The organism is Streptomyces antioxidans (genome assembly GCF_000968685.2).
GTDB lineage: Bacteria > Actinomycetota > Actinomycetes > Streptomycetales > Streptomycetaceae > Streptomyces > Streptomyces antioxidans.
In genome coordinates this window covers 115,344-172,828 of sequence record NZ_LAKD02000029.1, presented here as the reverse complement: position 1 = coordinate 172,828, position 57,485 = coordinate 115,344, and the positions used below count along the sequence as shown (strand labels likewise).

General features: G+C 72.2%; 49 protein-coding genes (1 of these 49 only partly in view). 26 read left to right on the top strand and 23 right to left on the bottom strand.

From position 1 onward, the window contains the following. Positions 1-16: 16 nt before the first annotated feature. Entirely contained in the window at positions 17-520 is a 504-nt protein-coding gene (locus VT50_RS12430) for a winged helix-turn-helix transcriptional regulator (RefSeq protein WP_046085849.1), read from the bottom strand. Positions 521-670: 150 nt separating this feature from the next. Between VT50_RS12430 and VT50_RS12425 the strand changes: the two genes are divergently transcribed. Continuing rightward, entirely contained in the window at positions 671-1,441 is a 771-nt protein-coding gene (locus VT50_RS12425; RefSeq protein WP_046085850.1) for a methyltransferase domain-containing protein, read from the top strand. A 50-nt stretch (positions 1,442-1,491) separates the two neighbouring features. Continuing rightward, the gene (locus VT50_RS12420; RefSeq protein ID WP_046085851.1) at positions 1,492-2,013 is read left to right on the top strand and encodes an NUDIX hydrolase; all 522 of its coding nucleotides are present in this window, start codon (positions 1,492-1,494) and stop codon (positions 2,011-2,013) included. Positions 2,014-2,041: 28 nt separating this feature from the next. Here VT50_RS12420 and VT50_RS12415 read toward each other — a convergent pair whose 3' ends face one another. Further along, a complete protein-coding gene (locus VT50_RS12415; RefSeq protein WP_063893213.1) occupies positions 2,042-6,670 on the bottom strand; it encodes a glycoside hydrolase family 2 TIM barrel-domain containing protein in 4,629 nt (1,542 codons plus the stop codon). Between the two features lie 193 nt (positions 6,671-6,863). Between VT50_RS12415 and VT50_RS12410 the strand changes: the two genes are divergently transcribed. Beyond that, the gene (locus VT50_RS12410) at positions 6,864-8,576 is read left to right on the top strand and encodes a sensor histidine kinase (protein WP_053048534.1); all 1,713 of its coding nucleotides are present in this window, start codon (positions 6,864-6,866) and stop codon (positions 8,574-8,576) included. A 53-nt stretch (positions 8,577-8,629) separates the two neighbouring features. On the opposite strand, the gene VT50_RS12405 is transcribed toward VT50_RS12410, so the two are convergent. Together VT50_RS12405 and VT50_RS12400 are read right to left on the bottom strand one after the other, a co-directional pair. Continuing rightward, entirely contained in the window at positions 8,630-9,739 is a 1,110-nt protein-coding gene (locus VT50_RS12405) for an Acg family FMN-binding oxidoreductase (protein WP_046085852.1), read from the bottom strand. Positions 9,740-9,876: 137 nt separating this feature from the next. Next, complete coding sequence (locus VT50_RS12400; protein ID WP_107424784.1) at positions 9,877-10,587, bottom strand: response regulator; 711 nt, start codon at positions 10,585-10,587, stop codon at positions 9,877-9,879. A gap of 153 nt (positions 10,588-10,740) precedes the next feature. Here VT50_RS12400 and VT50_RS12395 point away from each other — a divergent pair, with 153 nt between their 5' ends. Next, positions 10,741-11,322 (top strand): Rv1733c family protein, encoded by a 582-nt coding sequence (locus VT50_RS12395; protein ID WP_046085853.1) that lies wholly within the window; start codon positions 10,741-10,743, stop codon positions 11,320-11,322. Between the two features lie 961 nt (positions 11,323-12,283). On the opposite strand, the gene VT50_RS12390 is transcribed toward VT50_RS12395, so the two are convergent. The 7 genes from VT50_RS12390 to VT50_RS12360 form a co-directional block, all read right to left on the bottom strand. Continuing rightward, complete coding sequence (locus VT50_RS12390) at positions 12,284-12,949, bottom strand: CBS domain-containing protein (RefSeq protein WP_046085940.1); 666 nt, start codon at positions 12,947-12,949, stop codon at positions 12,284-12,286. Between the two features lie 14 nt (positions 12,950-12,963). After that, complete coding sequence (locus tag VT50_RS12385) at positions 12,964-14,328, bottom strand: nicotinate phosphoribosyltransferase (RefSeq protein WP_046085854.1); 1,365 nt, start codon at positions 14,326-14,328, stop codon at positions 12,964-12,966. 86 nt (positions 14,329-14,414) lie between these two features. Next, a complete protein-coding gene (locus VT50_RS12380; RefSeq protein WP_046085855.1) occupies positions 14,415-15,248 on the bottom strand; it encodes a universal stress protein in 834 nt (277 codons plus the stop codon). Between the two features lie 17 nt (positions 15,249-15,265). Next, positions 15,266-16,333 carry an alcohol dehydrogenase catalytic domain-containing protein gene (locus tag VT50_RS12375; protein ID WP_046085856.1) on the bottom strand — a complete coding sequence of 356 codons (1,068 nt, stop codon included), beginning with the start codon at positions 16,331-16,333 and terminating at the stop codon, positions 15,266-15,268. A 40-nt stretch (positions 16,334-16,373) separates the two neighbouring features. Beyond that, on the bottom strand, positions 16,374-17,228 hold the full coding sequence (locus VT50_RS12370) for a universal stress protein (RefSeq protein WP_046085857.1): 855 nt from the start codon (positions 17,226-17,228) through the stop codon (positions 16,374-16,376). A gap of 811 nt (positions 17,229-18,039) precedes the next feature. After that, positions 18,040-18,945 (bottom strand): universal stress protein, encoded by a 906-nt coding sequence (locus tag VT50_RS12365; protein WP_046085858.1) that lies wholly within the window; start codon positions 18,943-18,945, stop codon positions 18,040-18,042. Continuing rightward, a complete protein-coding gene (locus VT50_RS12360; RefSeq protein ID WP_240529140.1) occupies positions 18,942-19,613 on the bottom strand; it encodes a CBS domain-containing protein in 672 nt (223 codons plus the stop codon). Before VT50_RS12360 ends, VT50_RS12365 begins: the two co-directional genes overlap by 4 nt. Positions 19,614-19,892: 279 nt before the next feature. Here VT50_RS12360 and VT50_RS12355 point away from each other — a divergent pair, with 279 nt between their 5' ends. Together VT50_RS12355 and VT50_RS12350 are read left to right on the top strand one after the other, a co-directional pair. After that, the gene (locus VT50_RS12355) at positions 19,893-20,780 is read left to right on the top strand and encodes a universal stress protein (RefSeq protein WP_046085859.1); all 888 of its coding nucleotides are present in this window, start codon (positions 19,893-19,895) and stop codon (positions 20,778-20,780) included. A gap of 245 nt (positions 20,781-21,025) precedes the next feature. Beyond that, a complete protein-coding gene (locus tag VT50_RS12350) occupies positions 21,026-23,419 on the top strand; it encodes a phosphoketolase family protein (RefSeq protein ID WP_046085860.1) in 2,394 nt (797 codons plus the stop codon). A 60-nt stretch (positions 23,420-23,479) separates the two neighbouring features. Here the strand turns inward: VT50_RS12350 and VT50_RS12345 are convergent, their stop codons facing one another. Beyond that, positions 23,480-24,751, bottom strand: a complete 1,272-nt coding sequence (locus VT50_RS12345) for an FAD-binding protein (protein ID WP_046085861.1) — start codon at positions 24,749-24,751, stop codon at positions 23,480-23,482. Positions 24,752-24,968: 217 nt separating this feature from the next. Between VT50_RS12345 and VT50_RS12335 the strand changes: the two genes are divergently transcribed. From VT50_RS12335 to VT50_RS12270, 14 genes are all read left to right on the top strand, one after another. Next, positions 24,969-25,811: an MIP/aquaporin family protein gene (locus VT50_RS12335; RefSeq protein ID WP_046085862.1), complete on the top strand. Its 843-nt coding sequence runs from the start codon at positions 24,969-24,971 to the stop codon at positions 25,809-25,811. An 81-nt stretch (positions 25,812-25,892) separates the two neighbouring features. Then, positions 25,893-27,410 (top strand): glycerol kinase GlpK, encoded by a 1,518-nt coding sequence (glpK, locus tag VT50_RS12330; RefSeq protein WP_046085863.1) that lies wholly within the window; start codon positions 25,893-25,895, stop codon positions 27,408-27,410. Between the two features lie 161 nt (positions 27,411-27,571). Further along, positions 27,572-28,717, top strand: coding sequence for a glutathione-independent formaldehyde dehydrogenase (locus tag VT50_RS12325; RefSeq protein ID WP_046085942.1), 1,146 nt, complete (start codon positions 27,572-27,574; stop codon positions 28,715-28,717). Between the two features lie 144 nt (positions 28,718-28,861). After that, positions 28,862-29,374 (top strand): hypothetical protein, encoded by a 513-nt coding sequence (locus VT50_RS12320; protein ID WP_053048535.1) that lies wholly within the window; start codon positions 28,862-28,864, stop codon positions 29,372-29,374. 5 nt (positions 29,375-29,379) lie between these two features. Continuing rightward, a complete protein-coding gene (locus VT50_RS12315) occupies positions 29,380-30,402 on the top strand; it encodes an SRPBCC family protein (RefSeq protein WP_046085864.1) in 1,023 nt (340 codons plus the stop codon). 30 nt (positions 30,403-30,432) lie between these two features. Beyond that, entirely contained in the window at positions 30,433-30,906 is a 474-nt protein-coding gene (gvpJ, locus tag VT50_RS12310; protein WP_046085944.1) for a gas vesicle protein GvpJ, read from the top strand. Then, a complete protein-coding gene (locus VT50_RS12305) occupies positions 30,906-31,691 on the top strand; it encodes a GvpL/GvpF family gas vesicle protein (RefSeq protein ID WP_046085865.1) in 786 nt (261 codons plus the stop codon). Before gvpJ ends, VT50_RS12305 begins: the two co-directional genes overlap by 1 nt. 2 nt (positions 31,692-31,693) lie before the next feature. Then, positions 31,694-31,945 carry a gas vesicle protein GvpG gene (locus VT50_RS12300; protein WP_037952520.1) on the top strand — a complete coding sequence of 84 codons (252 nt, stop codon included), beginning with the start codon at positions 31,694-31,696 and terminating at the stop codon, positions 31,943-31,945. A 3-nt stretch (positions 31,946-31,948) separates the two neighbouring features. Next, positions 31,949-32,416 (top strand): gas vesicle protein GvpO, encoded by a 468-nt coding sequence (gene gvpO / locus VT50_RS12295; RefSeq protein WP_046085866.1) that lies wholly within the window; start codon positions 31,949-31,951, stop codon positions 32,414-32,416. After that, complete coding sequence (locus VT50_RS12290; protein WP_046085867.1) at positions 32,413-32,781, top strand: gas vesicle protein; 369 nt, start codon at positions 32,413-32,415, stop codon at positions 32,779-32,781. Before gvpO ends, VT50_RS12290 begins: the two co-directional genes overlap by 4 nt. Further along, a complete protein-coding gene (locus VT50_RS12285; protein ID WP_053048536.1) occupies positions 32,778-33,587 on the top strand; it encodes a GvpL/GvpF family gas vesicle protein in 810 nt (269 codons plus the stop codon). Before VT50_RS12290 ends, VT50_RS12285 begins: the two co-directional genes overlap by 4 nt. Beyond that, positions 33,584-33,811 carry a gas vesicle protein gene (locus VT50_RS12280; protein WP_046085868.1) on the top strand — a complete coding sequence of 76 codons (228 nt, stop codon included), beginning with the start codon at positions 33,584-33,586 and terminating at the stop codon, positions 33,809-33,811. The genes VT50_RS12285 and VT50_RS12280 overlap by 4 nt, the downstream gene beginning before the upstream one ends. Further along, the gene (locus VT50_RS12275) at positions 33,808-34,113 is read left to right on the top strand and encodes a gas vesicle protein K (RefSeq protein ID WP_046085869.1); all 306 of its coding nucleotides are present in this window, start codon (positions 33,808-33,810) and stop codon (positions 34,111-34,113) included. Before VT50_RS12280 ends, VT50_RS12275 begins: the two co-directional genes overlap by 4 nt. Positions 34,114-34,224: 111 nt before the next feature. Next, positions 34,225-35,316 (top strand): helix-turn-helix domain-containing protein, encoded by a 1,092-nt coding sequence (locus tag VT50_RS12270; protein ID WP_046085870.1) that lies wholly within the window; start codon positions 34,225-34,227, stop codon positions 35,314-35,316. A gap of 46 nt (positions 35,317-35,362) precedes the next feature. On the opposite strand, the gene VT50_RS12265 is transcribed toward VT50_RS12270, so the two are convergent. The 9 genes from VT50_RS12265 to VT50_RS12225 all read right to left on the bottom strand — a co-directional run bounded on the left by VT50_RS12265 (position 35,363) and on the right by VT50_RS12225 (position 46,625). Beyond that, a complete protein-coding gene (locus VT50_RS12265) occupies positions 35,363-37,264 on the bottom strand; it encodes a CocE/NonD family hydrolase (RefSeq protein ID WP_107424783.1) in 1,902 nt (633 codons plus the stop codon). An 8-nt stretch (positions 37,265-37,272) separates the two neighbouring features. Next, positions 37,273-38,217 (bottom strand): transporter substrate-binding domain-containing protein, encoded by a 945-nt coding sequence (locus VT50_RS12260; RefSeq protein ID WP_046085871.1) that lies wholly within the window; start codon positions 38,215-38,217, stop codon positions 37,273-37,275. A gap of 49 nt (positions 38,218-38,266) precedes the next feature. After that, the gene (locus VT50_RS12255; protein WP_046085872.1) at positions 38,267-39,520 is read right to left on the bottom strand and encodes a dipeptidase; all 1,254 of its coding nucleotides are present in this window, start codon (positions 39,518-39,520) and stop codon (positions 38,267-38,269) included. Beyond that, positions 39,517-40,305: an amino acid ABC transporter ATP-binding protein gene (locus VT50_RS12250; protein WP_063893212.1), complete on the bottom strand. Its 789-nt coding sequence runs from the start codon at positions 40,303-40,305 to the stop codon at positions 39,517-39,519. The genes VT50_RS12255 and VT50_RS12250 overlap by 4 nt, the downstream gene beginning before the upstream one ends. Then, positions 40,302-41,210, bottom strand: coding sequence for an amino acid ABC transporter permease (locus VT50_RS12245; protein ID WP_053048537.1), 909 nt, complete (start codon positions 41,208-41,210; stop codon positions 40,302-40,304). Before VT50_RS12245 ends, VT50_RS12250 begins: the two co-directional genes overlap by 4 nt. Positions 41,211-41,387: 177 nt before the next feature. After that, the gene (locus VT50_RS12240; protein WP_046085874.1) at positions 41,388-41,876 is read right to left on the bottom strand and encodes a GNAT family N-acetyltransferase; all 489 of its coding nucleotides are present in this window, start codon (positions 41,874-41,876) and stop codon (positions 41,388-41,390) included. Continuing rightward, entirely contained in the window at positions 41,876-43,009 is a 1,134-nt protein-coding gene (locus VT50_RS12235) for an LLM class flavin-dependent oxidoreductase (protein WP_046085875.1), read from the bottom strand. The genes VT50_RS12240 and VT50_RS12235 overlap by 1 nt, the downstream gene beginning before the upstream one ends. Positions 43,010-43,427: 418 nt before the next feature. Continuing rightward, positions 43,428-44,879 (bottom strand): MFS transporter, encoded by a 1,452-nt coding sequence (locus VT50_RS12230; protein ID WP_046085876.1) that lies wholly within the window; start codon positions 44,877-44,879, stop codon positions 43,428-43,430. A 138-nt stretch (positions 44,880-45,017) separates the two neighbouring features. Further along, entirely contained in the window at positions 45,018-46,625 is a 1,608-nt protein-coding gene (locus VT50_RS12225) for a fatty acyl-CoA synthetase (protein ID WP_046085877.1), read from the bottom strand. A gap of 232 nt (positions 46,626-46,857) precedes the next feature. Here VT50_RS12225 and VT50_RS12220 point away from each other — a divergent pair, with 232 nt between their 5' ends. After that, on the top strand, positions 46,858-47,523 hold the full coding sequence (locus VT50_RS12220; RefSeq protein WP_046085878.1) for a TetR/AcrR family transcriptional regulator: 666 nt from the start codon (positions 46,858-46,860) through the stop codon (positions 47,521-47,523). Positions 47,524-47,580: 57 nt separating this feature from the next. Here VT50_RS12220 and VT50_RS12215 read toward each other — a convergent pair whose 3' ends face one another. Further along, the gene (locus VT50_RS12215) at positions 47,581-50,184 is read right to left on the bottom strand and encodes a glycoside hydrolase family 2 (RefSeq protein WP_046085879.1); all 2,604 of its coding nucleotides are present in this window, start codon (positions 50,182-50,184) and stop codon (positions 47,581-47,583) included. A gap of 210 nt (positions 50,185-50,394) precedes the next feature. On the opposite strand from VT50_RS12215, the gene VT50_RS12210 reads away from it, so the two are divergent. From VT50_RS12210 to VT50_RS12200, 3 genes are all read left to right on the top strand, one after another. Then, entirely contained in the window at positions 50,395-51,147 is a 753-nt protein-coding gene (locus tag VT50_RS12210) for an SDR family NAD(P)-dependent oxidoreductase (protein ID WP_046085880.1), read from the top strand. A 255-nt stretch (positions 51,148-51,402) separates the two neighbouring features. Then, on the top strand, positions 51,403-51,858 hold the full coding sequence (locus tag VT50_RS12205) for a lamin tail domain-containing protein (RefSeq protein ID WP_046085881.1): 456 nt from the start codon (positions 51,403-51,405) through the stop codon (positions 51,856-51,858). Between the two features lie 92 nt (positions 51,859-51,950). Continuing rightward, positions 51,951-54,368, top strand: a complete 2,418-nt coding sequence (locus tag VT50_RS12200) for a glycoside hydrolase family 65 protein (protein ID WP_046085882.1) — start codon at positions 51,951-51,953, stop codon at positions 54,366-54,368. 57 nt (positions 54,369-54,425) lie between these two features. Here VT50_RS12200 and VT50_RS12195 read toward each other — a convergent pair whose 3' ends face one another. Next, positions 54,426-55,700 carry an SLC13 family permease gene (locus VT50_RS12195; RefSeq protein WP_046085883.1) on the bottom strand — a complete coding sequence of 425 codons (1,275 nt, stop codon included), beginning with the start codon at positions 55,698-55,700 and terminating at the stop codon, positions 54,426-54,428. Between the two features lie 230 nt (positions 55,701-55,930). On the opposite strand from VT50_RS12195, the gene VT50_RS12190 reads away from it, so the two are divergent. Together VT50_RS12190 and VT50_RS12185 are read left to right on the top strand one after the other, a co-directional pair. Next, positions 55,931-56,650: a FadR/GntR family transcriptional regulator gene (locus tag VT50_RS12190; RefSeq protein WP_046085884.1), complete on the top strand. Its 720-nt coding sequence runs from the start codon at positions 55,931-55,933 to the stop codon at positions 56,648-56,650. A gap of 189 nt (positions 56,651-56,839) precedes the next feature. After that, on the top strand, positions 56,840-57,485 hold the 5' portion of the coding sequence (locus VT50_RS12185; RefSeq protein ID WP_046085885.1) for a S1 family peptidase. Its footprint extends 563 nt past the window's final position; the window shows 646 of its 1,209 coding nt (coding positions 1-646); its start codon is at positions 56,840-56,842; the stop codon falls past the right edge of the window.

The following is a 57,485-nucleotide window of genomic DNA, read 5'->3' as shown; positions in this document are numbered from 1 at the left end:
CCCGCCGGTCCCCTCGTCAGCCCTCCCGCGCGGCCAGCAGCGGCCCCAGCACCCGGGTGCCGGGGCCGGTGTGCCCGCCGGGGCCCGGGAGCTGGGTGGTGTTGCCGACCGTCAGGGGCTCCCCGCAGTGGGCGCACGCGGCCACCGGTGTGGTGTCCCGCCCACAGCCGAGATGGCGGATCCGGGCCGGGGGCCCGGCGGGGCCCGCGTACCAGCGGTCGCCCCACTCCATCAGCGCCAGCAGCACCGGATACAGCTCCTCGCCCTTGGGCGTGGCGCGATAGTGCTCACGCGGCGGCCGCTCCTGGTACCGCTCCCGGACCAGCACCCCCTCCTCGACCAGCCGGGACAGCCGGGCCGCCAGGACCTTACGCGATATGCCCAGGTCATGGGCGAGATCGTCGAAGCGGGTGACCCCGGTGAGCACATCCCGCATGATCAGCGCCGTCCAGGCGTCGCCGAACAGATCGGTGGCGCGGGCGATCGAACAGGCCACATCGGCGAGCGGAGTACGGGTCATGACACGACCCTACCCGAGTTCCCTGAGGGAACTTAAGGGTGTTAGGTTTCCTCGGGGAACCCCGGGAGCCAAGCGAGGCCGCCCGGGCCGCCCCAGGCACCGGTGAATCCGCGAATCCGCGTAATCCGCGCACCCGTGAGGGAGAAGACGATGGCCGCCGCCCCGCACATCGAACTGGACTCACGGTCACCCGACGCCGTCGACGGCCGTCAGATCAGGGCCGTCACCTTCCAGGACAGTCGTCTGGAGTACGTCCGCACCGCGCTCAAGAGCGTGGACCTCGCCGCGTCCGGAAGCCGCGCCGTGGCGGTGGGCAGCGGCCGCGGGCTGCTGGCCCGCGGGCTGGCCGGGCTCGGCTTCGACGTCGTCGCCGTCGACCCCTCCGCCACCGCGACCGAGATGGCCCGCGAGGCGGACGCGCGCGAGCACCCCGGGATCGACTACCGCACCGCGCCCGCCGAACGGCTCGGCCTCGCCGACGGCGCGTTCGACCTCGCCTACTACGCGGACACCTTCGAGATCACCCCGGATCTCGACCGGGTGCTCGCCGAGGCCGCCCGCGTACTGCGGCCCGGCGGGGTGCTGATCTACGACACCGTCAACCGCACCCTGCTCTCCCGGCTGATCTACCTCGGCGCCTTCCAGCGCCTCCCGATGACCCGGATCATGCCCGCCGGCCGCTACACGGCGGCCCGGCTGCGCACCCCCGCCGAGCTGACCGCCGCCCTGGAGCGGCAGGGGCTGCGCAACGAGGACATCTGCGACTTCAAGCCCAAGGATCCGCGCAGCCTGGTCAAGGCCACCATGGCGCGCCGCCGGGGACGGATCACCGATGAGCAGATCCCGCCCATCGTCGACTTCGTCCTCGCCCCGGACGCCCGGCCGCTGGTCACCTACCTCGGCTACGCCCGTAAGGGCTGAGCGGCGGGCCCGGCTCCCCACCCCGGCCGCGGGGGCGCACACTGGGCACCGTGACTCGTAAGCGCAGCGCCGGACTCCTGCTGTACCGGGGTGCGGGCCCGGCCGTTGAGGTTCTGCTCGCCCATATGGGAGGCCCGTTCTGGGCCGCGAAGGACGCGGGCGCCTGGACGGTGCCCAAGGGGGAGTACGACGAGGACGAGACGCCGGAGGCCGCCGCGCGCCGGGAGTTCCAGGAGGAGCTGGGCGTGGCCCCGCCCGGCGGTGAGCCGATTCCGCTGGGCTCCGTGACCCAGACCGGGGGCAAGCTGGTCATCGCGTGGGCGCTGGAGGGCGATCTCGACCCGGCGGGCATCACCCCCGGCACGTTCACCATGGAGTGGCCGAAGGGCTCCGGCCGGACGCGGGAGTTCCCCGAGATCGACCGGGTCTCCTGGTTCGGTCTGGAGGAGGCCCGCCGGAAGATGGTGACGAGACAGCGGGTCTTCCTGGACCGGCTGGAGGAGCTGGTCGGGGGCGCGAAGGGCGCGGAAGACACGGAGAACGACGAGGGCGCGGGCCCCGGCAGCGAGTGACCGGGGCCCGCGCCCGCCAGAGGTCATCTCATCGCGTTCCGCAGTGCACCGTGGCCGCCCCCCAGTCGGCGTGGTCATGCGCGTTGCCGTCACCGCCGTCGGTGACCCGCAGCCGGAGCCGCTGCGCGCCCTCGACCCGGGCCTCCACCGGTACGGCCGTGTCCGGGCCGCGCACCGTCTCACCCCGGTACACCCGCTCGCCGTCGGCGTAGACCTCGAACACGACGCTGCCGTCGGCCCCCACCTCGTCGTCCACGCCCGTCGTCGCGGTGAACGTCGAGCAGCCGCCGCCCAGGAAGACCTCGACCGTGGAGTCGGCGTGGGTGCCCAGCCCCCGTTCGTAGGCCGTGCCGTCGATGGTGAGGGTCTTGCCGTCGCCGGCGGCGGCCTCGCCGTTGCTGCGGTCGCGTTCGACCGGGCCCCAGCCGTTGTCCGCGGTGATGAAGCCGAGCGTGGACACCGGCACTTCACCGTGCGGCGGCGGAGGAGTGCCCTCGAGCTCGGCCGAGGCCTCGCCGCTCACCCGCGCGCCACCGGTCGAGGTCGCGCGGACATCGGCCACGGCGGGCCGCGGACCGTCCGGGCTGCCCTCACCACGGGCGATCGTGGTCCGTACGGTCGCGCTCCGGCCCGCCGCGAGATCGCCGAGGTCGAGGGTGCCGGGCTCGGCGGTCCACCCCTCGGGCAGCCCGAAGGCGGCGGTGACATCGCGCAGCGGGGTGTCACAGGGGTTGGTGACGGTCAGCTCGGCCGAGGTGGAGCCGCCCGCGGGCACCGTGGTGTCGGCGGCCGTGAGCTTCGCCCCGGGGGCGCACACCACCGGGCCGCGCGGGGTGCCGGTGCGGGCCTCGGCGCCGGTCAGCGGGCGCAGCCGCAGGGTGTAGGCGTACTCCTTGGCGGGCCGCACCTGGTACTCGGGCAGCACGGTGTGGAACGTTTCGCTCACCCCGCTCACCGCGTGGTCTAGATGCAGGGTGTTGCCACCCGGGTCCTTCCGCAGGGCGAACGGGTAGGCGGCGCGGTCGATCCCGGTGTACGGGGTCACCCCGGCCGAGAAGTCCCCGGACACCAGGAGCCCGCCGACGCCGTCGGACAGCGAGGCCCAGCGGACGTCCTCGTGGTTCCCGTAGTCCTGCGGTTTGGTGTATCCGGCGAACTGCCCGTCCACGTCCGTGGAGTACACCCCCACGGGGGCGCCGTCCTTACGGTCGTTGTAGTTCTCCTGCGGCCCGCGCCCGTACCAGCTGAACCGGTCGTAGCGGTCGGGTACGCGCAGCGAGAGCCCGATGCGGGGCAGATAGGGCACCGTACGTGCCGCGCCCCGTGCCTCCACGCGGTGGTCCAGGCGCAGCTCCCCGGAGCCACTGACGGTGTACCGCAGGGTCTGGGCGAACGAGGAGTCCTTGACGCCGGGCGCGGCGGCGGAGGAGGGCACGGTGACGACGACCTCGCCGTTCCGCTCGTCCACCGTGACCTCGCCCGGCTTGGTGCGCAGCCGGTCCAGGCCCGCCTCCCGCCAGGGCCCCTCCTCCGAACCGATCTCATTGCTGACCGGGGCGCGCCAGGCGTCCAGCTCGGGGCCCGAGCCGAGCAGTTCCCGGCCACGGGACTTCATGGAGACGAGCTCGCCGCTGGACCGGTCGAAGCCGTAAGAGAAGCCGTCGCCGGTGACCGTGAGGCGGTCGCCTGAGGTGGTGGCCTTCACCTTCCCCGGTGCCCGTGCGGGCGTCGTGCCCGCGAGCTGACGGCCGCCGATGTCGAACTGCTCGACGGCCACCCGGTGTCCCGCCTTCGCCCAGGCCGTGTCCGCGGCCTGCACCGCCTCCACGGTCAGCCGCCGGTCGGCGTCCCGGGGGTTGGCGGGCGGCTTGGGCAACCGGAGGGTGCTCCGCGCCCCGGGGGCGACGTCGAGGGCGCGGCTGCCCCGGGCCAGGGTGTGGGCGCCCTCGGTGAGGCGCCAGCGCAGCCGGAGGTCGCCGGTGCCGGTGAAGGACCGCTCGTTGCGCACCTCGATCCGCCCCGTGCGGGCCTCGTCGCCCGAGATCCGGACCGGGGCGTGGACGGCCGCCATGGTGCGGGCCTCCGGCTGGACGGTGCGGTCGGCGGAGACCACCCCGTCGACCCCGCCGGTCCCGGCGCCGTAGGACAGGAAGTCCCCCTTGCGGTCGAGCCGGTCGAAGTCGAGCGCCAGCACCGCGTCCGTGCTGGGGTCGGCGGCGAGCTGATCGGGGCTCAGCGCCCGGTGGTAGACGCGGACCTGGTCGACGGTGCCGTGGGTCATCCGGGTGCGGATGTTCTCCTGGTCGGTCTCCGGGTTGCGGCCGATGTTCACCGGCTGCGCCGAGTGGCCCACGGTGCCGGTCCAGTCGGCCGACGCGGTCTGCCTGCCGTCGATCAGCAGCCGGAGCGTCCGGCCGTCGAAGGTGGCGGAGACGCGATGCCATGAGCCGTACCAGCCGTCGGGAACATCGGCCGCCACGGTGTGCCAGTCCCCGTCGCCGTAGACGGAGAACTCCAGGGTGTCCTTGTCGCGCATCTTCAGCGCATAGCTGTGGTCGCCCTTGGCGATCACGGTGAAGGAGCCGGTCCAGCCGGCGGGCTTCACCCAGGCGTCCAGGGTGAGCGCGTCCGACACCGCGTCCAGTTTCGGATCGCGGTAGACCTCCACGAAGTCGTCGAGGCCCGACAGCTCCAGCGCCCTGCCCCGGTGTCCCGCCACCAGAGCGGGCTTCCCGGAGACATACGACAGGATGTCGTTGCCGGAGGTGTCGGGGGTGGTCAGCAGGGGCTGGGTGATGTTCTGCTCCGCCCAGTCCCAGATGTAGCCGCCCTGGACCTGGGGGTACTTCCGCACCACATCCCAGAACTCCCGGAAGTTGCCGAGCGAGTTGCCCATGGCGTGGGCGTACTCACCCATGATGATCGGCTTGGTGGTGGCCTTCGCCTTCTCCTCGAGGCCCGAGGGCGAGGGGTAGCGCGGGCCCCAGACATCGGCGAACGGGGCGTCGCCGTCAGGGTTGTTGGGCTGGTGGTAGACCGGCCGGGCCGGGTCCTCGCGGTCCAGGAAGTCGGCCATCGCGTAGTGGGCCTTGCCCAGTCCCGCCTCGTTGCCGGTGTCCCACATCAGCACGCTGGGGTGGTTCTTGTCCCGTTCGTACATGGCGGTGAGGCGGTCCATGAACGCGGCCTGCCACTCGGGCCGTTCGGCCAGGCAGTCGTCCGGGCAGGCGTCGTGGTGATGGGTCTCGATGTCCACCTCGTCGTCGATCCACAGACCGCGCGCGTCGGCCAGCTCGTAGAGGTACGGATCCGAGGGGTAGTGCGAGGTGCGCACGGAGTTGATGTTGAGCTGCTTCATCAGCGAGACGTCGGAGGCGGTGCGCTCGTGGGTGGCGTGGCGGCCGGTGGCGGGGTCGGTCTCGGAGCGGTTGACGCCCTTGACGAGGATGCGCTTGCCGTTGACGAGGAGCTGTCTGTCCTTGACCTCGATCTCGCGGAAGCCCACGGGCTGGGCGGTGGTGTGGGTGACCGTCCCATCGGGGCCGGTGAGCCGGACGACGAGGGTGTAGAGGTGGGGCGTCTCATCGGTCCACTTGGCCGGGTTGGCCACGTGGGCGGTGAGGGTGGTGGAGCCACTGCCGCCACCGCCGCCCACCGTTCCTGACATCGTTGTCACCTTATGTCCGCGCTCGTCGTAGAGCGTGCCGAGAACCTTGCGGTCGCCGGGGACCTTGCGGTCGGCCGGGGCGCGCTCCGGGCCCTTGGCGGCCACGTCGACCTCGGCGGTCAGCCGGGCGTCGCGGTACCGGCCGTCCAGATCGGTCTTGACGGTGATGTCCCGCAGATGCTCGGCCGGGGTGGAGTAGAGCCCGACCGAGCGGAAGATGCCCGAGAACCGCCACTGGTCGTAGTCCTCCAGGTGCGACCCCGAGCCCCAGCGGTGGACCTGCACCGCGACGGTGTTGCGGCCCGGGTGCAGCCGGTCGCTGATGTCGAACTCGGCGGGGGTGTAGCCGCCCTGGTCGTAGCCCGCGTAGGAGCCGTTCACCCACACCAGATAGCCGCTGGTGACGCCCTCGAAGCGGAGGAAGGTCCGGCGCTTCTCCCAGCTCTTCGGCAGCTCGAAGGTCTTGACGTAGGCACCGGTCGGATTGACGTCGTGGGGGACCTTCGGGGGGTCGTCCGGATACATCTCGGTGGGGATGTTCCGGAACACCGGATGGTCCAGGCCGTCCGTCTGCCAGGTGTGCGGCACGCTCACGCTGCGCCAGCCGCCCCTGGAGGTGTCATAGCCCTCGGTGAAGAAGTCCTTCGGCACCTCCTCGGGGCGTTCGGACATGTGGAGCTTCCAGGTGCCGTCGAGCGAGGCGGTCCAGCGGCCCTTGGCGCCGCCCGCGAGGGCTTCGGCGGTTCCGTCGTACGGCGTGAGCCGGGCGTGGGCCGGTTCCTGTCCGACGGAGGTGACCTCGGGGTTCTCCAGCAGTTTGTACACATCCGCTGGGGGAGCGGGGGCGTCTGCTGCCGCCGCCGCTGCCGGGGAGGCGGGGAGTGCGAGCGCGAGGGCCAGGGCGACGGCGGCGAGCCGGGGCAGCCGGGAGGCCCGGGTGAGCGAGGGGAAACGGGGGAGGGGGAGGCGACGTCGGAGGCGTCGGGGCATCTGGTGGTCCACCCTTCTGTGGGGTGTGGAAACGCTCCAGAACGAACAGGCCCGCACATTAGCCAACGCGCCCCCTCGCGCCAAGATGTCGCGCAGCACTCACCGTCGGCCCGGCGCGGCTACCGTGAAAGAAGTGAGGGCCGTGCGGAATGCCGTGCCGAGCGCGGTGGGGCCGGACGGAGGCACCGTGGGTATGGAGAGCGCGAGGAGTACGGAGTACCTGCCCCAGCTGCGGCTGGACGAGCTGCTGGAAGAGCTGCAGGTACGCATCGACGGGGTGCGCGGCACCCAGGACCGGGTGCACAGCCTGCTGGAGGCCGTGCTCTCGGTCGGCCGGGAGCTGGATCTGTCGCATGTGCTGCGGAGGATCGTCGAGGCCGCGGTGGTGCTGGTGGACGCCGAATACGGGGCGCTGGGCGTGATCGGCGAGGACCAGCGGCTGGCCGAATTCCTCCCGGTGGGCATCGGTGAGGAGCGGGCCGGGGCGATCGGACGGCTGCCGTCGGGCCATGGGCTGCTCGGCGAGCTGATCCGCCACCCCAAGCCGCTGCGGCTGGCCGAGCTCTCGGAGCATCCGGCCTCCTACGGCTTTCCGCCGAACCACCCGCCGATGAACTCCTTCCTCGGGGTGCCCATCCGGGTGCGCGACGAGGTCTTCGGCAATCTCTACCTCACCGAGAAGCGCGGCGGCAGGGAGTTCGACGGCGAGGACGAGACGGTGCTCTCCACCCTGGCCGTGGCCGCCGGGGTGGCCATCGAGAACGCCCGGCTGTACGAGGAGGCCCGGCACCGTCAGCGCTGGCTGGAGGCGAACGCCGAGGTCACCCACAGCCTGCTGTCCGGAGTGGACGAGACCAGGGTCCTGGAGCTGATCGTCGAGCACGCCCGCCGGATCCTCTCCGCCGACCTCGGTGTGCTGATGCTGCCGGTGCCCGACACCGACGAGCTTCATGTCGCACTGGCGGCGGGCACCGACGCCGAGGCCCACCGCGGTCTGGTGCTGCCGAGCCGGGGCACCTTCGGCGGTGCGGCCTTCACCGCCTCCGAGCCCGTCACCAGCACCGATGTCCAGAACGACCCGCGGATCACGGTCGGCCCGCAGCGCTGGGAGGGGCTGGGCCCGGCCGTCGCGGTGCCGATGCGGACGCGGGACGGGGTGGGCGGGGTGCTCTCACTGGCCCGGGTGGCGGACAGCCCGGTCTTCACCCAGATCGAGACCGACACCCTGCTGGGCTTCGCGGGCCAGGCGGCGATCGCGATGAAACTGGCCGAGCGGCGGCGCGACGCCGAACAGCTGGCTCTGCTCGAGGACCGCGACCGGATCGCCCGCGATCTGCACGACCTGGCCATCCAGCGGCTGTTCGCCGCCGGGATGACGCTGCAGTCCACCCTGCGCTTCGTCCAGCATCCGGAGGGCTCGGAACGGCTGCTGCGGGTGGTGGACGACCTGGACGACACCATCAAGATCATCCGCTCGACGATCTTCGGGCTGCGCTCGCACGAGGCGGGCCCCGCGGTGCAGGGGCTGCGGGTCCGTACCGCCAAGACCATCGAGGAGGCCGTGCCCGCGCTCGGCTTCACCCCCTCGCTGCGCACCGAGGGCCTGGTCGACACCGATGTGCCGCGCTCGGTCGCGGACGACATGGTCGCCGTGCTGGCCGAGGCGCTGTCGAACATCGCCCGGCACGCGCGGGCGCACGCCGCCGAGATCTCGCTGATCGTGGCGTCCGGGCGGCTGACCCTCACGGTCACGGACGACGGGGTGGGCATTCCCGAGGGCGGCCGTCGCAGCGGGCTGCGGAACATGGCGGAGCGCGCCGAGAAGCTGGGTGGTGAGCTGGAACTCGGCGAGCCCCCGGGCGGCGGCACCCGCCTGGTGTGGTCGGTACCGCTGCCGGAGCGGTAGCCGGTGGCCGGGGCGTGGCGGCCGTAGGGGCGGCCCGGTGCGCGGTGTTTGGGTCAGGGGCGGCTGTCCAGGGCCTCGGGCGCCTCGGTGCGTGGCTCCAGGGCCTCGGGTGCCTCGGTGCGTGGCTCCAGGGCCTCGGGTGCCTCGGTGCGTGGCGTGGTCGGGCCCACCGGTCCGTAGCCCAGCCGGATCAGCATCTGCGCATGGCCGGGTACCGGTTGGGCGTCGCTCAGTGACCACCGCAGGTCCGACCACTCCAGCGCCTGGTGCAGCAGGGACGCCCGGACCGCGTGCGAGGTCGCCAGCAGCAGGACGTGTTCCAGGGCCTGCCCGGCCCGCAGCCAGTCGGTGCGCCGGTCCTGGTCCGTGGTCAGTACGGCGATGGTCGGCTGGGGCTCGAACGGGGCGGTGGGCCGATCCTCGCCCCGGCGGCCCTCCGGCCGCGGGCCGAGGTAGTCGCGCATCGGCAGCCGCCCGGCGGCGTCCCGCGGGCCGAGGGCGGCCGGGGGGATTCCGTACGACCCGGTGTCGCGGATCCAGGTGCGGCTCTCGGCGAGCCGCCGCGGATCCCCGGAGGTGCGCCGCTCCGCCTCGGCGGTCAGTTGCAGCAGCCACGAGGTCTGCTCGGGGTCCGCCAGCCACAGCGTGGCCCCGTTGGCGCGGGCCGCCTCCGTCAGGTCGCCCAGGACCCGGGCGGGCAGCCGCCGCGCGGAGTAGGGGAAGCGGCTGCTGTGCCGCCGCCAGATCACGTCGTACAGGTCGTCGTGTGCGTTGTGTCCGTCGTGTCCGTCGTGTCCGTCGTGGTGGTCGTGTCCGTCGTCATGGCGCCCGGCACGGCCGGCGGGCGACGGGGCGGCCAGCCGCACCGTGGCCAGCAGATCGGGCTGTGACCGGTGCGGCAGCAGCTGGACCACCGGGTCCCAGCCGAAGTGGGCCACGGCGACCCGCAGATTGAACACGGCCGCCCCGGCGGAGACGCTCAGCGCCCGGCCCATCGGATCGGCGAACCGCAGTGCCCGCTCGGGGGCGGCCCGGACCTCCAGGGTGACGGTGTCGGGGTCCAGCCGGTAGCGCCAGGGCTGGGTGTTGTGGATGGACGGAGCGGCCACGGCCGCGGAGATGAGCTTCTCCAGGATCGCCGCGTCGAGCATTGCGGGTTGCATGGGATCCTCTCCTCGCTGGTGAGCCGTCAGCGGTGTGAGCCGTCAGTGGGTGGGCCGTCCCTCAGGGTGGTTGAGCCGTCAGCGGTACGGGGAGGGCCGTATGGCCCCGGCCCCGGGCCAGTCCGGGCCATCCGGGGTCATCCCGGATGGTCGTCCTCGGGGTGCGGGGCCGAGTGGGTCGCCAGCACCGCCGCCTGGATGCGGCGCTCCACGCCCAGCTTGGCCAGCAGCCGGGAGATGTGGTTCTTGACCGTCTTCTCGGACAGGAAGAGCCGCTTGCCGATCTGCCGGTTGGTGAGCCCGTCCCCGATCAGCACCAGGATCTCCCGCTCCCGCGGGGACAGCCCGGCCAGCACCTCGTCCCTCGGCTCCTGCGGGGTGGTGTCGCCCCGCAGGGTGCTCATCAGCCGGGCGGTGGTGGCCGGGTCCAGCATCGACTGGCCGGAGGCCACGGTGCGCACCGCCGAGACCAGGTCCGACCCCTTGATCTGCTTGAGCACGTAGCCCGCCGCCCCTGCCATGATCGCGTCCAGCAGGGCATCGTCGTCGTCGAACGAGGTCAGCATCAGACAGGCCAGCCCCGGCATGCGGGAGCGCAGCTCACGGCAGACCGTGATGCCGTCCCCATCCGGCAGCCGGACGTCCAGGATGGCCACGTCGGGCCGTAGCGCCGGACCCCGGGCCATGGCGTGGTCCACGGTCCCGGCGTCGCCGACCACCTCGATGTCGGGTTCTGCGTCCAGCAGATCGTGCAGTCCGCGCCGGACCACCTCGTGGTCGTCGAGGACGAACACCCTGATGGGCGTCGCCGGTGTCGCTCGTGTCGTCGAGGTCTCGGTCTCGGTCATGGCTCCCGCACCGTTCGTCCGCCGTCCGCCGTCCGCCCGGCCCTCGGTGGGAATCCTGGCGCAGCAGGTCAGCGCGGTACCAGGGCCGAACGGGCCCTCAAGGGGGCTGCCCGGCCCTCGTCCCGCCCTGCCCGCTCGTGCGACGGTCACGGCATGGGCACGCAAGTGCGGGGGCGGCGGTTGTGGCGGTGGCGGCGCAACCCGCTCAGACGCCGCTCGGATGTGATCGAGGCGTGGGTCGTGCTCGTGACCGGCCTGGTGATGGCGGTCGGCGGCCCGGCGGCCGGGGTGGCCGCGGGCACCGCCGTGGACGCGTCACTACGGCAGGAGCGGGCGGACCGGCACCGCGTGCCCGCCGTGCTCAAGGAGGACGCACCGGTCGCGCAGCCGGCCGCCGACGGCTCCACCACGGGCCAGGTGCGCGCGGTCGTCCGGTGGACCGGCCCGGACGGCGCCGTCCACACCGGTACGGCACGGGTCCACGAGGGGAGCAAGGCGGGCACCGCCACCGAGATCTGGACCGACGACCGAGGTCGCCTGGTCCAGCGGCCCCCCACCCCCGAGCAGATCGCCACCCGCGCGGTGCTCGCCGGGACGTCCGCCGTGGCGGGCGTCGGCGCGGTGTCGCTGGCCGGGCGCGGGGTGGCGCGGTGGCGCCTGGACCGCGCCCGCACCCAGGAGTGGGGCCGCGCCTGGGCCGAGGTCGGCCCCCGCTGGAGCCGCCACATCCGCTGACCACGGCCACGCATGGCCGTGTCCGGCCGGGTTTTCGCGCTGTGCGGCACCGCTGGCCGCCGCCCGCCGCCCCCTCGCGGATCGCCGCCGCGACGCGGAAGGCGGCGCGCGGACTGTCTTCGGAGGGCCCTGGCCACGACGTCGGGGTCCGCCGCGTGGTTGGGGTCTGCCGCGTGGTTGGGGTCTGTCGTGTGGTCGGGGGCCCTGCGCGGGCGGAGTCCATCACGTGGTTGGGGCCTTTCGCGGGTGGAGCCCGCTGCGTGGCCCAGGTCCCGCGCGGACCGTTTTCGGAGGGCCCCGGTCACGATGCCGGGGTCTGCCGCGTGGGTGGGGTCTGTCGTGTGGTCGGGGGCCCTGCGCGGGCGGAGTCCATCACGTGGTTGGGGCCTTTCGCGGGTGGAGCCCGCTGCGTGGCCCAGGTCCCGCGCGGACTGTCTTCGGAGGGCCCCGGTCACGATGCCGGGGTCTGCCGCGTGGTTGGGGTCTGTCGTGTGGTTGGGGTCGGCCGCGTGGTTGGGGTCCTGCGTGGGTGGGGTCTGTCGTGTGGTCGGGGGCCCTGCGCGGGCGGAGTCCATCACGTGGTTGGGGCCTTTCGCGGGTGGAGCCCGCTGCGTGGCCCAGGTCCCGCGCGGACCGTTTTCGGAGGGCCCCGGTCACGATGCCGGGGTCCGCCGCGTGGTCGGGGTCTGCCGCGTGGTTGGGATCCTGCGCGGGTGGAGCCCGCCGCGTGGCCCAGATTCCGCGTGGCAGGGCTCCGCGGCGAAGGCCGACCGTGCCTGTCGTGTGCTCCGTCGGGGCCCGGACGAAATCCCTGCCGCCGCCGGGCCGTAGGGGGAGCGGGAGCGCGGGCACGGTCTGGTAGGGAGCGGCCGGAGAGCGCTCCTACCGCCCGCCGGGGCCGTGGGGGCGCGGCGGGCGGTAGGACCGGTCCGCTGGGGGCCGGTCCTGCCGGACCGCCCTACTACCCCCTCTGGACCGTGTGCGGCGCGGCCGTGAGCTGGTTGTCGAAGTCGACCACGCCCTCGATCGCGCGGATCAGGCGGGCCGCCGCCGGGATGAGGACCGCCTCCTTGACCCGTCCGGTCAGGGTGACCACGCCCTCGTTCACGCTCACCCGGACGGTTTCGCCCTGGGCCGGGAACAGGTGGGTCACCACCTCGCGGCGCACCTCGTCCTCGATGTCCTCGTCCGGCCGCAGGAACACCTTCAGGAGGTCGGCCCGGCTGACGATGCCCTCAAGGCGGCCCTCCTCGTCCACCACCGGGAGCCGCTTGACCCGCTTGTGGGTCATGATCCGCGCGGCCTCGGCGAGCGTGGCGGCCGCGGGCACGGTGATGGCGGGGGACGTCATCAGCTCATCCGCCGTCACCGCGCCCGCCTTGGCGACACCGGGGAGGTCGCGAGGCTCCGCCACCCGTGCGGGATCGCTGTCGCGGAACTCCTCCTTGGGCAGCAGATCCGCCTCGGAGACCACGCCGATGACCCGGCCCTCGCCCTCCAGCACCGGCAGGGCGCTCACCCTCCACTGCTCCAGTGTTCTGACGATCTCCTTGAACGGCGCCTCGCGGCCGACCGCGACGACGGTATGGGTCATCACATCACTCACGATGTGCGCACTCCGGGGCACGGCATCCTCCTTCGTCACGCTGCCTGTCTTCCGTCCGTGTCCGCCTCGCCACCGGCCGCCAACCGGACCTCGATCCGGCGGCGCACCCGCCCCGCGAGCCGGGCCAGCCCGGCGGAGGTGGACGGCCGGGGCGGCACCGGATCGCGGATCCGCCGGGCGTGCGGCGGCAGCCCCGCGAGATCGGTGGCGAACCGCCGCCGGGCGCGGTCGAGGGTGTCGGGAGCCGCGGTCCGTACGCCCTCCCGCATCACGGTCTCCAGCAGGGGCACGCCGCCGTGCGGCGGAAGTTCATCGCGCTCGCCGATCACATCGGCGTAGCCGGGGCGCCGCCACACCTGCTTGCCACCCGGGGCCGTGGCCTTGGCCGAGGACAGCTTCATCACCGGCCGCCGGTCGTAGGCGACCAGCTTGTACGCGGTGTCGAGGGAGGCGGCGTCGGCCGACACACCCATCCGGGTACCCACGGCGTAGACGTCGATCGGCGCGCCCGAGCGGATCAGCTCCTCGATGGCGTACTCGTCGAGCCCGCCGCTCGCCACGATCCGCACCTCCGGCAGCCCGGCCGCGTCAAGGATCTCCCGCGCCCGCACCGCCTCCTCACCCAGGTCTCCGCTGTCCAGCCGGATCGCGCCGAGCGGCCCGGACTCCAGCTCGCGCAGCACCCGCGCGGCGGTGGCCACGCCGGTCGCCGTGTCGTAGGTGTCCACGAGGAGGGTGACCGGGCCGGGATGGGTGCGGGCGAACGCGCGGAACGCGGCCTCCTCGTCCGGGAACGCCTCGATGTACGCGTGTGCCATCGTCCCGGTGGCCTCGATCCCGTAGGCCGCGGCCGCCGCCACATTGCTGGTCGCCGTGAACCCGGTCATCGCGCTCAGCCGCGCCGACTGCAGCCCGGACCAGGGGCCGTGGGTGCGGCGCAGCGAGAAGTCCACCACCGGGCGTCCCCCCGCGGCCACCACACACCGGGCCGCCTTGGAGGCGATGGTGGTCTGGTGGCTCAGCTGCCCCAGCAGATACGTCTCGACCAGCTGGGCCTGCGGCAGCGGCGCGGTCAGCTCCAGCAGCGGCTCCCCGGCGAGGACGATCCGCCCCTCGGGCACCGCCCGCACCTCGCCGTCGAAGCCGAGCCCCAGCAGCGGTTCGAGGTCTTCGTACGGACGGCCCATCGCCGCGGCGTACGCCGCCACGTCCTCGGGCTCCACGCGGAAGCCGGACAGGAAGTCCAGCGCCGGTTCCAGGCCCGCGGCGACCAGGAAGCCCCGCCCGGGCGGCAGATCGCGGACGTAGAGGTCGAAGGTGGCCGGGGCGGTCATGCCCTCGCGCACATACGACAGGGCCATCGTCACCTCGTAGAGGTCGGTGGTCATCGCCTCCGACACGTCACCCTCGCCTCCCTCCGGGCACCGCGCGCTTCCCCGTGCCTTTACGCGCCTCCCTCCGCACATCACGGCGCCTCCTCCGGACGTCAGCCGCGCGGAACGACCGCCACCGGGCACGGCGCGTGGTGCACCGCCGCGTGGATCACCGAGCCCAGCTGGGGGACCGGGCCCGGCTCCGTCCCGTCGCGGCCCAGCACGAGCAGCCCCGAGCCCGGCGCGGTGTGCACCACGCCGAGCGCCGGGCGCTCCGTGGTGATGGCCTCCGCCACCGGCACCCCGGGGTACTTCTCCCGCCAGGAGCGCAGCGCCGCGTCCAGCGCGGCCTCCGCGTCCGGCTCCCGAGCGTCCTCCGCCGCCCCCTCGTCCCCCGGCCCGTCCGTGCCCGCGTGTACGGCCCGCAGCACACCGCCGCGCCGGGCGGCGGCGTCGAAGGCGAACCGCAGCGCCTCCTCGTTCGGCTGCCGAAGGGACACCCCGACGGTGACATCGGCGGTCAGCGGCTTGTCGTCGGCGTGCACCATGATCACCGGGTGTTCCCCGTGCGCGAGGACCTGGCGGCCGGTCGACCCGAGGAGGAAGCCGCCGGGAGTTCCGCGGCCGCGCGAGCCGAGCACCAGCATCTCGGCGTCCCGGGCCGCGTCCAGCAGGGCGGGCACGGGCTCGCGCGGCACCAGCTCGGCCGAGACCCGCAACCCCGGGTGGGTGTCGCGCAACTCGCCCACCAGATCGGTCAGCAGCCGCTGCGACCAGTAGATCTGGTCGTCCTGGTGGGGGAGGGCCGGGGCCGGGGGCGACGGCGGGTTCCATGCGTGCACCAGACGCAGCCGCAGATCCCTCAGCAGCGCCTCGCGCGCCGCCCAGTGCGCGGCCGGCGGGCTCTCAGCGAAACCGTCGACCCCGACGGTGATGGGTGCTCCCATGGGCATCGTCTCCCCGCTCACGTCCCCCGGGCCACCAGCGGACGGGCGGTCTCGCCGAGCGCGATCTTGATCGCGCCGGTGTCGGCGGCGCGGGCGAAGACGTCGTACGCCTCCTCCATCTGGTCCAGCTCGAAGAGATGGGTGATCAGCGTGGACGTCGGCAGTCGCCCGGCGCACAGCAGCGAGAGCAGAGTGGGGGTCGAGTAGGTGTCGACCAGCCCGGTGGTGATCGTCACGTTCTTGGTCCACAGCTCTTCGAGATGCAGTGTCACGGGCCGGGCGTGCACCCCCACATTGGCGATCCGACCGCCAGGGCGCACCATCCGGGTGCAGGTCTCGAAGGACCGCGGGCTCCCCACGGCCTCGATCACCACATCGGCGCCAAGCCCCTCGGTGAGATCGTCGACCAGCCGCTCCGGATCCTCGGCGGAGTCCGCCACCGCGTCCGCGCCGACCCGCTTGGCGGCGTCCAGCCGCGCCGAGTCCGGATCGACGGCGATGACCCGGCCGGGGGAGAAGAACTGCGCCGTGGCGATGGCGGCCAGCCCGACGGGCCCGACGCCCACCACCGCGACCGTATCGCCCGGCCCCACCCGGCCGTTGAGGACACCCACCTCGTACGCGGTCGGGAAGACATCCGCCAGCAGCACGGCGTCATGGCCCTCGACCGGCCCGGTCAGCGGATGTGTGGACAGATCGGCGAAGGGCACCCGCGCGTACTCGGCCTGGGTGCCGTCGACCGTACGGCCCAGGATCCAGCCCCCGCCGCCACGGCACTGCCCGTAGCCGCGCTCCCGGCAGAAGCGGCAGTGGCCGCAGGCCGAGATGCAGGAGATCAGCACTCGGTCGCCGGGGCGGATACCGCGGACGTCGGCACCGGTCTCGACGACCTCGCCGACCCCCTCGTGACCGAGCACCCGGCCGGGCTCGACGTCCGGCACCTCGCCGCGGAGGATGTGCAGATCGGTGCCGCAGATGGTCGTGGTGTCGATCCGGACGATCGCGTCGGTGGCGGCCTCGAGTTCGGGGTCGGGCACCTCCTGCCAGGAGGACCGCTCCGGCCCGTGGAAGACCAGTGCTCTCATGGCCGTTTCCCTTTCCTCCGATGTGTTGCCTTGTGGGGGCTCATCGCTGGGGCACGACCGCGACCGGACAGGCCGCGTGGTGCACCACGGCCTGGGTGACCGGCCCCAGCCGGGGGCCGAACCCCACCCGGCGCGGACCGCGGCCCACGACCATCAGCGCCGTCCCCGCCGCCGCGGCCACCAGCCGGCGGGCCGGGCTGTCCGAGGCGACCTCCTCGAAGACCCGCACCCCGGGGAACTCGTCCCGCCACGGCGCCAGCACCTCGCCCAGCGCGTGCTCCGCCTCCTTGCGCGCGTCGTTCAGCCCCACGTCCACCACCCAGGGGGCGTCGCCGCGGATGGCGGGGACCCGGTTGGCGTAGACGACCCGCAGCACACCGTCGCGCCGGGCCGCGGCGTCGAAGGCGAAGCCCAGGATGTCGTCGCACGGCTCAAGCGGCTCCACACCGACCACCACATCGCCGTGCGGCTCCTCGTGCCCGTCCGCCCGCACCAGGACCACGGGGGTCATCGAGCGCGCGGCCAGCTCCAGGCCGACGGAGCCGAGGAAGAAGCCCGCGACCGCCCCGATCGAACGGGACCCCACCACCAGCAGCTGGGCCCGCTCCGCCTCGGCCAGCAGGACGGGCGCGGGCAGGCCGGAGATCTGAGCGGTGAGGACCGTCGTCTCCGGGTCGTCGGCGTCCAGCTCGGCGTGCGCGGAACGAAGGGCGCGCTCGGACCAGTACTGCCAGGCCGCCTCCCGGCCCGGTGTCAGATCCTTCTGCTCGGGGCCCGGCCACGCGTTCACCAGCCGCAGTGGCGCGTTGCGCGAACGGGCTTCCTGGGCCGCCCAGCTGGCGGCGGCCAGGCTCTCGTCGGAACCGTCCAGTCCCACGGTGACGGGGCGCGCCATCGCTGCCTCCTTCCCGGGCATACCCGAGGCGCCGGGGGCCGCCCACTTCTCGCGGGCCCTGATTACGCGGTGCGCGGTAGTGGGACATCCGCTTCTCCGCGTCTGCTGGTTACCCCCGGTGCCACTTCCAGCGGACCATGACCGGGCCCCCGCTCACCAGGGCCGACCGGTCCCGGGGAGGCCCGGGGGACCAGGTCTTACGGCCCTTTCCGCCGCCCAGAACCAGGCCCCGGATACGTTTGATGAACTAGTTGCGCCAGATCAATCGTTTTCCAAAAGGGGGTACCCCGGCGAGGCCCCGGCCACTGACCGCGGAAGCCGCCACCGCACAAGGACCCCACCGGCCCGGCGCCCGGCGGCGAGGCCCGCGCGGAGAGGTGCACGCGTCTCGCGACCCGCGGTCCGGCGAGGTCCCGGCCACCGGCCACGGAAGCCGCCACCGCACAAGGACCCCACCGGCCCGGCGCCCGGCGGCGAGGCCCGCGCGGAGAGGTGCACGCGTCTCGCGACCCGCGGTCCGGCGAGGTCCCGGCCACCGGTCACGGAAGCCGCCACTGCACAAGGACCCCACCGGCCCGGCGCCCGGCGGCGAGGCCCGCGCCCCCCGCCCCCTGCCCCGCTGCTCAAAGGCGCCGAAGGCGCGAAACGAAACCCGCACCCAACAGCCGGTCGGTGCATATTCGACCGACCCAGCACTGACTCGACCCGCGACACTGACTCGACCCGCGACACCTACCCGACCGGCACCGACTCGACCGATCTACCCGACCGGCACCGACTCCACCGGCGGCACCAACACCACCCGCGACGCCTACTCCACCGGTACCAACACCACCGGACAATGCGCATGGTGCAGTGCCGCATGCGTGACCGGGCCGAGCTGCATCCCGAGCCGCGGCGTCCGCCGGTGGACGGCCAGCACCAGCACATCCGCCGCCCGCGACGCCTCCATCAGCGCCTGCGCGGGCGCGCTCTGGGTGGTGTGCTCCCGTACCCGGATCTGCCCGAACTCCTCGCGCAGCCCGGCCACCATCCCGTACGCCACCTTCTCCTCCCGCTCGGCGCGCAGCGCCACCACCTCGCGTGCGGGCAGCGCGTGATCGCCCGCGAAGACCCGGGGCTTCGGCCAGGCGTAGAGCACCCGCAGCCGGGCCCGGCGCCGGGCGGCCTCCTCGAAGCCGAAGCGGGCCGCCGCCCCGTCCGCGCCGCTCTCCACCCCGACCAGCACCTTGCCGTGCCCTTCAGGCCCGTACGCCCTCGTGGACCCGCCGCGCACCACCAGCAGCGGGCGCCGGGTGTGGGCGGCCAGCCGCAGCCCGACCGAGCCGAGCAGCAGCCCGGTGAAACCGCCGAGGCCCCGGGTGCCGATGACGATCAGTGAGGCGTCCTCACCGATCCGCAACAGCTCGGGCACGGCGTCCTGGGCCGTCAGGGTGGGCACGATGCGCAGCTGCGGATCCTGCTCCTGGGCCCGCGACATGGCCAGCCGCAGGACGGTCCTGGCGACCTCCACCGCGGGCCGCCGCGGTTCGCTGTCCGGGTCGAAGGCGAGCGGGTCGGTACGGGCCCACGGCCATGCGTGCACGATCTCCAGCGTGGCGTCGCGGCGCCGCGCCTCGGCGACCGCCCGGTCCAGCGCGGCCCAGGCGCTGTCGGAGCCGTCCAGGCCCACCACGACCCGGCCGTCCTGCGCCGCCTTGCCGACCGGGCCGGTCATCGCGGCGCGCCTCCCCGGCCCACGCGGTCCGCCCCGCCTGCCCGGCTCGCGGAGTCTTCGCCCCGGCCCCCGGAGCCGCCCGCCCGGCCCGCGGAATCGTCGACCCGATAGCTGAGCCGGTCGACCACGGCCACCACGCCGTCCACCTGCCCGGTCATCCGGACCGCGATGGGGATCTCGCTGTGCCGGTCCAGCTGCCCCTCCAGCCGTACGACCCCGTCGGTCACGGTGACCGCGACCGACTGCGGGCCGAGCCACAGCGAGCGCACCAGCACCTCGTCGATCACCTCGGCGCGGATCTCGTCGTCCGGGCGGAGGAAGACCCGCAGCAGGTCCCGGCGGGTGACGATGCCGATCAACCGGTCCTCCTCGTCGATGACGGGAAGCCGCTCGACGCGATGCCGGTCCATCGCGCGGGCCGCGTCCACGATGCTGTCCTGGGGGCGCACGCAGACCGCCGGGCGTGACATCAGCTCTCCCGCCGTCGGGGCGGCTTCGCTGAGATCGGTTCCGGTGATCATGCCGACCACCTTGTCGTCCTCGTCCACCACGGGCAGCCCGTTGAAACGGTGCCGGGAGAGCAGCGCACCGACCTCGTCGAGCGACGTCCTGGAGCGCACCCGGACGACGTCGTCGGTCATCACATTGCCGATCTTGCGGTGCTTCATCCGTGCCTCCCCGGTCCGCTCCCAGCGTGGGACGGCACTCCGGCCCCGTTCTTGGGCTGCCCGGGGTCCGCTCGGGGCCGTTCGGCCCGCACGGGTGCCCTGGGCCGAACGACCCCCGGAGGGGCCGAAACGCCCCTCGTGCGGAATCCCGCACGGGCGCGAGGGTGAAGGCGTCGGGAGACGAGGCGAGGACGCGCGGACGTCGTCGCACCACAGCGACACGGGGCGAACGAACGCGCCCGGAAGGCGAACGAACGCGCGCGGAAGGCGGTGAAAACGGTGGAGCTCCCCCTCGTGGTGGGCGTCGACGGCTCGCACCACAGCCTCCAGGCGGTGGACTGGGCGGTGGACGCGGCGGCCCGGCACGCGGTGCCGCTGCGGCTGGTCCACGCCTCGCTGTGGGCGCGGTACGAGGGCATCGCGCCCGCCGCCGACCCCGAGCGCCCCTGGGAGCAGATCGGGGAGGAGGAGATCGCCGCGTCCGCCGCGGAGCGCGCCCGCCGCCGTGGCCCCGATCTGAAGGTCACCGCCGAGGTCCTGCCGGAGGACCCGGTGGACGCGCTGCTGCGCACCAGGCAGGAGGCCTCGGGCGTGGTCGTCGGCTCCCGCGGCCGCGGCGAACTCGCCGGGCTGCTGCTCGGCTCGGTCAGCCTCGCGGTCGCCGCCCGCGCCACCTGCCCGGTGACCGTGGTACGCGGCGGCGAGTCCAACCGGGGCGGCGCCTTCGGCCGGATCGTGCTCGGCGTGGGGGAACCCGGCGAGACGGGCGGTCCGTCGGCCGCGGCCCGGTTCGCCTTCCACGAGGCCGGGGCGGGCGGCCGCACGCTGGAGGCCGTACGGGCCTGGCGCGCGCCCGCCGGTGAGGTGACGGATGATCTGCTGCTGGAGGGGGACCCGGTGCGTGCCCACTGGGCACGGGCGGAACGGACGCTGGAGGACGCCCTGCGGACCCTCGGACAGGACCACCCTGAGGTCGCCGTGCACTGCACGACGGTCGAGGGCACGGCCCGCAAGGCGCTCCTCCACGCGGCCGCCACCGCCGATCTGCTGGTACTCGGCGCCCGCCGGGACCACGGTCACCCCGCCGGGTTGCAGCTCGGCCGCATCACCCACGCGGCCCTGCACCACGCGCCCTGCCCGGTGACGATCGTGCCGGAGCGGGACTGAACGACGGGCGACACGACGCACGGCACTACCGGCAGTACGACGCACGGCAGGACCGACGGCACGACCGGCAGTACACCCGACGGCACGACCGGCGACTACACCACCGGGCACCACAAGACGGGCACGTCACCGGAGACCACGAGACCGCGCCACCACAAGTCCACGCCACCGCGCCACCGCGCCACCGCGCCACCACGAGACGACGAGACCGCCAGACCACCAGACCACGAGGGAGACACAGGTCCATGCCAGACGCACCGACCACGCCGGGCTCGCCGAACGGCGGACTCGCCGACGACCGGATCCGCGCCCTGGACGCCCACTGGCGCGCCGCCAACTACCTCGCGGCGGGCCAGATCTACCTGCTGGCCAACCCGCTGCTCACCGAGCCGCTGCGGCCGGACCACATCAAGCCCCGGCTGCTGGGCCACTGGGGCACCTCACCCGGGCTCAACCTCGTCCACACCCATCTCAACCGCGTCATCAAGGACCGCGACCTGGACGCCATCTGCGTCTGGGGCCCCGGCCACGGCGGCCCCGCGGTGCTCGCCGGTTCCTGGCTCGACGGCAGCTACTCCGAGGTCTACCCGGACGTCAGCCGGGACGCGGCGGGCATGGCCCGGCTCTTCCGGCAGTTCTCCTTCCCCGGCGGGGTGCCCAGCCATGTGGCCCCCGAGACCCCCGGCTCGATCCACGAGGGCGGTGAGCTCGGCTACTCCCTCGCCCACGCCTACGGGGCCGCGCTGGACAACCCCGGGCTGCTGGTCGCCTGCGTCATCGGCGACGGAGAGGCCGAGACCGGCCCGCTCGCGGGCTCCTGGCACGCGAACAAGTTCCTGGACCCGGTCCACGACGGCGCCGTGCTGCCGATCCTCCACCTCAACGGGTACAAGATCGCCAACCCCACGGTGCTCGCCCGGCTCCCCGGGCCCGAACTCGACGACCTGCTGCGGGGATACGGCCATGAGCCGATCCACGTCGCCGGGGACGAACCCCTCGAAGTGCACCGGGCCATGGCGCACGCCCTGGACGAGGCGCTGGACCGGATCGCCCTGCTCCAGCGCACCGCCCGCGAGGAGGGCATCGCCGAGCGACCGCGCTGGCCCGTCATCGTGCTCCGTACGCCCAAGGGCTGGACCGGGCCCGAGGAGGTCGACGGGCTCCCCGTGGCGGGCACCTGGCGCGCCCACCAGGTCCCCCTGCCGGGCGTCCGGGAGAACCCGGAGCATCTGCGGCAGCTGGAGCGCTGGCTGCGTTCGTACCGCCCCGAGGAGCTTTTCGACGCCGACGGGCGGCCCCGGCCGCACCTCCTGGCCGAGGTCCCGGAGGGCGACCGCCGCCTGGGCGCCAATCCGCACGCCAACGGGGGACTGCTGCTGCACTCACTGCCGGTGCCCGACCTGGAGCGGTACGCGGTCCCCGTGGACAAGCCCGGTGCGACCCTGCACGAGCCGACCCGGGTCCTCGGCGGGCTGCTGGAGAAGGTCACGGAGGACACCGCCGACCGCCGCGACTTCAGGGTGGTCGGCCCCGACGAGACCGCCTCCAACCGGCTGGAAGGCCTCTACCGCGCCACCGGCAAGGCGTGGCAGGAGTCCGTCCTGCCCACCGATGAGCACCTCAGCCGCAGTGGCCGGGTCATGGAGGTCCTTTCCGAGCACCTGTGCCAGGGCTGGCTGGAGGGCTATCTGCTGACCGGGCGGCACGGCCTGTTCTCCTGCTACGAGGCGTTCGTGCACATCGTGGACTCCATGGTCAACCAGCACATCAAATGGCTGAAGGTGTCCCGCGCACTGCCCTGGCGCCGCCCGGTGGCCTCCCTCAACTACCTGCTGACCTCCCATGTGTGGCGCCAGGACCACAACGGCTTCTCGCACCAGGACCCCGGCTTCGTCGACCATGTGCTCAACAAGAGCCCGGAAGTGGTGCGGGTCTATCTGCCGCCGGACGCCAACACCCTGCTCAGCGTGGCCGACCACGTCCTGCGCAGCCGTGACTACGTGAACGTGGTCGTCGCGGGCAAGCAGCCCTGCTTCGACTGGCTCGATCTCGACCAGGCGCGCGCCCACTGCGCGCGCGGCGCCGGGACCTGGGAGTGGGCCGGGACCGAGAACGGCGCGGGGGAGCCGGATGTGGTGCTGGCCGCCGCGGGCGATGTGCCCACCCAGGAGGTCATCGCGGCCGCCGGGATCCTCCGCCGCCATCTGCCCGATGTGGCCGTACGGGTGGTCAACGTGGTCGACATGACCCGGCTGCTGCCCAAGGAGGAGCATCCGCACGGGATGACGGACCATGAGTTCGACGCCCTGTTCACCCGCGACCGGCCGGTCATCTTCGCCTACCACGGCTATCCGTGGCTGGTGCACCGGCTCTCCTACCGCCGGGCCGTCCACCCCAACCTCCATGTGCGCGGCTACAAGGAGATGGGCACCACGACCACGCCGTTCGACATGGTGGTCCGCAACGACCTGGACCGCTACCGGCTGGTGATGGACGTCATCGACCGGACCCCCGGGCTCGCGGTGCGCGCCACGGCCGTACGGCAGCGGATGCAGGACGCCCGCACCCGCCACCAGGCCTGGATCCGTGAGCACGGCACCGATATGCCCGAGGTCGCCGAATGGTCCTGGACCGGCTGAAGACCAGCGGCGGGCCGGCCGAGGCCGCTCTCACCCGGCTGGCCACCCGGTGGGCCGCTCTCAACCGGTGGGGAAGTAGCCCTCCAGATAGGCGTTGCGGAACTTCCCCGCCGGATCGTGCTCGGCCAGCAGCCCCGCGAAGTCGGCGGCGCGGTCGTACGAGGAGAGGATCCGCTCCGGCGCGGCCGTGGTCAGCTTGGACCAGTGCGGCCGCGCCCCCAGCGGCAGCAGCGCCTCCTCCATCGCGGCCACCACCTCGATCACCGCGTCGTGGTCGGGGACCCAGGTGAAGTGGAAGCCCACGCTGTCCCGGCCGTACGCGGGGCTCAGCCACAGCTCGTCCGCCGCGACCGTACGGACCTCGGACACCTGCACCACGGGCGCGATCCGGTCGCCGAGGCCGCGCAGCGCGGCGAACGCCGCAGAGGCCGACTCGCGCGGCAGCAGCAGCTCCGACTGGAGCTCATCGCCGTTGCTCGGGGTGAAGTCCGGGCGGAAGTGCGGCAGCCGCTCATGCCACGGCCCCGGCGCGCCCAGCTGCTCGGTGCAGTGCAGCGGGGGCATCGCGGGCACCGGGTGGTGGTGGCGGTCGGCCGGGCGGGCCCCCAGCCACGGCTGCCCGGGATCCGGGGGACCGGGCAGGTCGGTACGGCACTTCAGCCACACCACGCCCTCGCCGGAGCGCCAGTCGGTGAACACGCTGACGCTGTAGGCGGCGCCGAAGACCTCCTCGAAGCTGTCGTCCAGCCGGTCAAGCGGCAGCCCGGTCCACACCCACTGGGCCACGTCGAAGGTGGGCTCGATGTCCAGCGTCATGGCGGTGACCACGCCCAGACCGCCGAGCCCGACCACGGCCCCGTTCAGCCGGTCCCGGTCCTCGTCGCGGCCGATCAGGGTCACCTCGCCGTCGGGGCCGACGATCTCCAGCCCCGCGACCGCCGCCGCCAGACAGCGCTGGTCGCTGCCCGAACCATGGGTGGCGGTGGCGCAGGCCCCGGCCACCGTGATGTGCGGCAGCGAGGCGAGGTTGGCCAGTGCGAAGCCCTCCGTGTGCAGGGCGTGGGCCACATGGGCGTAGCGCATGCCCGCCGCGACGGTCGCGGTGCGCTTCCCTGGGTCCATCTCCACCCGGTGCGGCAGCCGGTCCAGGTTCACCAGATCGCCCTCGGTGTCGGCGATGCGGTTGAAGGAGTGGCCGGTGCCCAGTACCCGTACCCGGTCGGCGGAGCTGACGATCCGCCGCAGCTCGTCGACGCTGTCCGGATGGTGCAGCCGGGCGGCGGAGAAGGTGATGTTCCCGGCCCAGTTCGTGGGGGCTTGGCTGGTCGGCATCCGTGTCGTCCTGTTCCGGCTGGAGGGCGATGGGGGAGGGGCGTGCGAGGGTCGAGGGGCGGGCGATGCGTGATGTTGTCAGCACCTTCGTACAGGTCCGCACCCTGCTCCGTACAGACCGGGATTCGCCGTCCATGACCCGGGCCGTACCCGGGCGCATGACCCGGACGGCCCAGCAGGACGGGCCGCCGTGCCGAGGCGCCCCCAGGATGGGCCCATGACTGCCCAGAAGCCACAGCGTCCGAGGTCCGCACTGCTCGGGGAGGTCTGCGCGGAGTTCGCGGGCACCATGGTGCTGATCCTCTTCGGCTGCGGAGTGGTGGCGCAGGTCGTGGCGGCCGGCGACCTCACCAAGCCCGCGGGCACGCTCGGCGATCACGACTCCATCGCCTGGGCCTGGGGCCTGGGCGTCACCCTCGGTGTGTATGTGGCGGCGCGGCTCAGCGGCGCCCATATCAACCCGGCGGTCACCCTCTCCCTGGCGGCGTTCAAGGGCTTCCCCTGGGCCAAGGTCCTGCCGTACACCGCGGCCCAGACGGCCGGCGCGTTCGTCGCGGCCCTGCTGGTGCGCTGGAACTACACCGAGGTGCTGGGCCACGCCGACCCGGGGCACACCCTCAAGACCCAGTTCGTCTTCTCCACCCTCCCCGGCAACGGAGCCCTCCCGGTCAGCGAATGGGGCGCGCTGCGCGACCAGATCATCGGCACCGCGATCCTGGTGCTGCTCATCTTCGCCGTCACCGATGTGCTGAACTCGGCCCCGAAGGCCAATCTGGGGCCCTTCATCATCGGGCTGATCGTGGTCGCGATCGGCATGGCGTGGGGCGCCGACGCGGGATACGCCATCAACCCGGCCCGTGACTTCGGCCCCCGGCTGGCCAGCTTCATCACCGGCTACGGCAGCGCCTGGCGGGACCAGTACGGGAATCTGTACTTCTGGGTCCCGATCGTGGGCCCGCTGATCGGCGGGCTCGTCGGCGCCGCCTTCTACAAGGTGCTGATCAGCCGCTTCCTCCCGGCGGCGGAGACGGAGGTGGGCCGCACCCCCACCCCCGAGTAGCCGATCCAGGCCGTACCACTCACGAGTACGCCACTCACCAGCACGCAATCCACGAGCACCCCACCCACGAGAGGCGGCAGCATGCCGGAATTCATCGGTGCGGTGGACCAGGGAACCACCAGCACCCGCTTCATGATCTTCAACCACGACGGTGACGAGGTGGCGCGGTACCAGCTGGAGCACCGCCAGATCCTGCCGCGCGCGGGGTGGGTCGAGCACGACCCGGTGGAGATCTACGAGCGCACCAACTCGGTGATGCAGAACGCCCTCCGCGCGGGTGGGCTCTCCCCCGCCGACCTGGCCGCGATCGGCATCACCAATCAGCGCGAGACCACGGTGATCTGGGATCCGCGCAACGGCCGCCCGTACTACAACGCCATCGTCTGGCAGGACACCCGCACCGACACCATCGCGGCCGCACTCGAGCGGAACGGCCAGGGCGAGGTCATCCGCCGCAAGGCGGGGCTGCCGCCTGCCACCTACTTCTCCGGCGGCAAGATCAAGTGGATTCTGGACAACGTCGAGGGCGTCCGCGAGGCAGCGGAGGCGGGCCACGCCCTCTTCGGCAACACCGACGCCTGGGTGCTGTGGAACCTCACCGGCGGCCCCGGCGCCGGTATCCACGCCACCGATGTCACCAACGCCAGCCGCACCATGCTGATGGACCTGGAGACGCTGGACTGGGACGACGAACTGCTGGAGATCTTCGGCATTCCGCGGGCGATGCTGCCGACGATCAACCCCTCCTCCCACCCCGAGGCGTACGGTCAGGCCCGCACCTCCCGCCCGCTGCGCACCGCCACCCCCATCACCGGCGTCCTCGGCGACCAGCAGGCGGCCACGGTCGGCCAGGTCTGCTTCGCCCCCGGCGAGGCCAAGAACACCTATGGCACCGGCAACTTCCTGCTGCTCAACACCGGAGCCGAGCCGATCCGCTCGGCCAGCGGGCTGCTCACCACCGTGGCGTACCAGTTCGGCGACACCCCTCCCGTCTACGCGCTGGAGGGCTCGATCGCCGTCACCGGCTCGGCCGTCCAGTGGCTGCGCGACCAGATGAAGATGATCGACGACGCCCCGGGCAGCGAACGGCTCGCCCTCACCGTCGAGAACAACGGCGGGGTGTACTTCGTGCCCGCCTTCTCCGGGCTGTTCGCCCCGTACTGGCGCTCCGACGCCCGGGGCGCGATCGTCGGCCTCACCCGCTTCAACACCAACGGCCACATCGCCCGGGCCACCCTGGAGGCCATCTGCTACCAGAGCCGGGACGTGGTCGAGGCCATGGAGCGGGACGCCGATATCCAGATGGACGTCCTGCGGGTGGACGGCGGGGTCACCGACAACGACCTGTGCATGCAGATCCAGGCCGATGTGCTGGGCGTACCGGTCAGCCGCCCGGTCATCGCCGAGACCACCGCGCTGGGCGCCGCCTACGCGGCCGGGCTGGCCACGGGGTTCTGGCGGGACACCGATGAGCTGCGCTCCCACTGGAGCGAGTCCAGGCGGTGGGAGCCCCAGTGGGACGAGAGGACCAGGCAGGAGGGGTACGAGGGCTGGAAGAAGGCCGTCCAGCGCACCCTGGACTGGGTCACGGTGGAGTAGGCCCGGCGGGGCCCGGGGCGCAATGGCCGCACCGGACCCGGTTGCGCCGGGCGCCCCGCAGCGGTTCGCTGGAAGTACCCGGTGGTGGCCGAGACACCCTGGGAACGCGTCGTGTCCGCCACCACCGCGGCTTGTCAGCGATCGACGCGGAGGTGATCCAGGTGAAAGCCGTCGTCTATGAGAAGCCCTACTCGGTGGCGGTGAGGGACGTCGACGATCCTCGGATCGAGCATCCGAACGATGTGGTCGTGCGCGTCACCTCCAGCGCGATCTGCGGCTCCGATCTGCACATGTACGAGGGCCGTACGGCGGCCGAGCCCGGCATCGTCTTCGGGCACGAGAACCTCGGCGTGGTCGAGGAGACCGGTTCCGGCGTGGTCTCGCTGACCAAGGGCGACCGCGTGGTCATGCCGTTCAACGTGGCCTGCGGATTCTGCAAGAACTGCCTCGCGGGCGACACCGGGTTCTGTCTCACCGTCAACCCCGGCTTCGCGGGTGGCGCCTACGGCTATGTGGCGATGGGCCCGTACATGGGCGGCCAGGCCGACCGGCTGCGGGTGCCCTTCGCCGACTTCAACTGCCTGAAGCTGCCCCAGGGCGAAGAGCGCGAGACCGACTTCATCCTGCTCGCCGACATCTTCCCGACCGGCTACCACGGCTGTGAGCTGGCCGAGGTCTCCCCGGGCGAGAGCGTGGCCGTCTACGGCGCGGGCCCGGTGGGGCTGATGGCCGCCTACTCCGCGCTGCTGCGCGGCGCCGCCACGGTGTTCGTGGTCGACCGGGTGCCCGAGCGGCTGGAGAAGGCCAGGGAGATCGGCGCGGTCCCCATCGACTTCAGCAAGGGCGACCCGGTGCCGCAGATCCTGGACCGGACCGGCGGCGAGGGCACCGACAAGGGCATCGACGCGGTGGGCTACCAGGCCCAGGCGCACGACGCCAGCCATGAGGAGCCCGCCTCGGTGCTCAACTCACTGGTCGACACGGTGCGGCCGACCGGGCGGCTCGGGGTGCCGGGGCTGTACGTCCCCTCCGACCCCGGCGGCCCCGATGAGCACGCCAAACGGGGTCAGCTGCTGGTCTCCATCGGCCGGATGTTCGAGAAGGGCCAGCGCATGGGCACGGGCCAGTGCAACGTCAAGCGCTACAACCGCCAGCTGCGCGACCTGATCATCGCCGGGCGCGCCCGGCCCAGCTTCGTGGTCTCCCATGAACTGCCGCTGGACCAGGCCCCGCAGGCGTACGAGAAGTTCGACAAGCGGGTCGAGGGCTACACCAAAGTGGTGCTGCATCCGGCGCTCGCCGCCTGACGGTCTCTCGGCGCCGCGACCTCCCCTCCGTGATCTCTTACGGCCGATCGCGCCCGAAAAGTCACTGAAAAGGGTGGTATGCCCCATACTTGGTGTTGTGCACCCGAACGGCTTTCTCGTTCACCTCCGGGAGGAGGAGCGATCATGAAGAACTCCCGGGTGGCGCTGGCCTTCGTCAGTGGCTATCTCTTCGGGCGCGGTCACCGGGGGACCTTGGTCCTCGGCCTCGCCGGTCTCGCCGCGGGCAAGCGCCTCGGCTCAGGCATCAGCCCACCGGGCGCCGAGGTGCTGAAGTCCTCCGAGCTCGGCAAGCTCGGCCAGGACATCGGCAGTCGGCTGGTCTCCGCGGGCCGCGAGGCGGCCATGTCGGCAGCCAGTAACCGCATGGACGCCCTGAGTGACCGGCTGGAGCGGCGCGCCGCGACCCTGCGCACCGGCGGTGCGGGGGACCAGGAGCCGGAGGCGGAGGAGCACGACGAACCGGAGAAGCGCGAGGAGCGCGAGGAGCGCTCCGGGCGCGAGCGCGGAGGCGCCGCGCGATCCCGCGAGGGCGGGTCGCGTGAGCGCGGCGGCAAACAGCGCAAACCGGCCGACAGTGCCGCGCAGACCAGGAAGCGGACCGGCTCCGAAGGGCCCGCGCGGCGGAGCCAGAGGTGAGGGCCATGGCTGAGGAAACCAAGGGACGGGCCGGAGAGCTCGCCCGGGACCTGCCCACCGACCGCCTGCTCAAGGAGGCACAGGGCCTGCTGGCGGCGCTGGGCGAACGGGCGCTGGCATCCGTCACCCACCTGGGCAACCCCGGGTCGGGCGTGCTGAAGGGCGGCCTGGACCAGGTCAAGGACAAGGTCGTCGACACGGCCAAGGACCAGATGAAGGACCAGGTCAAGGGGAAGGTCAAGGAGAAGGTCGTCGATACGGCCAAGAGCGTCATCCCGGGCCTCGGCGGCGGCGGTGACGGCGATGGCGGCGGCAAGGGCGGCAAGAAGCTCAAGGTCACCAACATCGTGGAGCAGATGGACGTCGGCGCGCCCCTCTCCCTGACCTACAACCTCTGGACGGAGTGGGAGAACTTCCCCTCGTACATGAAGAAGGTCGAGGACGTCCGGTACGAGGACGAGGACGAGATCGGGATCGAATCCGAGTGGAAGGCCCAGGTCTTCTGGTCGCACCGCAAGTGGCGGGCCGAGGTCATCGAGCAGGTGCCGGACAAGCGCATCATCTGGACGTCGCGGGCCGACAAGGGCCATGTGGACGGCACGATCACCTTCCATGAGCTGGCCCCCGACCTCACCCGCATCCTGTTCGTCCTGGAGTACTGGCCGCAGGGCTTCATGGAGCGCACCGGCAACCTCTGGCGCGCCCAGGGCCGCCGGGTGCGCCTGGAGATGAAGCACTTCCGCCGCCATCTCATGCGCGAGGTGCTGCTCGACCCCGACGAGGTCGTGGGCTGGCGCGGTGTGGTGCGCGACGGCGAGATCGTGGAGGACGACGAGCGAGAGGGGCGGGAGCAAGAGGAGGAGCCCGACGAGGGCGAGGAATCCGAGGACCGCGAGGAGTCGGGAGACGAGTACGGGGACGAGGAGCCCGAGGAGCCCGAGGAGTACGAGGACGAAGAGCCCCGGGACGAGTACGACGAGGAGGAGTACGAGGACGAGGAGCCCGCACGGCGCCGCGCGCGCCGCTGACGGGCCCCGCCTCCGGAACGGGTGAGCGCGGTGACCGTAGCACGGCAGCAGCAGAGCCAGTATCTGGACCGGGCGAGTTCCAGCGCCCTGGTCGACGTGGTCGACCTCATCCTGGACAAGGGCCTGGTCATCGATGTGTATGTGCGGGTGTCCCTGGTGGGCATCGAGCTCCTGACCATCGACGCCCGTATCGTCGTCGCCAGCGTGGACACGTATCTGCGGTTCGCGGAGGCCACCAATCGGCTCGACCTCGCCCGCAGCGGCACCGAAACCCATGGTCTGCCCGGCCTCATGGACGAGATCCGGGAGGGCGGCGGCAAGAAGAAGACCAAGGGTGCCCTGGAGGGCGTCAAGGAATCGGTCTCGGATCTGCTGCGGGACGATGACGATGACGATGACGCCGGGGACGGCGAGGACGACGAGGACCGGGAACCCGAGGCCGAGGAGCGCAAGCGGCCCCGGCGCACCAGGGGTTCCCCCAGTCACAGGGAGCGCGAGCGGTGATGGCCGAGGACGGACGTGCCTGCTATGTCTACGGGGTCGTCACGGACGACCGGCCCGATGAGTCGGTCAAGGACCTGCCCGCGGTCGGGGACCCGGAGGCCCCGGTGGCCCTGGTCCGCCACCGCGGCCAGGCCGCGGTGGTCAGCGAGGTACCCGTCGACAAGCCGCTGGGCAGTCCCGAGGATCTGCGCACCCATGCCAGGGTGCTGGACCACCTGGCCGCGCAGGGCTCACCGGTGCTGCCGTTCCGCTTCGGCACCGTGGTGCGCGACACCGCGGCGGTGGCGGACGAGCTGCTGGCCGAGGGGCACGATGACTTCGCCCGCGGCCTGGACCGGCTGCGCGGCCGTACACAGCTCACCGTGCGGGCCCGCTACGAACAGGACGCGGTGCTGCGCGAGGTGGTGACCGAACAGCCGGAGGCCAGACGGCTCCGCGACGAGCTGCGGGGGCTGCCCGAGGACGCGGGCTATGAGCAGCGGATCGAACTCGGCCAGCTGGTCATGGACAGCATCGCCGCGAAGCGGAGCGTGGACGCGCTCGAGCTCGACCGGCGGCTGGAGCCTTATGCGCTGGCCTCGGTGTCGGAGGAGTCGACGTCCCCCGACGGGCTGGTCAACGCCTCGTTCCTGGTGGAGGACGCGAAACGGGAGGCGTTCGAGGAGGCGGCCGAGGAGCTGGCCGTGCACTGGCACGGCCGGGTCCGGATGCGTCTGCTCGGTCCGCTGGCGCCGTATGACTTCGTGGCCGACGCGACGCTCGAAGGGAAGGAAGGCGACGAGTAGCCATGGGACTGTTCACCGGCCTGGCCACGCTGCCGCTGGCCCCGGTGCGGGGCGTCGTCTGGATCGCCGAGCGGATCCACGACGAGGCCCACCGGCAGCTGTACGACCCCGAGGTGATCAAGCAGCGGCTCGAGGAGGTCGCGGAGGCCCGGGAGAGCGGGGAGCTCACCGAGGAGGAGGCGGCCCGGGAGGAGGACGAACTGGTCCGCAGGCTGATGTCCCAGGGGCCGCCCGACGGGGGCTTGGAGGTATGAGCCGTGCCCCGCGAACGGCCCCGTGAGGAACGCCAGGATCGCCACCGCGAGGAGCGGCCGCGCACCCGGCCCCGCGAGGAGCGGCCCCGTGAGAAGCGGCCCCGCGAGGAGTGGCCCCGTGAGGAACGGGAGCGGCGTGCGGGCGAGCCGAAGCGGCGCGAGCCCGAGCGTGAGCGCCACGAGGCCGAGCCGGAGCGGCCCCGGCGGCCCGCGCTCGTGGCCCGCGACGCCGCGCGCAGCGCGGCCCGCCATGTGCGGGGGCTGACCGGGCGGGCCCCGGAGGGCGTCACCTCGCTGGAGCGCACGGAGGACGGCTGGACCATCGGCATCGAGGTGGTCGAGACCCACCGGATCCCCGACTCCACCGACATCCTCGCCGAGTACCGGGTCGAACTGGACGACCGCGGCGAGCTCGTCTCCTACCGCCGCGCCGAGCGCTACTACCGGGGCAGGGCGGAGAACCGGACATGAACCAGAGCTCCGACTGGAACCCGCCGGTCCGGCGAAGCGGCGGCGCACGCGAACCCGCCCGCCGGGGCGCCGAGCCGTCCAGCCTGGCCGACATCCTGGAGCGGGTGCTCGACAAGGGCATCGTCATCGCCGGTGACATCCAGATCAACCTGCTGGACATCGAGCTGCTGACGATCAAGATCCGGCTGCTGGTCGCCTCCGTGGACCGGGCCAAGGAGATGGGCATCGACTGGTGGGAGCACGACCCCTCGCTCTCCTCAGGCGCCCGGGACGTCCTGGAGGAGAACGAGCGGCTGCGGCGGCGCGTCGGCGAGCTGGAGGACGGCCGCGAGGACCGTGGCGCGGAGCGGGAGGACGAACGGTGAACGGTTCCCTCGCCACTTGGCTGTACGCGGTGACGGCCGCCCCGGAGGACGCCACCCCGCCGCAGGGGCTCATCGGTGTCGCGGGCGAGCCGGTGCGGCTGGTGGGGAGCGCCGGGCTGGCCGCCGTCGTGGGCTCCGTACCGCTGGACGACTTCGGCGAGGACGCGCTGCGCGAACACCTGGAGGACCTGGAGTGGCTGGAGCGCACGGCCCGCGCCCACCACCGGGTGATCAATGGCGCGGCCCGCCACGGCCAGGTCATCCCACTGCGCTTCGCCACGCTCTACCACGACGACGACCGGGTCCTGGCGATGCTCCAGGAGCGCCGGGACGACTTCACGGCCACGCTGCGGCGGGTGGCGGGCCGCACCGAGTGGGGCGTCAAGGCGTATGTGGACCCCCGGACCTTCCTGCCCGACCCGGACGAGCCCACCGGTGGCGAGGAGAGCCCCGGAACCGCCTATCTGCTGCGGCGGCGGGCCCAGCGGCAGGACCAGGAGACCGCGCATCTGCGCGCGACCGAGCGGGCGGAGGAGATCCACGCCTCCCTCGCCGCGCTGGCGGTGGCCACGGCCGCCCATCCACCGCAGGACACCGCGCTGGCCGCGTACGAGGGGTGGATGGTGCTGAACAACTCCTATCTGGTGCCCGACGCCCTCGGTGAGGAGTTCACCGCCCTGGTGACCGACCTGGGGGAGCGCTACCCGGCCATCACCCTGGAGGTCAGCGGCCCCTGGCCGCCGTACTCCTTCACCGCCCCGCCGAAGCGGGCGGAGGACACCCAGCCGGAGGAGACACCGTCATGACCCGTGCGATCGAGCGGCGGGAAGTGGCCCTGGTGGACCTGCTCGACCGGGTGCTCGCCGGGGGCGTGGTGATCGCGGGGGAGATCACCCTGAGCATCGCCGACATCGACCTGGTGCGGATCTCGCTGCGCGCACTGATCGCCTCCGTACGGGCGGAGAACGAGGAGGGGGCGGAGGGGGACCGCCATGACCGCCATGACCGCCGTGAAGGGGGACCGCGATGACGGATGACCGCGCTCCCCGGCGGCCCGGGCGGCGGATCGAGGTGGACGAGGAGTCGGTCCGCCAGAGCCTGGCCGGTCTGGTGCTCACCATCGTCGAGTTGCTGCGGCAGCTCATGGAGCGGCAGGCGCTGCGCCGCGTCGAGCAGGGCGGCATCAGCGATGAGCAGATCGAGGAGCTGGGGCTGACGCTGATGGCCCTGGAGCGGAACATGGTTGAGCTGCGGGAGCACTTCGGGCTGACCGAGGACGACCTCAACCTGGACCTGGGCCCGCTGGGCCCCCTGCTGCCCCGCGACCGCTGACCGCTGCCCTGGCCCACGGCACAGCCTCTGACCGGCCGCTGACCAGGCGGTCCGCTGCCGATTCACGGGACAACCGGTCCGGATCCGGCAGCCGCCGAGTAATGTGCCGGTGTGGGGATCACGTTCAACGTCCAGCGCGCCCAACCGGCCGATGTGCATGTTGGGAGGTCACCGCTGGCCGAGCTCATGTCGCTGCTGCACATCATGGCCGAGCCCGATCACCACCCCGAGGCCCAGCGCTGGACACGCCGGCTCGGAACGGCGCTCGCCCCCTCCCTCGCCCATGAGATGAGCGCCCTGTCGCCGCTGTGGGCCCGGCTCCGCTGCCGGCTGCTGTTTCCGCTGGAGCTCCCGCTGGACCAGTCCGTCGAGGACGAGCTCCGCCATCTGGAGAAGCTGCCGCTCGAGGAGTTCGTGGGCCTGTGCTCCCAAGGGGTGCTCGGCTTCCGCGAGGCCGTGCCCCCGGCCAGCAGCCTGCTCACCGACCCCGAGGCCGCCAAGCGCTATGTGGAGCAGTGCGAGCGGCGCTCCTTCCGGCGCGGCGAGCTGGCCCATGACCTGGTGGCCTCGCCCGAGGGGCTGCGCGACCGGCTGCTGTGCTTCCTGGACTCCTGCGCCGAGGCGTTCTTCGCCTCCGAGTGGCGCACGGTCCGCGACCGGCTGGAGTCGGCCGCCGCCCGGGTCCGTGCCGACATCCGGCGGCGGGGTCTCGCCGAGGTGCTGGCCGGGCTCAGCCCCACCGCGGTGGTCTCCCGGGGCGGCTCGCGGGTGCGCTACGACAAGCTGGCCGTCGCCGAGATCGAGATCGGCCCGCGCCCGCTCTTCCTGCTCCCCTCCGTCCACGTCTGGCCGCATCTGACCGTCAAGGACGAGGAGTGCCACCCCGTGGTGCTCCAGTTCGCCGCCCAGGAGAACCGGAGCCCCGAGCAGCTCACCCAGGCCGAGCTGCGGGCCCGGATGTCCGCGCTGGCGTCCCTGGGCCGGATGGAGCTGTGCCGCCATCTGCTGGGCGAGCCCATCACCACCTCCGAACTGGCCCAGCGGCTGGGCCTCGCCGATACGCAGGTCTCCCGCACCCTGCGCCAGCTCAGGGACGCCGGGCTCATCGAGTCCGAGCGCGAGGGCAAGTACGTCTACCACCGGCTGGCCACCAGCACCCTGCTCCGGCTGGGGCAGGACGTGCTGGCGACCATCATGCGGTGACGGCCGTGCGGCGACCGCCCGTCAGCCGGGCCGGTCGGCGTGCCGGTCAGCCCGGCTGGGTCCACAGCAGCACCGCCGAGGGGCGGTCCGCGTCCATGTGGACGCGGTTGGTCGCCACCACCTTGCGGCGGCTCACCGCCTCCGGCATCCCCGTATTGGAGTTGACGTCGAACCGGGGGAAGTCGCTCGAGGAGATGTCCACCCGCAGCCGGTGCCCGGCCTCGAAGCGGTTGGCCGTGTCCGGCGCCGGGATCTCGATCTCGTAGACCTCGCCCGGCTCCAGCGGCTCCGGGCGCTCGAAGGACTGGTGGAAGCGGCAGCGGAAGATGCCCTCGGTGAGGTTCATCGCGAAGCCGTGCGGATAGTCCTCGTTCGGCGGATGCACATCGACCAGCTTCACCGTGAAGTCGGTGTCCGGGGCGGACGAGGAGATGAACAGCCGCGCGGTGACCGGCCCGGCCACCACCAGCGGCTCCTCCAGCGGCGGGGTGGCCAGCGAGACCACATCGGGCCGGGAGTTCAGCGGCAGATACGGCGGCCGGGCACCGTAGAACCGCTCGTCCGGCACCTGGTCGAAGGCGCCGCCGACCATCACCGGCTCGCCCGAGGTGACCTGGCCGCCGAGCGTCGGCACCGGGTCGTTGGGGTCGAAGTCGTACTCCACCCAGGCCCGGGTCGCCGTCGGCCGCTCCCGGCTCAGCTCGCCCGAGGGGTGGCAGTAGTACGCGGTCTCCCGGGTCCCGGCCGGGGGCCACTGGGTGTCGGTGTGCCAGCGGCCGCCGTGCCGCATCCGCCCGGCCCCGTCCCGCCGTCCGTCCCCGCCGCCCATCAGGAAGTACTGCACCCGCGGGATCGACTCCGGATCGCCGCCCCCCAGCACCGCGTCGAACCACCGCTGCCGGAAGGACAGGTACGAGGCGTCCACATTGCCGCTGAGGGTCGCGGCGGGCCCGAAGTCCACATCACCGGCGAAGGTGACACAGCGCAGCCCGTGTTTCCACGGCCCCATCACCAGATACGCCGGGGACCGCTTGAGCCGGCCCATGGCGGTGAAGTTCTCGATGGTGGAGCGGACATACGGGTCGTACCAGCTCGACATGTGCAGCGTCGGCACGTCCGGGAAGCGGTCGTAGTGGCCGCGCCCGTAGATGGCCGGCTGGCGCCAGTACGCCCCGAAGGCGTCATGCCGCCACTGGTCGAGCAGATAGCGCTCGTAGCTGTCCACCTGGCGCAGCGGTGAGACGCCGGTGCGCCAGGGCAGCACGGTGAACCAGTCGCGCAGATCCGTCCCCGCGAACGCCTTGCGCACCAGCGGGTCCCGCTCCGCCTCCGGGCTCTCCTCACCGTGCCGGAAGGCCCAGGTGACCTGCTTGAGCTCGAAGGCGCCGCCCATCCGCATCCCGGCCTCGTAGGCGCTGGCGAAGCCGCCGGAGTCCATGAACATCGCGGCCAGCCCGGCGGGGGACTCGGCCGCGGCGGCCGTCTGGGCGTGCGCCGAGTAGGACACGCCCATCATGGCCACCCGGCCGTCGCACCAGGGCTGGGCGGCGATCCAGTCGATGGTGTCCGCCCCGTCGGGGCCCTCGCCGAGGTACTTCACGAAGGTGCCCTCGGAGTCCCCGCGGCCCCGGCAGTCCTGCCGCACCACGTGGTACCCGGCGCGGACGAAGAACGCCGAGGTCTCCTCCGGTGTCGGCACCGGCTCGTCGTGGCGGCTGCGGTCGGAGTCGCGCGACCGCCGGCGGCCGTACGGGGTCCGCTCCAGGATGACCGGGCGGGGGCCCGGCCGCTCCTGGTCGGTGAAGAGATCGGCGGCCAGGACGATCCCGTCCCGCATCGGGACGCGCAGGGTGCGTCGCCACACCCGCTCGTCCAGCGGGCGGGCGGACTCCTCCCCGGCCGCCCGCCCTCTGCCGCCGGTCGTCTCGGTCTGACTGGTTTGTGCCATGGAAGATCTCACTGGGTCTGTGATTGCTTGGATCCGTTGAGGACGATCTGGTCCCGGGTGACGGTGGACAGCGGCAGCCCCCACTGGCCGAAGATCTTGGCGTAGGTGCCCGAGTCGTACAGCTTCCGCATCGCCTTGACGATCACGGGCGCGAGCCCGGAGTCCTTCTTGGCCTGGATGCCGTAGATGGCCGTCGCGGCGGGCAGGTCCAGCATGTCCTTGAGCTCAAGCGTCTCGAAGCGGTCGTGGGAGTTCTGGCTCACCGAGGTGTTGGAGGCGCTGGGCGCGGCCACCGCCTCCACGCGCTTGCTCTGCAGCGCCAGCGAGGCGGCGGGCAGATCGGTGTAGAGCTTCACGTCCACCGACGGCTTGCCCTTCGCGGCGCACCGCTTGTTCTGCGCCGCGAGCACGTTCTGGGTTCCGGCGCCCTTCTCGACGCCGACCTTGTGGCCGCAGACCTCGAGACCGTTCTTGGGACGGAAGGAACCGTCCCTGAGCACCATCATCGTCACACTGCTCTGCGCGAAGTCGGCGAAGTCCACCTCCTTCTGACGCTCGGTGAAGTCACCGGAGGGCGCGCTGAGGTCGATCCGGCCGGACTTCAGCCCCGGAATGACCGCGTCGAAGTTGGTCCGCTCCACCTTGATCTTGATGTCGAGCAACGAGGAGAGCTGCGCGGCCAGTTCGGGCACCAGCCCGGTGATCTTCCCGTCGGACTCGAAGGTGACATACGGCGCGTACTCGCTGACGCCCATGATCAGCGTCTTCTTGGTGTAGGCGGTGGGCACCTCCCCGGCCAGCGCGGCGTCCCTGGGCTCGGGGGCGAGCGTGACCGCCGGAGCGCTCTGGCTGTCCTTGCCGTCGTTGGGAGTGTCGTCCACCGAGCAGGCCGACAGGCCCAGCGTCAGCGAGGCCAGCACGGCGCATACGGCGACATGGGGACGGTTGCGCATGGAGGGCTCCATTCGGGGAGGTGGGGGGTGTGCGGAGGGCGGGGACCGGTCAGTGGCCCCAGACGGTCTCGGCGACGCGCCGTACGTTGCCCCCGGCCAGCTTCGCCACGTCCGCTTCGGAGTAGCCGCGGTCGAACAGCCACCGGATCATATTGCCGACGGCCTCCGCGGGGTTCTCACAGCCCCGTACGTACTCGACCTCCTCGTGCGGCGGCAGTTCGGAGGCCTTGCCGTCGTGCGCGTCGTCCTTGCCGAAGAGCGGGGCGAACGTACGGTGCCAGGCCGTGTGATCGCCGAAGTTGGTGTCCGGGCCGAAGGCCACGTGGTCGATGCCGACCAGATCGATACAGCGCTCGATGTGCTCCATCACCGAGTCCAGGCCGTGCCGGGGGTGCCGGGCGGTGATGGTGGTGTGCGGTGCCGCCTCGACGCCGATGAACCCGCCGGACCCGGCACAGGCCCGGATCACATCGTCGGGCTTCATCCGCGGGGTCGGCCACAGCGCCCGGGACCCGGCATGGGTGATCACCACGGGGGCGGTGGAACGGCGCACGGCGTCCAGGGCCGTGGCGTCCCCGCTGTGCGAGACATCGACGATGATCCCGAGGTCGTTCATCCGGCGCAGCGCCCGGCGGCCGAGCAGGGTCAGACCGGTGTCCCCGGTGTCGGCCAGCCCCGAACCCAGCTGGTTGCTCTCGCTGTAGACCAGGCCGAGCAGCCGTACGCCCAGGCCGTAGAGGAGATCGAGCCGGTCGACGTCATTGCCGATGGGGGAGGCGGACTCCAGGGTCAGCACCACCCCCACCTGGTGCCCGGCCCGCGCCCGGTCGGCCTCCTCGAGGGTGTGGACGGGCGCCACCAGCCGCTGATGGGCGAGGTCCGCCCGGCGCATGGCCAGATCGCTGACCGTGTCGTCCCAGTCCCAGGGGGCATGGGAGCGGATCATGCTGACCGCGGCCGGGCCGCCGTCGAAGAACAGGTCCACCCCCGAGTGGGCGATGCCCTCGTACGGGATCGACTCCCGGCCCTGGCGGCGGTACGCGGCGAAGTCGCCCGGGTCGGCCGGGCGCAGTGAGAGGTGGTCATGGGCGGAGACCACCGGATGGCGCTCCTCGAAGTCCCGCGCGCGGACCTCGACTTCCCGGCTCCAGGTCAGTGCGGACCCAGGGACCCGGCCCAGCGCGGGCGCCAGCTCGAAGGCGCGGTAGTCCTCCCCGGCCTCCAGGTACTGGTACGAGCGGTAGGAGTCCCACAGCTCCAGGCGGCGGGCGGTCTTGGCGGGCAGGGGGAGTTCGGTGCTCATGGGCTGACCTTCGACAGGAACGTGCGGGTCCGTTCGTGCGCGGGAGCGCGCAGCAGCGCGTCCGGGGTGCCCTGCTCGACGATCCGGCCGTCGTCCATGAAGACGATCCGGTCGGCCACATCGCCCGCGAAGCGCATCTCATGGGTGACGACGACCAGCGTCATGCCGTCGCGGGCCAGGGCCTTGATGACGCTCAGCACCTCCTGCACCATCTCGGGGTCCAGGGCGGAGGTCGGCTCGTCGAAGAGCATCACCTTGGGCCGCATGGCCAGCGCGCGGGCGATGGCCACCCGCTGCTGCTGGCCGCCGGAGAGCTTGTCCGGATAGCTGTCCAGCTTGTGGGCGAGCCCCACCCGGGTCATCAGCTCCACGGCCCGCGCGTCGGCCTTGGCCTTGGAGAGCCCGAGCACCCGGCGCGGGGCCTCCACGATGTTCTCGCGGGCGGTGAGGTGCGGGAACAGATTGAAGCTCTGGAACACCATGCCCATCGCCGAGCGCTGGGCGGCCAGTTCGCGGGCGCCCAGCTCATGCAGGGTGCGCCCGCGCAACTGGTAGCCGATCACGCTGCCGTCGACCACCACCACGCCCTGGTCGGGCACTTCCAGGTGGTTGACACAGCGCAGCAGGGTGCTCTTTCCGGATCCGGAGGGACCGATCAGGCAGACCGTCTCACCCCGGTGGATATCCAGGGAGATGCCGTGCAGTACCTCGGTGCCGCGGAACGACTTGCGGATCCCGCGCAGGGAGACGATGGCCTGCGATTTCATTTGCGATGCCGCGGTCATACCGAGTGCTCGATCCTCTTCGCTTTCCCGGCCTTGTCGGCCGAAATGAGGGTGTGCCGTCCCAGACGTCGCTCCAGGCGCTGCTGCAGAAGAGTAATGGCGCCGGTGATGATCATGTACCAAATTGCGGCCACGATCAACAGGGGAACCGTCTGGAAGTTCTTGGCGTAAATCAGCTGCACCGAGTAGAGCAGGTCGGCCAGGGTGATCACGCTGACCAGGGAGGTGGCCTTGAGGAGAGAAATCAGCTCATTTCCCATCGGGGGGACGATCACCCGCAGCGCCTGGGGAAGGGTGACGCGGAAGAAGATCTGAGCCGGCGTCAGTCCCAGCGCGGACGCCGCCTGGTGCTGTCCATCGGGCACGGCCAGCAGCCCGGACCTGATCAACTCGGCGATGTAGGCGGTCTCGTGGAGGGTCAGGCCGATGATCGCGGCGGTCAGCGGACCGATGACGCTGTTCGAATCGAAGGTGACGAAACGCGGCCCCCAGGGAATGCCGAGGGACAGCGTCGGAAAGAGTGCCGCGAGGTTGTACCAGAAAAGCAGCTGCACCAGCATCGGAATGCTGCGGAAAACCCAGATGAAGGCTGCGGCGACCGTGGACATAAGCCGGGAATCGCCCATGCGCATCAGCGCGACTATCGTGCCGCTCACCAAGGAGAGCGCCATGGTCGCCGCGGTCATTCCCAGGCTGACCCCGATGCCCTTCAGTACCCGGATCTCAAAGAAGTATTTGCCGACGGTTTCCCACTCGAAACGAGGGTTGGTGAATATCGTGGTCACCGCCATCGCGGCCAGTACCAGCACGATCGCATTGGCCACCAGAAGTCCGGGACGCCGTCGCTTCGCGCGTTTGAGCACGGACGGCTCGGGTAGAGCATCGACGTTCAGGACCTTGGTCATGGCATGCCTTCGGACGGTCGGGTCGCGGCAGAATTACCGCATCCTAAAACCGCACCCACCGGCGCCCCGCAACAGTTGACACAGAACGGTCAACCGTAAACGGGGGAATGTGTCCGTCCACCCGGAGCGGCCGGGCGGACGGACTGACGCGCGTTGGCGGAGAGCGCTCCGCCGGGCCTACAGCCCCTTTTCGAACGGGAGCGGGCCGATGGTCTCCGGGTCGGCCGAGACATCGAACAGCGGGGTGTAGCCGGTGGCCAGATACAGCCCCCGCGCCTCCGGCTGGCGGGGCCCGGTGGTGAGGTAGATCCGGCCGTAGCCGCGCTCGGCGGCCGACCGCTCGAGCTCCGCCACCACCCGGCGGGCCAGCCCGCGCCGCCGGTGGCCCGAGTGCGTCCAGATCCGCTTGAGCTCCGCCGTCCGCTCGTCATACCGCCGGTAGGCGCCCCCGGCGACCGGCTCACCGCCCTCCAGCAGCAGAAGCAACTCCCCCTGCGGCGGGGCGAACTCCTCGGCCGGATAGCGGCTCAGCTCACTGTCGGCGGCCCTGCCGTAGCGGGTGGAGTACTCATGCGCCAGCTCGCGCAGCAGTGGTTCGACCCGTGGATCGTCCACGGTCACCCCGACCACCGTCAGCTGGGGCGGGGGCTCGGCCACGGAGGTCATCAGCGCACCGCCGCGAGGGTCTGCGGGCCCCGGGCCGCGCGCTCGGCGTCCCGCTTGGCGACCTCTTCGCGGACGATCGGGATGACGTGGCGGCCGAAGTCGATCGCGTCGCCCAGCAGGTCGTAGCCGCGCGCGGAGAGGATGTCCACGCCCAGGTCGTAGTAGTCCAGCAGCGCCTGCGCCACCGTCTCCGGCGTGCCCACCAGGGCGTTGGAGTTGCCCGCGCCACCGGTGGCGGCGGCGGTCGGGGTCCACAGCGCCCGGTCGTAGCGCTCGCCCGCCTCGGCGATGGAGAGCAGCCGCTGTGAACCGGTGTTCTCCGGGGCGCCCCTGCGGTGGTGGCGCACGGTCGTCGCCTCGCCCCGCTCCTTGCGGGCGCGGATGGCGTCCACCGTGCGGTGGGCCTTCTCCCAGGCCAACTCCTCGGTCGGGGCGATGATCGGCCGGAACGCCACCTGGATCCTCGGCACATCGCTCCGCCCGGCCGCGGCTGCGGCCGCCCTCACCGCCGCGATCTGCTCGGCGGTCCGCTCCAGCGGTTCGCCCCACAGGCAGTAGATGTCGGCCTCGGCGCCGCCGGCCGCGTAGGCCGCGGGGGAGGAGCCGCCGAAGGAGACGCCCGGGCGCGGCCGCTGGACCGGGAAGACGTCGCTGACGAAGTCGTGGAAGCGGTAGTGCTCGCCCTCGTGGTCGAAGGGCTCATGGGTGGTCCAGATCTTCTTGACGATCCGTATGTACTCGCGGGTGCGCGCGTAGCGCTCGTCCTTGGTGTGGGTGTCGCCCTCGCGCCGCTGCTCGTGGTCGTTGCCGCCGGTGATGAAGTGCACCGTCAACCGGCCGTCGCTGATCTGGTCGAGCGTGGCGAACGTCTTCGCCGCGTATGTCGGATAGGAGACGTTGGGCCGGTGGGCCAGCAGGAGCTGGAGCCGGTCAAGACTGGCGGCTATGTACGCGGCGGCGGGCGCGGGATCGGGCGATCCGGAGCCGTAGGCGAACAGCACCCGGTCCCAGCCGTGGTCCTCATGGGCCCGGGCGAGCCGCAGGGTGTACTCCTTGTCGAAGGCCGCGCCGGAGCGCGGCCCGGTCTCGGAGCCGTCGTTGGTGGCGGCGATGCCGAGGAACTCCACGGGCATGGGGTGACCTTTCGGAGGGCGGAGAAGCCGGGGAAGGGGGAACGCGGGAAGCGCCGTGGGCCCCGGAGAGTGGCTTCGGTGCCGGGGCTGACGGCGCGTCGGGCGCGGGGAGCGACGGGCGAGGGCCCTGGATCAGAGGAGGGCGGCCGGTCGGACGGCCCGCTGCCGGGTCAGCCGGAACAGGAGGCGGACCACACCCGACCGAAGTCGATGTGGTCGCGGGTGACCAGGGGCAGCTCAGTCCTCACTCGCATCATTCAGCACCGCGGGGGCCCGTTCCGTCAACCGCTGTCCAGATGATGGCCCGTATGCGTCCTGTCCCGACAAAACCCCCGTATTCCAACAACTGGGGCTCCACCCCGGACCTCGGGGGTCCGGGGTGAAGCCCTTGTCACCGGGCACCCCGGTAGTCCGTAGGTCAGCGGCCCGCCACCGGCTCCGCCGTGCCGGGCCGCTCCGGGGCGTCCGGGGTGGCCGTGAGCCGGTCAGGACGGCGGCCCGGCAGCAGCGAGGCGACCGCGAGCGCCAGCAGCGCGCCCCCGCCGCCGATCGCGAAGGCGGTGCGGAAGCCATCCAGGGACGGGAGCTGGACGGGTCCGAACGCGGTGGTCATATGGGCGAGGACGACGCCGACCACCGCACTGGCGGTGGAGGTCCCGATGGACCGCATCAGGGTGTTGAGGCCGTTGGCCGCGCCCGTCTCGGACACCGGCACCGCCGACATGATCAGCGCGGGCATGGCGGAGTACGCGAAGCCGATCCCGGCGCCGATCACACACGAGATGACCACGATCTGCCATACGGCGTCCATCAGGAAGATGCCCGTGCCGTAGCCGACGGCGATCACCCCGGCGCCGAGCATCAGCGATGTCTTGGGGCCCGAGGTGGCCGTGATCCGCGCGGACAGCGGGGAGATCGCCATCATCACCAGACCGGACGGGCCCAGGCACAGACCGGCGGTCATCATCGACTGGCCCAGTCCGTACCCCGTGGCCTCGGGCATCTGCAGCAGCTGCGGCAGCACCAGCGACATCCCGAACATCGCGAAGCCGATGACGATGGAGGCCAGATTGGTCAGCAGCACCTGACGGCGCACCGTGGTGCGCAGATCCACCAGCGGCCCGCTCACCCGCAGCTCCCAGCGGCTCCACAGCAGCAGGACGACCACCGCCGCGGCGAACAGCCCGGTGGTGGCGCCGCTCGCCCAGCCCCAGTCGGCGCCCTTGGAGATGGCCAGCAGCAGACAGAGCAGCCCGGCCGACAGTCCGACGGCACCCACCAGGTCGAACCGCCCGCCGCCGCGCACCGGGGACTCCGGTACGAGCGCCAGCACCAGCGCGATCACCACCGTGCCCAGGCTCGCCGAGACCCAGAACAGCACGTGCCAGTCGGCGTGTTCGGCCAGCACCGCGGCCCCGGGCAGGCCGAGGGCGCCGCCCACGCCCAGCGAGGAGCTCATCAGGGCCATCGCCGAGCCGAGCCGTTCGGCGGGCAGTTCATCGCGCATGATGCTGATGCCCAGCGGGATCACGCCTGCGGAGAAGCCCTGGAGCGCCCGGCCGACGATCATCGGCGTGAGGGTGTCGGAGAGTGCGCACACCACCGATCCGACCACCAGCATCGACAGGCTGAGCAGCAGCGTCCGCCGCTTGCCGTACATATCGCCGAGCCTGCCGAGGACCGGGGTGGCCACGGCACCGGCGAGCAGCGTCGCGGTGATCGCCCAGGAGGCGTCGGAGGCCGAAGTGTGCAGCAGCCCGGGAAGGTCCGGGACCAGCGGCACCACCAGGGTCTGCATCAGGGAGACGACGATCCCGCCGAACGCCAGGACGGCGACCACCGGACCGGAGCGCGGCGGGTGGGCGGTCATCGCCGCTTCGGGGGCGTCGGGGGTCGGAGATGAGGAGGTCACGGTGGTCCTTCGTCGGGGCAGGGCCGATTCGCTTCGGTGCCGCAGCGGTGTCGAGAGTGCGGCAGCAGTGTCGCATAATTTTGCGTAACAGGTACGTCAAATATGGCCGCCCCGGTCGCCGCCCGGCTCCCCGGCCGTGTCCCGGTAGATCTCCCGCAGTTCCCGCTTGAGGATCTTGCCGCTGGGATTCTTCGGCAGCGCCCCGGCGAGCCGGACGAACTTGGGCACCTTGAACCCCGCGAGCCGCGCCCGGCAGTGGGCGACGATCTCCTCGGCGGTCACCTCATGGCCCGGTTTGGCCACCACCACCGCGGTCACCGCCTCGATCCAGTACGGATGCGGCACCCCGAACACCGCGACCTCGGCGACCGCCGGATGGGCGTGGACGGCCTCCTCCACCTCACGCCCCGAGACGTTCTCCCCACCGCTGTTGACCATGTCCTTCTTGCGGTCGACGATCGTCAGGAACCCCTCCTCGTCCAGCACCCCCAGATCGCCGCTGTGGAACCAGCCGCCCCGGAACGCCTCCGCGGTGCGCTCGGGGTCCCGCCAGTAGCCGAGCATGGTGTGCGGGCCCCGGTGCACGATCTCGCCGACCGCGCCCGGCCCCACCGGCCGGTCCGCCTCGTCCACCACCCGCGTCTCGACGTTCAGCGCGGCCCGCCCCGCCGAACCGGCCTTGCGCTCCTGGTCGGCCGGGCCCAGCACGGTCGCGATCGGGGACATCTCGGTCTGGCCGTAGAAGTTGTGGAGCGCCAGCCCCGGCAGCCGCCCGCGCAGTTCGGCCAGCACCGCGACCGGCATCGGCGCCGCCCCGTAGTACCCCTTCGTCAGCGACGACAGATCGCGGGTCGCGAACTCCGGATGGCGCAGCAGCGCGATCCACACCGTGGGTGGGGCGAACAGCTTGGTCACCCGCTCCGCCTCGATCGTGGCCAGCAGCGTCGCCGGGTCCGGACCCGGCAGCACCAGACAGGTGGCGCCCAGCTGGATGTCGGGGGTGAGGAAGGCGTGCAGCTGGGCGCAGTGGTAGAGCGGCAGCGCATGGATCTCGACATCGTCGGCCGACATCCCGCCGTCCACGATCGCCGTCTGATACTGCGCGATCAGATTGCGGCTCGTCATGATCGCGCCCTTGGGGCGCGACTCGGTCCCCGAGGTGTACATCAGCTGTACCGGATCGTCGTCCGCCAGGGCGGGATCGGGCACCGGATGCCCCCGCTCCGCGCCCAGCGCGGCGAAGTCCTCCCACCCCTCGCGCCCGCCTCCCAGGGCCGCGCGGAGCGCGATCCGGGGCGGCGCGGCCTCGGCCAGCGCGCCCTCGGCGACATCCAGCAGATCCGCACCCGCGATGATCCCGACCGCTCCCGAATGGTCCAGGACATACGCCACTTCGGACGTGGTGAGCATGAAGTTGACCGGCACCGACACCGCGCCCAGCCGGGCCAGCGCGAAGTACGCCACCACGAAGCCGTGGGAGTTGCGGGCGAAGAGCACCACCCGGTCTCCCCGGGCGATGCCGCGTACCGCCAGGGCCCCGGCCGTCCGGCTCACCAGCGCGTCCAGCTCGCCGTAGGTCTGGCGCAGCGGGCCTTCGACGACCGCCGTCCTGGCGGGCAGCCGGGCCGCGGTGCGGGCCAGCAGATCGGCGATGCCGTGGCGGCGGGCGCGCACGATGTCCACGGGCAGGTCGGATGCGGTCATCGTGAGGTCTCCCGGGGGCTCGGACGGGCCGGACAGGGCGTCACGCTGACACGGCGCGGGGCGGCGTTCAAGGTCTCGGACGGCGACGAGACTGCTCACGGTGTCAGCGGCCACGAGGCCCACGGCCCCGTACGGCCCCGGGTTCCACGTGCCGTACGGCCACGAGCGGCGCCCGAGCGGCCTTGCGTAGCCTTGGGGCCTGGCACGACGGGGGCGAGCGAAAGGACACCGGATGGCCGGCACCGCGGAGGGGACCGTCCGCAGGGGACGCGGGCGCCCACCCCGTCTGTCGCGTGAGCAGATCGTCCGCAGCGCCGCGGAGCTCGCGGTCCGCGAGCCGGAGACCGCGCTGACCGTCAAGAGGGTCGCCGAGGCGGTCGGCTCCGCCCCCATGGCGCTCTACCGCTACTTCCCCGATCGCGATGACCTCCTGCAGGCCGTCGCCGACCGCGTCCTGGCCGAGGGCCAGCATAAGGACCCGCCGGGGGACACCTGGCAGGAGCGGCTGCGCGCCTGGATGCACGGCAGCCGCGAGTATCTGCTGCCGTACCGCCAGCTGCTCCCCTATATGGCCGCCACCCAGCAGCCCGCCCGGATCTCCTCCATGGTCACGCTCGCCCGGATGCTGCGCCCCCTGAAGCTGACCGAGGACGATCTCGCGCTGGCCCTGGCCCTCATCGGCTCCACCGTCATCGGCCACGCGGTCTACGAGACCCACCGGGGCCCGGTCTCCGCCCACAAGCTGGATGCCCTGGCCGAGGCGCTGGCCCGGTACCCCCAGGACGAGCGGGAGGCGGTGGCCCCGCTGCTGGCGCGGCTGCCGCGGGCCCAGAGCAGGCTGTACGACGTGGTGGTGGACCGTACGGTGGCCGCCGTCGAGGCGCTGGCGGCGCAATGACCCGCCCCGGGGGGCGCGCCCCCGGAGCGGGTCATCAGCATGGGCCGAGCCGTGCGGCTAGCCGGTGCACTCCATGGATGCCGGGTCCGCCGCGTCGCGGATCAGCGCCTGATGGGCCTGGCGCAGCCGCTTCACATCGGGCTTGATCTCCTTGCGGTCATAGGTGAGCAGCCCGTTGAGCTCGCCCTCCACATCCGTGATCTGGGTGTAGACGGCCCCGCTGCTGCCGTTGCACGCGACCAGCCCGCGCACCTTGTCCAGCAGCTTCAGATACTCATCGGTGTACTGGTCCTTGTCCACGCCGACATAGGTGTGCTGCACGGGCCAGGCATGCCCCGGGACGGCCAGGCCGAGGCCGCCGTACTCGCCGGTGACCCCCGCCCGTGAGGCGTCCGGGCGCGGATCGCCCGGCCCTGGATAGGCGTGGATATCGGCGAGGTCGCCGTTGCCGGTGTCGTTCCAGCCGCTGGCGCCGTTGATGAGCCGGGTGGGGTCCCAGCCCTTCGCGAGCTCGGGCACCTTCGGGCCGCCGTACTGGCCCCAGCCCTCGTTGAAGGTCACCCAGGTGGTGATCGACGGACTGCTGATGTGCTGGTCGATCATCCGCTTCAGCTCGTGCTCGTACTGCGCCTGCGCCTTCTCGGACGGGGTGACCGTGTTCATCGCGGGCATGTCCTGCCACACCATCAGGCCCAGCCGGTCCGCCCAGTAGTACCAGCGGTCGGGCTCGACCTTGATGTGTTTGCGCACCGAGTTGAAGCCCATGCTCTTGTGCATCTTCAGGTCGTACGCAAGGGCCTCGTCGGTCGGCGCGGTGTGCAGGCCGTCGGGCCAGAACCCCTGGTCGAGGGTGGCCATGGAGAAGACCGGCTTTCCGTTGAGCACGGTGCGCCGCTTGCCGTCCACCTCCTTGACGGCGATGCTCCGCATGCCGAAGTAGCTCTCCACCCGGTCCGCCGAGGCGCCCCGCCCGACCCTCACCTTCAGCCGGTACAGATGCGGATCGTCGGGGGACCACAGATGCGGGGAGGGCACGGGGACGGTCAGCGGCTTTCCGGTGCGCCCGGTGGCGGTGCCGACCGCGCGCCGCCCGTCGTAGGCGGTCGCGGTGACCGGGACCCCGTCCCGGACCCCGCGGACCTCGGCGGTGAGGGCCTTGCCCGGAACGTCCGGGGTGAGCTTGAGGGTGTCCACGTGGTCGCTGGCGACCGGCTCCATCCAGACGGTCTGCCAGATCCCGGAGGAGGGGGTGTAGAAGATGCCGCTGGGGTCGAGGCGCTGCTTGCCCATCGGCGGGTTCTCGCCGTCGGCCGCGTCCGTCGGGTCGTAGACGCCGACGATCAGCTCCTGGGTGCGGCCGGGCCGCAGGGCGTCGGTGACATCGGCGCTGAACCGGTCGTAGCCGCCGCGGTGGCCGGCCACCCGGGTGCCGTTCACATACACCTCGGCCTGCCAGTCGACGGCGTCGAAGTTCAGCCGCAACCGCTTGCCGTCGCCGACCTTCCAGCCGTCCGGGACGGTGAAGGTCCGCCGGTACCACATGCGGTCCTCGTGGCGCTCCACCCCGGAGAGCTCGGACTCCACCGGGTACGGCACCAGGATCCGCTCCTTGAGCCGCTGCCCGACCGGGGGCTTCTGGCCCTTCTTGGCGGCGGCGAACTCCCAGCTGCCGTTGAGGTTGCGCCACTGACCACGGGTCAGCTGGGGGCGCGGGTACTCGGGGTGGGCGTTGTCCGGGCCGACGTCCTTGGCCCAGGGCGTGCTCAGCTGGTACGTCGACTCGTTACCGCCGAAGGAGACATACGGGTCGATGGCGCCGTCGCCGTCCTCGAGACCGCCCTCGCCGTCGTAGCGCACCACGGCCTCGCCGCCGCGGCCCACCACCGGCTCCTTCAGGGAGAGCAGCAGCCGGGACGGATCGGCCGCGTCCAGCCGGACGCGCCCGAGCGGCCACTCCGCGCCGCCGATGACGGCGGACAGGTGCGACACCAGATCGGCCGGGGGAGCGGTCAGGGGCCGGGCGAAGTCCAGCAGCAGCGTCCGGCCGTCGGGCTGGACGGCGCTGGCCACCGGGCCGTCGTAGTCGAAGTCGGCGGGCAGCCGGAAGGCGGACGCGGGCACGGGCGCCTTGGCCGCGCCCGGCGGGGTCCAGGACAGATGGAAGTTGGAGCCGCCGTAGTGCTCGAAGTACTCGACCTTGATGTCATACGCCTTGCCCGCGGTGAGCTCGACGGGCTGGGAGGTCTGCTCCTGATCCCAGTCGTCCACCCAGTGGTCGATGACCGGTTCGCCGTCGATCCACAGCCGGAAGCCGTTGTCGGCGGTGATCGAGAAGGTGTGGGCGCCGGAGCGCTCCGGTGTGATCTGGCCGGTCCAGCGGACGCTGACGTCGTCGGACCGTCCGGTGGTGGCCTGCAGCCGCGGATCCAGATTGGCGAAGTCGAGTGCGGGGTCGAGGCTGGTGGCCTTCAGCTCGTGGAAGTCGAAGGCCCCCGGGGCGGACTGGAGGTAGTAGTCGCCGCGGAGGCCATGGACGACCGGGGGGTCGTCGGAGGGGGTGTCGGCCGCGGCCGGACCGGGCGCGGTCAGCAGACCGAGCGCACCAAGCGCCAAGGCCACGGTCGCGACCACGGATCTGGCGAAAGATGAACGGAAACGCACATGTCCTCCTTGCTGGAACAGCCCTAGTGGCTGCTGCTGGGACAAGTGGGGCGCCGCCATTGCGCCAGCTCCAACAGAACCTGTCAATAGTGAACGCAAGGCAACAGCACGGCTGTTGGATGCCGAGCCTTGACGAGAATGCGCTTTCTCCCTAGCGTGCGGTTCATAGATGTGACTGATATTCAACGAGCTGCACTGAGGAGGCCCGTGATGGGGCGACAGATCGTGGTGTCGGGCGGCGGTACGGGCATAGGGCTGGCGACCGCGGAGACCTTCGCCGCGGAAGGCGACCGGGTGGTCATCCTCGGCCGCCGCGCCGAGGTGCTGCGCGCCGCGGCGGACAAGCTCAACGCCGCCCACGGCGCCGGGCTGGTCACCTGGACCAGCGCGGACCTCAGCGACCCGGAGCAGACCCGGCGCGCCGCCGAGTTCATCACCGCGGACGGCGGGGGCGGTGATGTCGATGTCCTCGTCACCAACGCCGGAGGCAATGTCGCACCCTCCAACGACGGCACCCTCAAGGGCATCGCCGGTCAGTACCAGCGGAACTTCGAGGCCAATGTGCTGACCGCCGTACTGCTCACCGAGGCGCTGCTGCCCCACCTCACCCGGCCCGGCGGCCGGATCGTCCACCTCTCCTCGGTCGCCGCGCTGCGCGGCCCGGGGTCGTACGGCGGCACCAAGGCCGCCCTGCACACCTACACCTTCGAGCTGGCCAGGCGGCTCGGCCCGGAGGGCGTCACCGCCAACGCGGTGGCCCCCGGCTATGTCGAGGACACCGAGTTCTTCGGCGAGCGCGGCACCCCCGAGTTCATCGCCCAGCAGATCGGGCAGACCCTCACGGGACAGCCCGGGACGCCCGTCGAGATCGCGGCCGCCATCCGCTATCTGGCCTCCCCGGAGGCCGCGTATGTCACCGGCCAGGTGCTGCACATCAACGGCGGCGCGCAGTACGGCCGCTGACCCGGCCTCACCCCGCACCCGGGGCGGGAAACGGGATGCGCGCTAGGGCCGTACGGCCCTGGAGCGAGGGCCGCGCAGCCCTCCCGCCGCATTCCGGCCGTGGTCCACCCTGGTCCTCCACACAGGTGGGGGGAAGACGGACGGACGGCCGCGCCGAAGGAGCCAGCTCGCTGACTCCAAACCATCTTCGGACGCGGTCGCCCGTCCGTCTTGCGTTTCCACAGCTCCACCACGCACCAACGCAAGGGGGGACTCATGTCCACACACACCGCCCGCACCGGCGCGGCGCTCGCCGCCGGCTGCGCGCTCGCCCTGCTGTACCCGGCCACACCGGCCGGTGCCGCGGGATCCGTACACCTTTCCAAGATCTACTACGACTCTCCCGGCACGGACAGCCGGAGCAACGCCAGCCTCAACGGCGAGTACGTCCAGATCAAGAACTCCACCTCGCGCGGGGTCAGCCTCAAGGGCTGGGTGCTCGTCGACGCGAGCAACCACAAGTACACCTTCCCCGGCTACACCCTCGGCGCGGGCAAGACCGTGACCGTGCGGACCGGCTCCGGCAACGACACCTCGGCCACCAAGTACCAGGACCGCCGGGCGTACGTCTGGAACAACGACCGCGACAAGGCCACCCTCCGCAAGACCGGCGGCTCCACGGTCGACACCTGCTCGTACAACAACAGCCGGGTCGACTACAAGAACTGCTGAGGGCGCGCCGCGCGGGGGCGCGGCGCAGGCGGTGAAGTCCTGCGGCCCGGCCCACAATGGGAGGGGTCGAGGAGGAGAGCCGGTGAGCGGCCGTGTCGGACTGGGTGTGGGAGTACGAGGGCTATGAGCCCGGCGAGGAGCGGTTGCGGGAGTCGCTGTGCACGCTCGGCAACGGCTATGTCGGCACCCGGGGCGCGGCCTGCGAGACGGCCGCCGATGACGTCCACTACCCCGGCACCTATGTGGCGGGCTGCTACAACCGGCTGACCTCGGTGGTCGGCGGGCGCCAGGTCGAGAACGAGGACATGGTCAACCTGCCGAACTGGCTGCCGCTGCGCTACCGCGTCCGCGATCCGGACCGGCCCGCGGGCCCCGGCGGCTGGCTCACCCCCGACGGGGACGAACTCACCGGCTACCGGCAGACCCTCGACCTCCGGCACGGCACCCTCATGCGGCGGCTGCGGTTCAGCTGCGGCCACGGCCGGGTGCTCCACGTCGAGCAGCAGCGCCTCGTCCACATGGGGGACCCGCACCTGGCGGCCCTGCGCACCACCTTCCGGGCCGAGGGCTGGTCCGGCACCGTCGAGCTGGAGTCGGGGCTCGACGGTGCCGTGGCCAACACCGGCGTGGCCCGCTACGACGCGCTGGCCGGACGCCACCTCACCGACCACCGCACCGGCGCCGCTGGCCCCGACACCGTATGGCTGAGCTGCCGCACCACCAGCTCCGAGGTGCGCGTGGCACTGGCCGCGCGCACCCTGGCGGTGCGCGGCGGGACGCCCACCGGCACCGGGCAGCGGCTCACCCACAGCGCCGCGATGCGCACCCTGGCCGTGCCGCTCGCCCCGGACGCCCCCGTCACCGTCGAGAAGACCGTGGCGCTCTACACCTCCAAGGACCCCGCGATCAGCGATCCGGCCCAGGCCGCCCTCGACGGGGTGGCCCGGGCGCCGGAGTTCGGGCAGCTGCTCGCCTCCCACCACACCGCATGGGAACACCTGTGGCGCGAGGCGGCGCTGGAGGTCCCCGGCGAGGCGGGCCACATCCTGCGGCTGCACCTGTTCCACATCCTCCAGACGCTCTCGCCGCACACCGCGGAGCTGGACGTGGGCGTCCCCGCCCGGGGCCTGCACGGCGAGGCGTACCGCGGACACGTCTTCTGGGACGAGCTGTTCGTACTGCCGTATCTGAACCTCCACTTCCCCGAGGTGTCCCGGGCCCTGCTGGACTACCGCCACCGGCGGCTGCCCCAGGCGTGCCGCGCCGCCGCGGACACCGGGCGGGCCGGGGCGATGTACCCCTGGCAGAGCGGCAGCGACGGGCGCGAGGAGACCCAGACCCTGCACCTGAACCCGAGCTCGGGCCGCTGGCTGCCCGACAACTCCCGGCTGCAGCACCATGTGGGCTCGGCGGTGGCGTACAACGTGTGGCAGTACTGCCAGGCCAGCGGCGACACCGAGTTCCTGCACACCAAGGGCGCGGAGATGCTGCTGCAGATCGCCCGCTTCTGGGCGGATACGGCGGTCCTCGATCCGGAGCTCGGCCGGTACCGCATCCGCGGGGTGGTCGGGCCCGATGAGTACCACGACGGCTACCCCGGCGCCGACCGCCCCGGGATCGACGACAACGCGTACACCAACGTCACCGCCGCCTGGGTGCTCGACCGGGCCCTGGAGCTCGCCCGCACGCTGCCCGAGCCGCGCCGCCGCACGCTGTTCGAGCGGGTGGGCCTGGACCGCGCGGAGCCGGAGCGCTGGGAGGACGTCTCCCGGCGGCTGCTGGTCCCCTTCCACCAGGGCGTCATCAGCCAGTTCGACGGCTACGAGGAGCTGGCCGAGCTCGACTGGGACGGCTACCGCGCCCGCTATGGCGACATCGGCCGGATGGACCGGATCCTGGAGTCCGAAGGCGACTCCGTCAACCGCTATCAGGTCTCCAAGCAGGCGGACGCGCTGATGCTCGGCTATCTCTTCGGCCCCGCCGAGCTGTCGGGCCTCTTCCGGCGGCTCGGCTACGCCCTGGACGACGACATCTGGCGGGCCACGGTGGAGTACTACCTGTCCAGGACCAGCCACGGCTCGACCCTCAGCGAGCTGGTGCACGGCTGGGTGCTGGTGCGGGCGGGCCGGGCCGAGGCGTGGCGGCACTGCCAGGAGGCGCTGCTCGGCGATGTGGCGGACGTCCAGGGCGGCACCACCGGCGAGGGCATCCACCTCGGCGCCATGGGCGGCACCCTCGATCTGGTGCAGCGCGGACTGACCGGGCTTGAGACCCGGGAGGACGCGCTGTGGCTTGACCCGGTGCCGCTGCCCGGGCCGTCCGGTCTCTCCGAGTACCGGTTCTCGATGCGCTACCGCGGCCACTGGGGCGTCGCGCTGCGGGTGCGGGCCGGGCGGCTGTGGATCAGCGTGCCGGACTCCGAGGAGTGCCCGATCGAGCTGCGGCTCGCCGACCGTTCGCTGACCCTGGCCCCGGGCGAATCCCACTGGGTGCCGCTGCCACCGGGCTGAACCGGCGCTTGCGCGCGGCCGGTTGCCCCCTGCGTGCCGCTCGGCCGACCGCTCCGCTCAGCCGAGGCCGGGGACCACCATCGCCAGCCAGACGACCGGCGGCACCGCGACCACCATGATCCCGCCGTAGACCATCAGCTGCCGGAAGAACCGGTCCCGGTCCACATCCGGCGCGTTGGCCAGCACCAGCGCCCCGTTGGTCGAGAAGGGGCTGACGTCGACGACGGTCGCCGACACCGCGAGGGCCGCGATCATCCCCACCGCGCCGATGTCGCCCTGGGCGAGGAAGGGAACGGCGAGCGGGATCAGCGCGCCCATGATGCCGACCGAGGAGGCGAAGGCGGAGACGATCGCGCCGATGTAGCAGAGCAGCAGGGCGGCGAGCAGCGGAATCCCGATGTCGCTGACCGCCTTGCCCGCGTAGTCGATGGTGCCCATCTCGTCCAGCACCCCGACATAGGTGAGCACACCGCAGATCAGCAGCACGGTGGGCCAGGTGACCTCGTTGACCGCCTTCCTTCCGTGGTCCGGCCAGAAGACGCTCAGGGCCACGGCGAGGGTGATCGCGGTGAGTCCGGCGTCCAGGTCGAAGGCGAGCACCGCGACCACCAGCGCCACCAGCGCGGCCAGTGTGGCGATACGGGCCGGGGTGAGGCGGCCCGCCGCGTCGGCCGGTGCCTCCTCCGCCCCCTCTTCCCGCTCCTCCCCGGCGGTGGCGACGGCGGTCCTGGGGAGCTTGAGCCCGCCGCAGACGACGAAGACGATGGCGGCGATGATCAGGTTGACCACCAGGCTCGCGAGGAACAGCGTGATCTCGTTGCCGGGGAGCTTCTCCCGGTCCACGATGCCGTTGACGATCGATCCGTAGATGCTGATCGGGGAGAAGCCACCGCCCTGGGAGCCGTGCACCACCATGGCGCCCATCAGCAGCGGGCTGATCTGGTACCGCGCGGCGAAGGAGAGCGCGAGCGGGGCGACGATCGCCACCGCCGCCGGGCTCACCGCTCCGATCGCGGTCAACGCCCCGCTGATCGCGAACATCACCCACGGGATCAGCGCGACCCGCCCGCCCACCAGCCGGATCGAGGCGTGCACCAGCCAGTCCGTGGTGCCATTGGCCCGGGCGAGGGCGAACAGATACGTCACCCCAACCAGCACCACGAACAGATCGCCCGGGAACCCGGCGAAGATGTGGTCCGCGCTGAAGTCGGCGACCAGCTCGCCCACCCCGAAGGCGGCGGCGAAGGACAGCGCGCCCATGTTGATCGACCGGGTGGTGGCGATGACGAAGACCACCACCAGCACGAGTATCGAGATCAATTCGTCGGACATCGAGCGCTCCCGTCACGGGGACCCGGTCGGGGGACCGGGGACGGTCGGCCAAGTGGCCTGCTGGCTGACTCACGGTGAGGGCCGGGCGGTTGTGCCGTCAAGACATCGGTGGCAGATTGGCTCAGCCAATTGGCCAGTTATCCACAGGCCGCACAACCACCACACCGCCCATCCACCCGGTGCTACGCTGCGAATTGGGGCCATCACAAACCGCGATGGGGGGAGCCCGTATGGCCGAGGACACCGAGGACGCGCTGCGCCCGATGAACCGTCAGCGCCTGCACGAGCAGGTGCTGGAGAGGCTGCGCGCCTATGTGGCGGAGGGCGGGCTGAAGGCGGGCGACCGGCTGCCCACCGAGCGGGACCTGGCCCAGCGCCTCGGCATCAGCCGCGCCTCCGTCAAGCAGGCCATCGTCGTCCTCGAGGTGCAGGGGCTCGTCGAGGTGCGCCAGGGCGGCGGTATGTGCCTGCTGCGCGACAGCCTCGACACCGAGCCCGTCGAGCGGCTGGTGGAGCGCCGCCGCCGGCTGCCCGATGTGCTCGACGCCCGCGAGGCGCTGGAGACCAAGCTGGCCGAGCTCGCCGCCGAGCGCCGCACCGACGATGACCTCTTCGCCCTCCAGCAGGCCCTGCACTGGATGGAGGACGAGATCGAGTCCGGCCGCCATGGCGCCGAGGGCGACCGCCGCTTCCACGCCGCCGTCACCGCGGCCGCGCACAGCCCGCTGCTCGCCGAGTTCATGCGCTCGATCGCCGACCAGATCACCGAGAGCCGCGAGGAGTCGCTGCGCCAGCCCGGCCGCCCCAGGCGTTCGCTCGCCCAGCACCAGCGCATCCTGGACGCCATCGCCGAGCGCCGCCCCAGGGCCGCCGCGGCGGCCATGCGCCGCCATGTCCGCACGGTCGCCCAGGTGCGGCTGCTCAACTGGAATCCGGACGAAGCCCCTTGAGTCCGCGGCGGCACCCTGCCCGACCGTGACCGGTCTGCCCGAAACCGTGACCGGTGTGCCCGATCGTGACCGGTGTGCCCGATCGTGACCGGTCATGGCTTTGGTCTGGACTTTCCCCGGTGGCTCGCTAGGCTCTGCGCGATCGACACGTGAAAGCGCTCTCACCTGCCGAGCAGAAGGGGAACTTCCATGAGACGGAAGCCCGTTGTCCGTGCCGGACTGTCCGCACTCCTCGTCCTCGGCGCCCTCTCGGGCGCCGGCGGGGCATTCTCGACCGCATCCGCCGCATCCGGCGCCGCCCCCGCCGCATCCGCCGCCGCCCACGCGGCAACCGGCGCCGCCGCGGCGAAGCCCGCCGCCCTCGTCCGCGCGCTCGGCCGGGACCTCGGCCTGACCGCGGACCAGGCGCGGGAGCGGCTTGGCCAGGAGGCCGCCGCCATGCGGCTGGAGCCCACGGCCAAGCGCGCCGCGGGCGCCTCCTACGGCGGCTCGTGGTTCGACACGGACAGCGGGAAGCTGGTCGTCGGCGTCACCAGCGCCGAGCGGGCCGCATCGGTACGGGCCACGGGCGCCACCACCCGCATCGTCAAGCACAGCGCCGACGCGCTCGACGCGGCCAAGGCGCGCCTGGACGCGAAGGCCCGGAAGCAGGCCGCCCCGGCCGGGGTGAGCGGCTGGAGCACCGACCCCCGCACGGGCGCCGTCGTGGTCCGGGTCCGGCAGGGGAGCGAGGGTGACGCCGCCGTGCGCGCGTTCCTCCGCGAGGCGAAGCGCTCGGCCTCCGTCCCGGTCACCGTCGAGAAGGCCCCCGCCCAGGCGCCGACCACCTTCGCCG

Excerpts from the sequence above, each read along its gene's own strand:
- VT50_RS12430 (WP_046085849.1), bottom strand. The coding sequence starts at position 520 with ATGACCCGTACTCCGCTCGCCGATGTGGCCTGTTCGATCGCCCGCGCC.
- VT50_RS12425 (WP_046085850.1), top strand. The coding sequence starts at position 671 with ATGGCCGCCGCCCCGCACATCGAACTGGACTCACGGTCACCCGACGCC.
- VT50_RS12415 (WP_063893213.1), bottom strand. The coding sequence starts at position 6,670 with ATGCCCCGACGCCTCCGACGTCGCCTCCCCCTCCCCCGTTTCCCCTCG.
- VT50_RS12410 (WP_053048534.1), top strand. The coding sequence starts at position 6,864 with ATGGAGAGCGCGAGGAGTACGGAGTACCTGCCCCAGCTGCGGCTGGAC.
- VT50_RS12405 (WP_046085852.1), bottom strand. The coding sequence starts at position 9,739 with ATGCAACCCGCAATGCTCGACGCGGCGATCCTGGAGAAGCTCATCTCC.
- VT50_RS12400 (WP_107424784.1), bottom strand. The coding sequence starts at position 10,587 with ATGACCGAGACCGAGACCTCGACGACACGAGCGACACCGGCGACGCCC.
- VT50_RS12395 (WP_046085853.1), top strand. The coding sequence starts at position 10,741 with ATGGGCACGCAAGTGCGGGGGCGGCGGTTGTGGCGGTGGCGGCGCAAC.
- VT50_RS12380 (WP_046085855.1), bottom strand. The coding sequence starts at position 15,248 with ATGGGAGCACCCATCACCGTCGGGGTCGACGGTTTCGCTGAGAGCCCG.
- VT50_RS12375 (WP_046085856.1), bottom strand. The coding sequence starts at position 16,333 with ATGAGAGCACTGGTCTTCCACGGGCCGGAGCGGTCCTCCTGGCAGGAG.
- VT50_RS12370 (WP_046085857.1), bottom strand. The coding sequence starts at position 17,228 with ATGGCGCGCCCCGTCACCGTGGGACTGGACGGTTCCGACGAGAGCCTG.
- VT50_RS12365 (WP_046085858.1), bottom strand. The coding sequence starts at position 18,945 with ATGACCGGCCCGGTCGGCAAGGCGGCGCAGGACGGCCGGGTCGTGGTG.
- VT50_RS12360 (WP_240529140.1), bottom strand. The coding sequence starts at position 19,613 with ATGAAGCACCGCAAGATCGGCAATGTGATGACCGACGACGTCGTCCGG.
- VT50_RS12350 (WP_046085860.1), top strand. The coding sequence starts at position 21,026 with ATGCCAGACGCACCGACCACGCCGGGCTCGCCGAACGGCGGACTCGCC.
- VT50_RS12345 (WP_046085861.1), bottom strand. The coding sequence starts at position 24,751 with ATGCCGACCAGCCAAGCCCCCACGAACTGGGCCGGGAACATCACCTTC.
- VT50_RS12335 (WP_046085862.1), top strand. The coding sequence starts at position 24,969 with ATGACTGCCCAGAAGCCACAGCGTCCGAGGTCCGCACTGCTCGGGGAG.
- glpK (WP_046085863.1), top strand. The coding sequence starts at position 25,893 with ATGCCGGAATTCATCGGTGCGGTGGACCAGGGAACCACCAGCACCCGC.
- VT50_RS12320 (WP_053048535.1), top strand. The coding sequence starts at position 28,862 with ATGAAGAACTCCCGGGTGGCGCTGGCCTTCGTCAGTGGCTATCTCTTC.
- VT50_RS12315 (WP_046085864.1), top strand. The coding sequence starts at position 29,380 with ATGGCTGAGGAAACCAAGGGACGGGCCGGAGAGCTCGCCCGGGACCTG.
- VT50_RS12305 (WP_046085865.1), top strand. The coding sequence starts at position 30,906 with ATGGCCGAGGACGGACGTGCCTGCTATGTCTACGGGGTCGTCACGGAC.
- VT50_RS12300 (WP_037952520.1), top strand. The coding sequence starts at position 31,694 with ATGGGACTGTTCACCGGCCTGGCCACGCTGCCGCTGGCCCCGGTGCGG.
- VT50_RS12290 (WP_046085867.1), top strand. The coding sequence starts at position 32,413 with ATGAACCAGAGCTCCGACTGGAACCCGCCGGTCCGGCGAAGCGGCGGC.
- VT50_RS12280 (WP_046085868.1), top strand. The coding sequence starts at position 33,584 with ATGACCCGTGCGATCGAGCGGCGGGAAGTGGCCCTGGTGGACCTGCTC.
- VT50_RS12275 (WP_046085869.1), top strand. The coding sequence starts at position 33,808 with ATGACGGATGACCGCGCTCCCCGGCGGCCCGGGCGGCGGATCGAGGTG.
- VT50_RS12265 (WP_107424783.1), bottom strand. The coding sequence starts at position 37,264 with ATGGCACAAACCAGTCAGACCGAGACGACCGGCGGCAGAGGGCGGGCG.
- VT50_RS12260 (WP_046085871.1), bottom strand. The coding sequence starts at position 38,217 with ATGCGCAACCGTCCCCATGTCGCCGTATGCGCCGTGCTGGCCTCGCTG.
- VT50_RS12255 (WP_046085872.1), bottom strand. The coding sequence starts at position 39,520 with ATGAGCACCGAACTCCCCCTGCCCGCCAAGACCGCCCGCCGCCTGGAG.
- VT50_RS12250 (WP_063893212.1), bottom strand. The coding sequence starts at position 40,305 with ATGACCGCGGCATCGCAAATGAAATCGCAGGCCATCGTCTCCCTGCGC.
- VT50_RS12245 (WP_053048537.1), bottom strand. The coding sequence starts at position 41,210 with ATGACCAAGGTCCTGAACGTCGATGCTCTACCCGAGCCGTCCGTGCTC.
- VT50_RS12240 (WP_046085874.1), bottom strand. The coding sequence starts at position 41,876 with ATGACCTCCGTGGCCGAGCCCCCGCCCCAGCTGACGGTGGTCGGGGTG.
- VT50_RS12235 (WP_046085875.1), bottom strand. The coding sequence starts at position 43,009 with ATGCCCGTGGAGTTCCTCGGCATCGCCGCCACCAACGACGGCTCCGAG.
- VT50_RS12230 (WP_046085876.1), bottom strand. The coding sequence starts at position 44,879 with ATGACCGCCCACCCGCCGCGCTCCGGTCCGGTGGTCGCCGTCCTGGCG.
- VT50_RS12225 (WP_046085877.1), bottom strand. The coding sequence starts at position 46,625 with ATGACCGCATCCGACCTGCCCGTGGACATCGTGCGCGCCCGCCGCCAC.
- VT50_RS12220 (WP_046085878.1), top strand. The coding sequence starts at position 46,858 with ATGGCCGGCACCGCGGAGGGGACCGTCCGCAGGGGACGCGGGCGCCCA.
- VT50_RS12210 (WP_046085880.1), top strand. The coding sequence starts at position 50,395 with ATGGGGCGACAGATCGTGGTGTCGGGCGGCGGTACGGGCATAGGGCTG.
- VT50_RS12205 (WP_046085881.1), top strand. The coding sequence starts at position 51,403 with ATGTCCACACACACCGCCCGCACCGGCGCGGCGCTCGCCGCCGGCTGC.
- VT50_RS12195 (WP_046085883.1), bottom strand. The coding sequence starts at position 55,700 with ATGTCCGACGAATTGATCTCGATACTCGTGCTGGTGGTGGTCTTCGTC.
- VT50_RS12190 (WP_046085884.1), top strand. The coding sequence starts at position 55,931 with ATGGCCGAGGACACCGAGGACGCGCTGCGCCCGATGAACCGTCAGCGC.